This is a genomic window from Neolewinella agarilytica, from assembly GCF_900110645.1.
In the GTDB taxonomy this organism is placed as follows: Bacteria; Bacteroidota; Bacteroidia; order Chitinophagales; family Saprospiraceae; genus Neolewinella; species Neolewinella agarilytica.
Window position 1 is genome coordinate 1 of sequence record NZ_FOFB01000017.1, and the last position, 57,671, is coordinate 57,671.

Here is a 57,671-nt window from a genome sequence, read left to right on the forward strand (position 1 = left end):
CCTGTGCCCATCGAAGGGTTATTTCACCGAAGGTCGCGGATCAGGCGTCACTAAAAAATTAACCGACTACATACTCGCCACGATGAGTTGCCTAGCACGTTGGCTGCGCGGTTTGGATCGTAAGGTTTACTTGGTGGGGGATGGAGCATACTTCGTCTTCGATCTGCTCAAAAAGGGGCATGAAGAACAACTTCACTGGATCGTACGCGGGCGAATGGATGCTTTGTTGTACCATTTCCCTAGCCCTAAGAAACCTGGCACACCGGGTGTGCAGGCTAAAGTCGGCAAGCCATTACTTAAGATGAATAAACGACTCACCGATAAGCGCGTCAAGTGGCAGGAGGTAACCTTTGCCGAATGGTACGGTGAGACCAACAAAAAGATGTACTACTCCACAGGCAAGTCTATTTGGTATAAGGGACGTCACTACCGGCTGCCCGTACAGTGGGTATTGCTCAAAGACCCGGAGGGCAAAGCTAAACCTACCCTGTTGATCACGACATGTCTGGACATCGAACCCAAACAGATTATCCTCAACTTCGTTGCCCGCTGGCAGATCGAAGTAACTTTTGCCGAAGTGCGCCGGCACCTTGGTATTGAGACGCAGCGCCAGTGGTCCGACCTCGCTATTGAACGGACCACACCATTACTGATGGGACTGTTTTCCGTCTGCTGCTTACTAGCCAAAGAGCTACATGCAACCGGTCAGCTGAAAGTGCAGGCCACAGCCTGGTACGCGAAAAAACATATAACCTTCTCTGACGTCTTGTTGGCCGTACGGCGGCGCTGCTGGCAAGAACGAGAACGTTCCATCTTTAGGCAAAAAACTGACTTGGAACATTATCGACTAAAGCTAGCCTACCTTTGGGATGACTTCTGGACGGCAGCCGCTTAAATGGCTAAAGTCCAGAGATAGTCAAAGAGTCAAATAGTTAAGTAGTCAGACAGTCATCAGTGTTGGTACTGTTTGACTGCCTGACTACTTGACTGCCTGACTATTTCTCCCGGTTAAGCACTTCGTCCACCAGGCCATAGGCCACGGCTTCCTTGGCGGTCATCCAGTTGTCACGGTCGCTGTCTTTCTCGATCGTTTCAAAGGTCTGTCCGGTATGGTCAGCTAAGATAGTGTAGAGTTCGTCGCGCAACTGAGAGATGAGGCGGTAATTGATCTCCATGTCGGAGAACTGACCCTGCATGCCACCGCTTGGCTGGTGGATCATCACCCGGGCGTGGGGGAGGATAGACCGCTTACCTTTCTCGCCAGCGGCGAGCAGGACAGAGCCCATGGAGGCAGCCAGACCCGTACAGATCGTTGCTACATCAGGCGTAACGTACTGCATGGTGTCATACATCCCCATGCCAGCAATTACGCTGCCGCCGGGGCTGTTGATAAACATTTGAACGTCGCGCTTAGGGTCTACGGATTCGAGGAACAGTAATTGTGCCTGAACGACATTGGCCACGTAGTCAGAAACGGCTACACCCATAAAGATGATGCGGTCCATCATCAGTCGGCTGAAGACATCGAGGGCGGCGATGTTCATCTGCCGCTCTTCAATTACGTTAGGGGAGAAGCCGGTAACCTGTGGCGAAGCCATGCCGCCAATAGTCTGTGCGTATTTCTCCAGGTGCATAGTACTCATACCCATGTGACGGGTAGCGTACTTCATAAATTCATCCTGAGGGATCATATGAGTTTTCTTGAAGGGTTTCACGATCATTAATTGACCGTCTCACCGTAAACGCACCAAGGGGAGATGGGTTGAGAAGTCTTGTGGTCTTGTGGTCTTGTAGTCTTGTAAGCTACCGCATTTTATGGGCGTTACAGGCGTGGTAGGGGCAGAAAATTATTAGTAGAATATTTACCCCGGACGTGCGGTCACTGTAGTATACCTCCAACATGCGGTAGCCTACAAGACCACCGAGCCACCAGACTACATTACTCCTCTTCCTGAGCCGGCATATTCTCTTCATTGAAGGCCTTGATGGCTTCGTTGAATTCGTCAGCGGACAGGGGCTTTTCCTTTAGCTTAACCTTGTCGCGGAGAGCCGCCATGATTTTTTTCTCGATGGCATTGGAAGAGAGCTGCTCGCGCTGCTTCTCATCTTGCAGCATCTGGCCAACGTAGTTATCGACGAACTCGTCGGTCAGGAAGTCCGGGCGCTGGCCACCGAGCATTTGCATCAGGCTGGCGAGTGCTTCGGCTTTTACGTCTTCGTACTCAAGCTTTACGTCTTCTTGCGCCGCAAACTTGTTGCGGATCAGCATCCACTTTACACCGCGGGTGAACATGTCCATATCACGGTCTCCCTCCTCGTCTTCCTGGATTTTCTCCATGATGGCGAGCGGTAGCTCGAAGTCATGGCTCTCTACCAGTTCCTTTTGGATCATGAAGTTCGCCATGGATTCTCCCTGGCTGTTGAAGCCGGCAGCGTTGTCTTCCGCAATTTTAGCGCGGACCTCTTCTTCGGTCTTAATCGTGCCGGAGGCATCGAATTTGGTGAAGAACTCTTCGTTCATTTCCGCCGGCGTAATGCGGCTGATCTTGTCTACAACGAGTTGGAAGGATTTGCCGCTCATGTCGGCATCTTCATCTTCCAGTTCGAGCAGGTACTTATTAACGTAGGCCGGAGTGCTTTCTTTTTCGAGAATGCTGAGGTCTTTCAGGGTAACCTTTCCGCCAACTTTCTTGCCGATCAGTTTTTTCTTGCCTTCATCACTCAGGGAGTCAATGTAAAGCTTGGTAGAATTGGTGATCGGGTTATCTACTGGCCCTGCTTCCGTGAACGTTACGTCAACAACGTCTTCTTCTTCCACTTTGCCGTCTTCTACCTCGGTGTTTTCACCGGCTTGCTTGAGCATACGCTCAATTTGCTCGTCGAGGAATTTGTCATCGGTATTAAGGACCAGCTTATCAAACGTTTTCTTAGGGAGCTTGAGGTCGAATTCGGGCTCAAGGGCCAGGTCGTAAGTAAGGTTGACGTCATCAAGCGCGGTAGCCGTGATCATCGGCGCATTTTCCTCTTCTACCGGCATGGGGCTGAAGATGAGTTTTACGTCGTTTTCTTCGATGTAACCGAACAGTGACTCTTTGATCTGTTCGTCGAGGATGTTACCCAGAATCTGGTTGCCCATCATCTTGCGCAGGGTAGACAGTGGAGTCTTCCCTTTGCGGAAACCCTTCATGCTCACCTTCTGGCGCTGTTTCTTCAGCTCTTCGGTCAGTTTGCCGTTGAGTTCGTCCTTAGTGATCTGGATGGCGATGCGGCCGGTTACGTTACCGGTTTTCTCGAAAGTTACGTTAGGCATATTGAGGCTGCTACTGTGGCCCACATTGGGCAGGAAAGAAAAGGCCCACCCGAAGGCAGGCCATTTTAAAGTGTGCGGGTGAAAGGACTCGAACCTTCACGCATTGCTGCACTAGATCCTAAATCTAGCGTGTCTACCAATTCCACCACACCCGCAAGTGTTGTGTTTAGCGGGCACAAAAGTACGACCAATAAATAGTTCGTGCAACAGGGAGCTGAAATAAGAAGAAAGTAAGTTATTAATGAGTCTACCCACCCGGAGGGTAAGAGAGCTCATCAGGCGCGGCCGCAGGTGCAGGGGAAAGGTTAAAGGAGCAAGGAGCTGCTAAGTAGGGACAATCTTCATACTCCCTTAAAGATAGATTAATGCAGTGAGCAGATATTTGTGACCACTAAGTTAGCTCACTCACCTGATTACCCTCTATTAGCTATTCTCAACATTTTGTAGCCCTTTATTAGGTCGTGCGGTTTTCGTGCGGCCTGTTTTTTTTTGCTAAAGGTGCAGGAAAGTACTCACAGACAAAGCCTGCCACTTTCAAAGACATTCTTTGCACCTGCGTTAGCGCCCCCTAAGCGTCAGTAGTTTAGCGTATCTTTGCGCCCCCGAAAACTGTTCTCCCCCTATGATCACTTACGTAAAAGGGCCGCTTACCCACAAGAACCCGAGCTTCGTTGTTATTGAAGCCGGCGGCCTGGGCTACCATATTAATGTTAGCCTGTATACTTATACGAAAATCGAAAAAGCGGAGTCAGCTAAATTGCTCACCCATTTTCACGTGAAAGAAGATCAGCAGACGCTTTTCGGTTTTTACGAGGAGACGGAGCGTACCCTTTTTCGCTTGTTAATCGGGGTAAACGGGGTGGGGCCCGCTACCGCACTGGTGGTGCTGTCGAGTATGAATCCTGACGAATTCCGCTCCGCCGTTATTGGTGAAGATGTGGCCAGTATTCGCCGCGTGAAGGGCATCGGACCTAAAACCGCACAACGGATTATTCTGGATCTGAAAGACAAGATGATGAAGGAAAGTATCGATGGCCCAACAATGCTCTCCCCGCAAAGCAATACCCAACGGGCAGAGGCGTTATCTGCTTTGGTGAATCTGGGTTTCGCCCGGCCCGCCGTGCAACGTGCCCTTAACCGGGTTTTTGCCGCCAATGCGAATCCGGGAAGTTCGGAAACGATCATCAAGCTCGCATTGCGGGAGTTATCTTCCTGATTAACCACTACCATTTGTAAACTTCCGGACTTATCCTCCGGACGCTACTCTTAAAATTGACCGACAGCACGTTTCCCCGCCACCGGAATCGTTCATGATGGACGGCCCGCCACTTCCCCCCGGGCTCTTGGAAGGATTGACTTATGAATAAGACTTTACTATTACTCGGTTTTGCCCTTGCTTCGCTCAGCTTCACCTCTGTACCCTATACTAACGATAGTGCTGAAGAGTCTGGCTTGACAACCAACGCCGTTTTAGCAACAGCTGACCCCGTGGTGAGGCAGCTTTTTGAGCACTTCGTGTTCAGCGGGCAGCCGAGATACGAAGCACCAGCTGCTAACCGTCAGGAAAATATCACGGAGGACGGTGCCCTGACGGATACGATTCCTCCCCTGCAGGACCGCCGCCGTGACTTCATCACGGACCCCAACCGGAACCCCATCGACCTGCGGGACCCCGCCGTGCTGAAGAAAACAGTAGAGTATGATCCGGAATCCGGGCGCTATATCGTTTATGAACGAATGGGCGACATTGACTTCCGCCCACCTACTTACCTGACCTTTGAGGAATATCTGGACTTCCGCGCAGAGCAGGATAAGCAGCGGTACTTTAATCAGCTGGCCGGCGTGGGTAACCCCGACGAAAAAATCAGCCTCGGTGATCCGCTGGCCGATATTGAGCTGGACCCCGATCTGATCGATAATTTATTCGGTGGTACGGGCATTGACATTCAGCCCCAGGGTGGCGTTGACCTCAGTTTTGGGCTCAACTACCAATTTCAGGATAACCCCTTCATCGTAGAGCGATTCCGTCGGAATACCATTTTCGATTTCGACATGGACATTCAGATGAATGTTACCGGTCAGATTGGAGATAAGCTGAAACTCAACACCAACTATAACACGGGAGCAACCTTCAACTTCGACAACCAGATCAAACTGGACTACAACTCGGAAGCCTTCAGTGAAGACGACATCATCCGTAAGATCGAGGCCGGTGATGTAAGCCTGCCGCTACGCGGATCGCTGATTGAAGGCGCACAATCGCTGTTCGGCCTGAAGACCGAACTGCAGTTCGGTCACCTGAAGCTGACGGCCATCGCCAGTCAGCAGCGAAGCCAGCGCGAAAAACTAACCATCGAAGGTGGTAGCCAGTTGGCAGAGTTTGAAGTGTATGCGGACAGCTACGACGAGAACCGTCACTTCTTCCTGAGCCACTACAACCGCGATGTTTACGAGGAGTCGCTGGAAAATCTACCCCAGATCAACACCCTCTTCCACGCCGAGAATATTGAAGTCTGGATTACCAATGACCGAAATGAAGTGTTGGATGTGCGGGACATTGTGGCCTTCGCCGACCTGGCCGAGCCCAACCGACTGACGAACCCCACGGCTGTGCGCCCCTTTCAGACGCCTCGCTACCGCGAGATTTGTGAAGGTGAACCACTACCGGAAAACGGGGCGAACGAACTTTACGCCAAGCTTGTCGCTGAAGGCGAGCGCATCCGGGACATTGACCGGGCCGTGTCTACGCTGCAATCCGCCCGTTTTGGCCTGCAGCAAATACGGGACTTCGAGAAAGTCTCCGCCCGTAAGCTGAGCCCACGGGAATACACCGTCAATGCAGAGCTGGGCTTCATCTCGCTGAACATTAACGTACAGCCGGATCAGGTGGTCGCCGTTTCCTACCGTTATAAATACAACGGTGAGATCTTCAAGGTCGGTGAGCTTTCGGTGAATACTGATAACTCCAGTGCGGATACCAGTAACTTCGCCAATCAGGTACTCTTCACCAAGATGCTCAAGTCATCCACCCAGCGGGTAGGAGAGCCTACCTGGGATCTGATGATGAAGAACGTCTACTCCCTCGGTGCCTACCAGGTTAACCAGGAAGACTTCCGCCTCGACATTCAGTACGAAGATCCGGGCGAGGGCTTTAAGCGGTTCCTGCCGGTACCGTTAGCTGCTACACCTGGCGGCACCCCCGTTCCCGGCTTGCCCCTTATTCGGGCGTTCAATCTCGACCGCCTGAATACGCAGAATGACCCACAACCGGATGGTGTTTTTGACTTTGTACCGGGCATTACGATTAACCCGACTACGGGCCGCATCTACTTCCCCGTGCTGGAGCCCTTCGGTAGTGACCTGGCGGAATTACTCGACCCTGCGGACGTCAACCAATTCGTTTACCAGGAGCTCTATGACTCTACCATCTTCCAGGCCCGGGAATTCCCGGAGAAGAATCGCTTTGCGATTCGGGGTAGTTATAAATCATCGGTTCAGTCAGAAATCAGCCTTGGAGCCTTCAACATCCCGCCCGGCTCGGTGCGGGTGACGGCCGGTGGTGCGCTGCTGGAAGAAGGCCGGGATTACTCGGTGGACTACAGCACGGGCCGCGTTCGTATCCTCAATGATGCGATTCTGAGCTCGGGTGTTCCCATCAATGTGAGTTTTGAGGATAACACGGTCTTTAGCCTACAGACAAAGACGATGCTTGGCCTGCGGGCAGATTATGAGATCAATGATAACCTTAGCATCGGGGGGACTTATATGAAGCTCTTTGAGCGTCCGTTTACCCAAAAGGTCAATATTGGAGAAGATCCGATTAACAACACGATTTACGGTTTGGACGCGACCTTCCAGAAGGAGTCGGGCTTCCTGACCCGGATGGTGGACAAGCTGCCATTCTACAGCACCAGTGCGCCGTCGAACATCAGTGTTACGGCGGAGACGGCCTGGTTGCGCCCCGGCCACAGCCGGGCGATTAACCAGAGTAATGATGAAAAAGGTGGGGTTGTTTACCTCGACGATTTTGAAGGTACGGCCAGCCCCATTGACCTGATGGTGCCCGTTCAGAAGTGGTTCCTGGCCTCCATCCCGCAGAACGATGCGGCGAACAACAACCCGCTCTTCCCCGAAGCACGGGCAGCCGGCCTGGAGAGCGGCTTTAACCGGGCAGCCCTGAACTGGTATCGGGTGGAGCCAAATGCCCGTAGCGTTTCACCAGGAAGCACGGAAAATGTCTACACCAGTGCGGTGCCCCAGCAGGAGGTGTTCCCCAACCTCGATATCCCCATCCAGCAGCGGGCGCGTAACCAGTTCTTTACTTTTGACATGGCCTACTTCCCCGAAGACCGGGGGCCTTACAACTTCGATACCCCGACACCATCAGCGGTATCTGCCGGTGTAAGACTGGAGAATGACCCCGTCGCTCCGGTAAAACTCAATAGCCCCGAAACCCGCTGGGCGGGTATTATGCGGGAGATGACAACCCCGGATTTTCAGTCGTCCAACATCGAATTCGTTGAATTCTGGATGCTCTCTCCCTTCCTGGACGGAGAAAACCCATTGGACCCCAGCGGTGCGGATGATGCCGACCGTAAGCAAGGTACCCTCTACCTGAACCTCGGTAACATCAGTGAAGATATCCTGAAAGACAGCCGTAAGTTCTTCGAGAATGGCTTGCCCGGGCCTGCTAACCCGAACCGACCCGTAGACGAAACCGTATGGTCTCGGGTACCCGTTACCCAGCAGATCACACAGGCATTCGATAACGACCCCGAAACCCGTGCGCTGCAGGACGTTGGTCTGGATGGCTCCGACGATGAAATGGAACGGGCGAAATTCAGCGACTACATCGAGCAACTACGGGCAGCTAATGCGGGACTGACTCCTTTGGTGGAGGAAGATCCGTCTAATGACAACTTCTACTACTACAACAACGGTCGATACGGCGATGAGGCTGACCTGATTACCCGCTTCCGTGGCTGGAACGGAACGGAGGGTAATAGCGCCGCCAATAACCAGACCCAGGGGAATACCCGGGAATCCGTTACTAACCTTCCTGATGCAGAAGACCTTAACCAGGACAACACCCTGAACGAAGCGGAGAGCTACTTCCAGTACGAAATACCTTTCGTTCGGAGCAGCACGAACGGCCGGGAGTTTGACGTAGAACAAACCCCCTTCATTACTGATAAGCTGGAGGTGGCTAACGGCCGGGTCTGGTACCGGTTCCGGGTGCCGTTGAATTCAGATCAACGCAAGGCAATTGGGGGCATTCAGGATTTCCGCTCCATCCGCTTTATGCGGATGTATATGACAGGTTTTGAGGCGCCCACCATTCTTCGCTTCGCAGAGTTTGAGCTGGTACGGAACAGCTGGCGGCGGTACAACCGCTCGTTCCAGACGGGGCCGGTCATTGGTGGTGAAGAGAACACGGAGTTCAACGTCGATGCCGTCAACATTGAAGAAAACAGTAGCCGCCAACCCTTCAACTACGTCTTGCCAAACGGTATCCGTCGGGAGCAAAGCCTTGGCATTGTGAATACCCTGCAAAATGAGCAGTCGCTTTCATTGAAGGTGAATAACCTGCAGCCGGGTGGCAGAAGAGCTGTATTCAAGTATACAGATACGGACCTGCGATTGTATGAGAAGATGCGCATGTTTGTCCACGCCGAGGCACTCGGCGAAAGCAGGTTTAACCGACCGGAAGACGGCGAGTTGAGCCTCTTCATCAGAATGGGCTCCGACTTTGAGTCCAACTACTACGAATATGAAGTGCCGCTGATGATCTCCGATACCTCGGGGCAGGCATTAGCGCTGGACACCCTGGATGCAAACGGACAGAACCGATACTTCAACAACAGTGCCTACGCTGACCGGGTCTGGATACCGGAGAACGAAGTGAATCTCCCGCTTACCCTTCTTCGGGACCTGAAGCTGGAACGTAATAATACGGGCATACCGCTTTCTCAGGAATACGCCGAAAACTTCCGCCCTTTTGAAGGGGATGACGAATTGGATGGCGTAGAACATACGCTCCGCGTAAAGGGTAACCCCAACCTGGGCTTCGTCAAAGTTTTCATGATCGGTATCAAAGCAAAGGACGACCTCAACAACGCAGGGCTAAGTTCGGAAGTCTGGGTCAACGAACTCCGCCTGGAAGGGCTGGATGAGCGTGGCGGTGTAGCTGGTATTGTCCGGGCTGACGTGCAGCTGGCCGACCTGGGTAACCTTACCGCTGCAGCCAATTACAGCAGTATCGGTTTTGGTGCGCTGGACAACAGCGTGACGGAGCGAAACCGGGAGCAGACGGCAGGCTATGACCTGGCGGCTAACCTGGCTATGGACCGCTTCTTCCCCGAAGGATTGGGCCTGAGCCTGCCGGTTTACCTGCAGCATAGTAAAACAGTAAGTACACCGGAGTACGATCCCTATGATCTGGACGTAAAACTCAAGGATAAAATAGAAACCGCCGACAGCGGTATTCAGGACAGCCTGCGCGAGCAGGCGCAGGAGATCAATAAGATTTCCGCCATCAACCTCAATAACATCAGTATTGATCCCGGTGGTGGTTCGGGTAAACCCAACCCGTTTGACCCGGCTAACATCAGCCTGAGTTATGGCTATACGAAAACAGAGCGCTCCGACCCCTTCATCAAAAGCGAGGTCATCAAGGATCATACCGGCGCCATTGACTATACCTTCAGCCGGGGCCGGGCTGCCTACATTGAGCCCTTCAAGGGAGTTAAGAGTAAGTACCTCAAGCTGATCTCGGAGTTGAACATCAATCCGCTGCCCAACAGCTTTACGGTGGCTAATGTCCTGAACCGAAGCTTCGCAACTACGCAGTATCGTTTCGCGGACGTTGACCCGAAGTTCAATACCTTTTATAACAAACGCTTTACCTGGGACCGTAGCTATGACTTACGCTGGGACCTCACGAAGAGCATCAAACTTGGCTACAACGCCAACATGAGTGCAACGATCGATGAGCCGGACGAAAACCGCCTGTTGGAGTTTGACTCGGAAGTCGCTGACCAAATGCGAAAAGACAGTATCTGGGATAACCTGACCAGCGGTGGCCGGCCGAAGCTGTACACCCAGGGTGTCAACGCCAGTTACCAGCTACCCCTGCGGTATTTCCCCTTCCTCGATTTTGTAGATGTTCGGGCCAACTACCTCGGTAATTACGCCTGGAACGCCGCTCCGCTGAGTGTAGCGGATCTGGGGCTGGGCAACCAAATCCAGAACAGCCAGAGCCGACAGCTGACGATGAACCTCAACTTTGAGAAGTTCTACGATCAGTTCAACTTCCTGCGGCAGATTAATCGGCCGCAGCGACGAGGACGTACGACTTCGCGTAGCCGAGCGAACACCGACGAGGAGGAAAAAGAAGGTGAAGACGGAAAGAAGAAGCGTAAGAAAAGCAGTGGCCCCAGCTCCGCAGCGCGGGCGCTCATTCGGCCCTTGATGGCCCTGCGGAGTGTTCGCTTCAATTACAGCGAGGACTTTGAGACCGTCATCCCCGGCTTTACGCCAGAGCCTTCCCTTTTCGGGCAAAATGCTGGGTTCAAGGCACCAGGGTGGGGCTTTGTGGCGGGCATTCAGCCCCGCATCCGGGAACTGACCGAAGCGGAACAGTTCGGGGATAAAGATTACCTCTATGACCTTGCTTCGGATGGGTATATCTCTGACAATGTATTTCTGAGTCAGGATGTCATCCAGAACTATACCCGCCGGTGGGACGGTAGTGCTACTATCGAGCCCTTCCGGGACTTCCGGCTGGAGCTGACCATTGACCGTACCTTCAGCGAGAACTATACCGAAACTTTTAAGGTGCAGGAAAAAGGGCCTGATGCGGACTTTGTCCACTCTATCCCCGTCCGGGACGGCGCGCTAACCTTTACCAATGGTGGCGCCCGGACGCTCTTTAACCAGGATACGGTAAACCTTAATCTTCTTTTTCAGACTTTTGATAACAATCGTAGGGTAATCAGCCAACGACTGGGCGACGGAACGCTGCACGAAGATCCCTTGCTGGCGGCACAGGGTTATTCCTTCGGCTATGGCCCCAACCAGCAGGATGTATTATTGCCGGCCTTCCTGGCGGCTTACCGCGGTGAAGACGCCAACACTTCAGAACTTGATCCCTTCAATCTGAAGGCGAGTCCGAACTGGCGACTGACCTACAACGGGCTCAACAAAGTAGGCAAGCTCGGAGAGATTTTCAGGCGCGTGAATATCAGCCACGGCTTCCAGTCTACCTTCCAGATTAGCAGTTATGGCACGAGCCTGGATTACCTGGACGCGCTGGAGCAGGCGACTACGCCGGTGCTTACCGGCTACGACACCGTATCTCTGAATTACTTCCCGCGGATCGAAATTCCTAACCTCACGGAGTCTAAGTCTTTTGCTCCGCTCATTTCCATTGAAGCGGAGTTGCAAAACGGATTGTCCCTGAATTTTGCCTACCAGAGTAGTGAAAACCGGAGTATCAATATCGTCAGCAAGCTGCTGAGTGAACAGGTTTCCACGGAGGTGATTGGTGGCTTTGGTATCGTGCTGGAAGATATTCAGATTGGCTTCCTGCAGGGGAAGAAAAAGAAACGACGATCACGGGAAGATCAGGAGGCGGAAGCTAACCCAAGCCGGAATGGTGGCCGGGGGAACAGCCGTTCCGGTGGTCGCCTGAAGGTCAGTGATATGGACATTCAGTTCAACTTCAGTCTGCGTGATGGCATTACTTACGCCAGCCGCTTGAACCCCGTTCAGCGGGAGACAGTGGAGGGTAGCCGGGTGTTTACCCTGGCGCCGTCAGTGGAATATCAGGTCAATGAACTACTGGGGCTGCGTGCCTTCTTTGATTATCGTAAGACACAGCCTTACAACTCGCTTGGCTTCCCCCAAACGGCAGCTAGTGGAGGTGTAGTGGTGCGATTCCAGCTGCAGTAGGGCGCGGGACCGCAGGTGCAGGTTTTTGTTTTGAGGAGCAATGAAATACCCGGATGAGGTACTCCGCTCCGAAAACGAGGCGAAGCCGGGAAGGCAGATGAAAAGCCGGCGGTTTACCAGGTGAGGCTTTAGTCGTCCAATCAATTCTTTCAGCCTGACGAAGTCGGCTGAAAGAATTGGTTGGACGAACACGATAAGCCCTGCTTCTCATCCCTTCCCTTGCACCTGCGTGCGCGCCCCCTGTTGCGCCTGCCGAAGTGCCCCCCAACTTTCCTCTCCGGGTAAAAAAAGCGCTCAAAGCAAGGATCACAAAACCAAAGCTGCTGAAATCCCCTTTGTATTTCCGACCTTCGCCTTCCGATTCAGAAAACCAGCTTATGAGCCAAGTCAGCTTTCACCCGCTTCCCATTGCTTCCATTACTCCCGAGACCGATCAGGCCGTTACCGTAGCCTTCAGGATCAAGGAGGAGTTAGCCCAGCAGTTTACGTACAAAGCCGGGCAATACCTGACCCTGAAGTTTGTGGTAAACGGGAAAGAAGAACGCCGGGCCTACAGCATGTGCTCTGCCCCGCACGACGACGAAATTGCCGTAACGGTGAAGCGCGTTAAAGGCGGTATTGTGAGCAATCACATCGCTGATGCCCTAAAGGCCGGAGACATCGTTGACGCCATGCCTCCACAGGGGCGTTTTCTGGCCAGCCCCGAAGCCGCCGCCCGGCGAGATTACTTCCTCTTCGGTGCCGGTAGTGGTATTACGCCTCTGATGTCTATTCTGCGCTCCATCCTGGAGGAAGAGCCCAAATCCAGTGTCTACCTCCTCTACGGAAACCGGGACGAAAACAACATCATCTTTGAACGCCAGCTGGCAGATTTGCAACAGCGCTACGAAGGCCAGTTGCTGGTAGAACACATCCTCTCCCGCCCGAAGAAGTATAAAGTTGGCGGGCTGAAGGGCCTGTTCTCCAGCGGGAAGCCGAAATGGGAGGGCAACATCGGCCGGATCGATATTCCGGCCGTTCAGCGGTTCATGACGGCTAACCCTGGAAAAGTATCCGATAAGCAGTACTACATCTGTGGCCCCGGGCAAATGATCGATAACGTAGAACAGGCTCTGTTGGGCCTGGGCGTTCACAAGGAGTTTATCCATGCGGAACGCTTTGTCTCCGCTAACGATGTGAAGAAGAATAAAACTTCCACGGACGTAGTCGAAGGCGGAAAGGTATTTGCAAAGCTGTCGGGGAAAGACGTTGAAGTAACCCTTAAGCCCGGACAGACCATTCTCGATGGCTTGCTGGAAAGTGGTGCCACTCCGCCTTACAGTTGTTTGGCGGGGGCCTGTAGTACCTGTATGGCTAAGGTTACGAAGGGCGGCGTGAAAATGGATGTCTGCTTTGCCATTGACGATGACGAGATTGCTGAAGGCTATATTCTGGCGTGTCAGTCGCACCCCACTACCCCCGAGGTCTACGTTGACTTTGACGTATAAGCTTTCGCTTTTTCAGCTAAGCAAAAGCGGGCAGTGAAAGCTGATTTTCACAAAAGCATAAGGCTTTACGGACAACTCCGGCACCCTTTGAAACGTATTTTAGTTGTGCAGTCAGTTGACCTTGGCGTATATTAAGCGTCCAACGATTGCCTAAGCTATTCGTCATGCCAACCATCCCTAATTATAGAAAGCTTCTGTTTTTGGCCATACTGTGTATCATCACGGTAGGTTTGTCCGCTCAGTCGCCTTTGGATAATGGCAACCAACCACGGGAAAAAGACCCGGTTCTCCGGCCCGATGGTACGGAGCTTTTCTTTACCCGTCCGGATTTTGTTAGTAATAAAGGAACGGACAATGCCGCCGATATCTGGGTACGGCCCCGCTACGCTGACGGAAGTTGGGGACGTGTACTTAATCCGGGATCTCCGATCAACTCCTTCGCACACGACCGCGCGCTTGCTTTCAGCCCGGATGGTAACCGGCTTGCCGTACTCCGTACCGGCGCCAGCAACTTTGTCGACTTACTGGAAGTGAGCGGACGGAACTGGAGAATACTCGAAAGCTGGCCTTTACCTCAGGAGGCTGCTCTGCGGCTTGACCTGACTTTTGACCCCAACGCATTGCGCTTGATTTACAGCGCTTACGCTACGGGTAAACTGGACCTCTTTGTGCGCGATGCTTTACCCAATGGTAAGTGGGGCGAAGCCAAAGAACTGCGATTGCTCAATAGCCCGGATAACGAAACCTCCCCGGCACTTGCATCCGACGGGCGAACGCTTTATTTCCGTCGTGAAGCACAATGGTATCGTCAGGATGACCTGCACCTGGGGGCTACTCCGGTTAGTATCCCCGCCGAAATTCAGCAGTTTAGTCAGTTGCCTTCCGGCACGGACCCCGCCGCAGAAGCCATTGTTGTTGCTCAGCAGACAGGCAAAAAAGAACAGCTACTCAGTATGTCGCTACCCGTTGAGGCACGGCTGCAACCCTCCGCTCTTTTTCGGGGGCACCTCCCTTCGCCGCCCCTGCCGGGGGAGGCTACGGCCTTAGTCGCTTTAGAAGACGGCTGGGAACTGCGCATTCGTCCGGATGCCTTACAGCGGTACGCGCTGTACCTCCGGGATGGAGAAAAACTGGTGGCTGATGGCAGCCTGCCTTCGATAACCAATACCCAGGGGGGGAGCCTGGCCGCAACGACGGATTCGCCCGTAACAGAAGTTTCTCTTGAGCGTAAAGAATTAGAGGTGGGCATCGCCCGCCGCCAGCGGGAACTACAACGGCTGGATGAAGAGCGCCGCCGCTACGAACAATCTTTAGTTCAGCCCGACGATGAGCTACTGGAACTACGGGATCAGTACAATCGGGTGCAGCGCCCGGTCGGAGACACGCTGCCGCCCGCCACCAGCGCTAAAGGTGGCAGCACCCGCGACCGCTACGCCGAAGAACTGGCGGAATTGGAGCGGATGAAAGCAAAGTTCCGCCGGCAACAGGACGAAAAGATCAGAAACCGTAATCGGGGCAGTGATCATCGCTGGGAAGAACCTACCAGAAGAACGACTACACCAGTAGTGCCCACAACGGCCACCCGACCAGTAAGCATTGGTGAAGCCTATACACCAGCTCCCGAGGTAGATCCCCGTCAGCAGCGTGCGCAGGCTTACGAGGATAGCCTCCGCCTGAACTCTACGGTCCGCTCCGGACTATACTCCAATCAGCAACCCCGCGCCTACGAGCGGGAAGCCTGGGAGAACGAAGTCCAGCGGGGCTTACCAAGAACAACGCCTCTCACGCCGGAGGAAGTCAGTAAACTGGACGCTGACTATCAGCGGAAGCTGGACGAAATTGCTTCCCTGAAGGCAGAGTTGCAGCGGTTAAATAATGCAGAGTATAAGCAGCAGCAACCTGCTGCCTCTCAGCCTCAGACGATGAACCCGACCTGGGATACAAAAGGAGCCCCTGTCTACACTACTCCCGCTCCGGCCCGCCAACCGTCAACCCCGGCTACTTATGATAACCGCTACGCGCCGCCCGCCAGTCAGGCACGCGCGCCGGTTACTTATGGTCAACCGGCGGCTGGCATTCCTGCGGGCATCAGCTTCATCCCGAATACTGCCTACCCCGATGGGGCTGGTTATGGCGGCCTTGACCAGCTTGCCCGGCAGATACAGTCTTCAGCAACGGTCCTGGAAATTCGTATTCACACGCCGCTGGAAATGGACCGGCGTGCGGCCCAGCTTCTGAGCGAAGAGCGGGCGACCACCATTAGAAACTACCTGACGGAGCAAGGCGTTTCCCCTCGCAACTACAAAGTGCTTGGCTTTGGGAATAACCTTACGGGGAATGGTGGCGAACGGGTGGAGATATTGCGGTAGAGTAAAGCGTAACTTCCTTGACAGAAAACCTCTCTCCCGTTCCCCAGGGCTAACGCATACTCGAAGCGAAGCCGGACCCTCAAAGGAACATTTTATCCTTCGCTCCGCTACGGAAAATGCACACTTCGAGGTCCTAAATTGGCAGTCTAGGACACTAGAAGTGTGCTCAGCCATGAAGCCGGAGGCAAAATTGCTGAGTTCCTTTCCCTTCGGGGATGCTGCGCGGTGAGTGTCCGGAGAGTATGCGTTAGCCCTGCCCCCGTCGACCTTTCGAGTAAGATTTTCATGAATGTTTAAGCATTTCTTCGTAGCTAAGCATCTACTGCCTGCCAGACTACAATACTACTGTCTACCCCCTAATGCGCTTCCAGCCAATTATCCCCCATATCCGTCTCTACAACAATGGGTACGGATAAATCCGGAATAGCCTCCCGCATGAGTTTTTCGATGATAGGCTTGATGGTGTCAACTTCGTCTTTTGGCGTGTCGAACACCAGTTCATCGTGTACCTGCATGATCATCTCGGTTTTGAAATTGCCCTCTTTGAGGGCCTTGTCGATGCGAATCATGGCCACCTTGATCATGTCGGCGGCGGTTCCCTGGATCGGGGTGTTCATCGCCATCCGCTCGGCGATAGACCGAGTGAGCCCGCTCTTGGAGTTGATGTCTCGCAGGCCACGTTTACGGCCCAGCAGCGTCATGGCGTAACCTTCTTCCCGGGCAGTTTCCACGCTCGTGGCCATATAGGACTTCAGGCCCGGGAAACGTTCGTAGTAGTTTTTAATCAGGGCCGCGGCTTCCTTGCGGGTGATTTCCAGTTGTTGCATCAGGCGGGTAGCACCGGCGCCGTACAGGATAGCGAAGTTGATGGTCTTGGCTTGGTTACGCTGGTCGCGGGTAACGTCTTCGAAGGGGACATCAAAGACGAGAGCCGCGGTAGCGGTGTGAATGTCCCGCCCTTGTTGAAAGGCTTCCACCATTCCCTTGTCGCCACTCAGAGCGGCAACGAGGCGCAGTTCGATCTGGCTGTAATCTGAAGCCAGCAATACATGGTTTTCGTCACGAGGGATGAAGGCCTTGCGGATTTCGGCGCCCTGCGGTGTGCGGACAGGAATATTTTGCAGGTTGGGGTTGGCGCTGCTCAGGCGGCCGGTAGCGGCCACGGTTTGGTTGAAGCTGGAATGCACGCGACCGGTTTCTTCATTTACCAGCGTAGGTAGTGCGTCAACGTAGGTGCTCAATAACTTTGTCAGGCTTCGGTAGCGAAGTATTTTGGCAACGATGGGCGCTTCGCCGGCAAGATCCAGCAGCGTTGCTTCGTCGGTTTTATACTGGCCAGTCGCCGTCTTCTTACCCTTGTAGGGAAGTTCCATGCGGCCGAAGAGAATCTCTCCGATCTGCTTCGGGGAGGCGATGTTAAAGGGAGAACCTGCCTCTTCGTAAATTTCTTTTTGCAGGTCGGCAATCTCTCCGCCCAACACTTTGCTGTAGTTGTTGAGGAAGTCTACGTCCAGGTTAACCCCGTTGAGCTCAATATTTTTCAGTACGTAAATCAGCGGTGCTTCAATGGTTTCATAGAGTTCTACGAGGCCCTCTTCTTCGAGTTCGGGCCAGAGAGCATGGTAGAGACGCAGGGTGATGTCGGCGTCTTCACAGGCGTAGTCCACGACTTTGTCAACGGGTATGTCCCGCATCGTCAGTTGTTTCTTTCCTTTCCCAATCAGGGTTTCAATAGCAACGGGCTTATAGTTCAGGTAGGCCTCGCTGAGGAGGTCCATTTTATGCCGCTTTTCCGGGTGGAGGAGGTAGTGCATTACCATCGTGTCCAGCAGCGGTCCGGCTACGGGGGCGCCGTAACGCTCCAGCATCATGAGGTCGTACTTGATGTTTTGGCCCACCTTTTTTGTCTTCGGATCAGCAAGTAGCGGTGCAAATTCGGCAACGATGGCTTCGGCTTCCGCCCGGTCAGCGGGCACGGGGACATAGTAGCCCTCGCCGGCTTTCCAGCTGAAGGAAAGGCCGACAAGTTCCGCGGAAGCAGCATTTACACTCGTGGTTTCGGTGTCGAAGGCGTAGAGGGTTTGCTTTTGTAGTTCAGCAATCAAAGCAGCCCGTTCTTCCGGGGTGTCAACCTTTTTATAGACCTGCTCGGTATTCCCGATATTGTTATCGGCAATAGCGTGAGCGGGAGGGGCTGCAAAGCGGCTGCCAGACTTCTTAGGCGCAGACGCAGGTGCAGTGTTGGTTGGAGGGGCAAAGAGATCTCCCTGAGCACCGGGTAAAGGCTTTGATTCTTCTTCCACGCCAAGAATGTCTTTGGCGATGGAGCGAAACTCCAGCTCCCGGAAAATGTCCGTCAGATGCTCCCGGTCGAAATTCTCAATGCGGTAAGCTTCTTCGTGGAAAGTAACGCCTGGAACATTGATATCAATGGTGGCCAGTACCTTGCTCTGCAGGGCTTGCTCGCGGAATTCCCGGAGACGTTCCTGATTTTTACCCTTAATCTGGTCAGTACTGTCCAGCAAGGTCTCCAGGTTGCCGAATTGGTTGATGAACTTCTCCGCCGTTTTGGGGCCGATGCCAGGTACGCCGTGGATGTTATCCACCTTGTCTCCCATCAAACTCAGCATATCGATTACCTGCTCCGGGCGCTCAATACCCCATTTGGCTTTAATCTCCTCTACGCCCAGGATATCAATACCGTTGCCCATTCGACTGGGCTTGTACATATAGATGTTCTCTTCCACCAGCTGTCCGTAGTCCTTATCCGGAGTAACCATGTACACTTCAAAACCCTGCCGGGCGGCTTGCTTGGCAAGCGTTCCGATCACGTCGTCTGCCTCATAGTTGTCGATAACAATAATGGGAATGTTGAAACCCTGCAGGATCTGATGCACGTAGGGGAAGGCTACCGTGATGTCTTCGGGGGTCTCTTCGCGGTTGGCTTTGTAGTCCGGAGCAATCTCGTTACGAAAAGTTGGCCCCTGCGGATCAAAAACAACGGCCAGGTGGCTGGGAGACTGGTTTTTCATCAGGTCCCACAGCGTCCGGGTAAAACCGAACATGGCAGAGGTGTTGATCCCTTTGCCATTGATCATCGGTCGGTTGATGAAGGCAAAGTGGGAGCGGTAAACGAGGGCGTGGCCGTCGAGGAGGAAGAGCTTTTTCGTACTGGTGTCGGACATGGGGTAAAGATAGCGGGGCGGCAGGTGTTCTGTGTGGAGTGGCGGCGTTTTTTTCGGGGCAGTCACAAACTCCCTCTTGGACGCTTCAAGGTCCAATGGATAGTGGCAGGCAAACCTCGAAGCGTCCCGCAGTATTGCGGGACCTTCTAGCGTTTGCTCTTTTCCGAGTTTGCGATTGCCCTGGCGTTTTTTTCGGGTGGTGCGTTTGCTTATCTATCGGAGCTCACCCGGGTGCTGCTGATTTCTCGAATATTTACACCCAGGGCAAGGCCTCCACACTTTGGCGTACTTTCTTTACCAATTTCTGTTGATCGATATTCGTCTGTACCACCACCTGAAGACCACTGTAGCAAAGGAACAGGTAGTTGGCCAACTCCGTGGGGTTGGCCTGCTTTTTTAACTTTCCTTGCACCTGCGCGCTCGCCAGCACATTCTGCATGATATTTAGGAGTAGGGTGTTCCGTCTATTGGGGGTGAGCCGTGACGGTTTTTTGGGGCCTTATCTGGGCTAACCGCCGGAGGCAGCTGCGAAGCAAACCCCAGACCTGTGCTACGAAGCTCTTGCGAGCTAGCTTCTAAAAACCGTCATGTCCGTAGCTCAATAAAGGGAACACCCTATATTTAGGAGTCGCTCGCAGTTATTGGTCACGAATCCCAGCGCTTCTGTGCAGCTGTTGGCTGAATTTGGTTTCATGCTGAACGAAAAAAACCGCGCCAGTGCGATGAGGCACTGGCGCGGTTTTTTTGCTCGCTAGATTTATGAGGGGGTAATGGTTATTCTTCCGGGGACGAAGAAGGTTTCGGCCCACGGCCCCGCCCTCTGCCCCGTCCCCGCTGCTTACGGTTAGGGTCACGTGGCTGATCTCCGCCGGAGCGTTCCTGTCTGGGCTTATCGTTGCTTCTTTCGCTGCGGGGAGCGTCTTTGTTGTCGTCTTCGGCGCGGGGCTTCCGGTCCCGGTTGCCGCCACCGCCGCCGGAGCGGTTGCCACCGCGTCCGCGTCCACGTCCGCCGCCGCCACCGCCGCCACGGCGATCTCCGCCACGACCCCGACCGCCTCCGCCGCCACGACGACGATCTCCGCCGCGTCCGCCACGATCATCGCCTTTGTCTTTCAGGCGCTCGGGAACTTCCAGTCGTTCGACCTTCATTTCCATCAGTTCTTCGATGGCTTTGAAACGCCGGCGATCATCGCCGCTGATGAGCGTGATTGCTTCGCCTTCCGCTGCCGCACGGGCCGTTCGGCCAATACGGTGTACGTAGTCTTCTGCATCCCCCGGCACGTCAAAGTTGATGACCAGGTCGATGCCGTTGATGTGAATACCCCGGCTCAGTACGTCAGTAGCGACCACCACCTGGATGGCGCCGGAGCGGAACTGGCGCAGGCGTTCTTCCCGCTCATCCTGGTCAAGGTCGGAGGAAACATCCTTTACTTTTGGGTTCTTGCGGGCTAGTCTGCGGGTCAGCTCGCGTACGGTCTTTTTACGGCCACAGAAGATGAGGATGCGATCCATGGTCTTCGTCTTCTCCCGGAGAATATCTTCAATCAGGGCGTTCTTGGCCCAGTCGGCGACGTTGTAGGCCTTCTGCTTGATCTTCTCAGCAGGCTTGGAGATGGCAATGCTGATCTCTACCGGGTTCTTCAGGATGTCCCGGCTGAACTTCCGGATCTTGTTCGGCATGGTGGCGGAGAAGAAGAGAATCTGCAGGCTTTCCTTCGGCAACATGTCGATGATCTTGATCATGTCATTGACGAAGCCCATGTCCAGCATCCGGTCCGCCTCGTCGAGGACGAGGTGGCGAACTTCACTCAGGTCCGTGTACCCCATATCAAGATGAGCCATCAGGCGGCCGGGGGTGGCTACGACGATGGGTGCGCCTCCCTTGAGTGCCTTTTGCTCCTGGGCCATACTGTGGCCGTCGCGGCCACCGTAGACGGGGATGGAGCTGGCGTTCATGTGGAAGCTGAAACCCTCCAGTTGGCGGTCAATCTGCATTGCGAGTTCCCGGGTAGGGGTCAATACAATGGTAGCTACTTTGGTGGGTGGGTTGTCGCAGATGTCGGTCAGGATGGGCAGCAGGAAAGCTGCGGTTTTGCCGGTTCCGGTCTGAGCTACGGCCAGCACGTCGCGACCCTCGATGGAGGGTGGGATGGCCTGAGCCTGGATGGGCGTACATTTTTCGAAGCCCATATCGTCAAGGGCGTCCAGTACTTCGTCGGCAATATCGAGTTCGTCAAAATAGACGACTTCTTCCTCCGTTTCTTCGGGGGCTAAATCGGGATTAGTATCCATGTATGGCTTGTGATTAGGCAAGCCACATTCTCCCTGGCCTGCTTCGTTTTATTTGAGGTTACTGGCGTTCCAGCGGCGCGAAGATAGGGAATAAGGGGGGAAGGGAATGAGAGAATAGGGGAATGAGAGAATAATAGGAATGAGAAAATAACTGGTAAAGCAACTATATCATCCGTACTCCGGCTCGATGATTCTGGGGGCTAATTCCTGTTCGCCGCGTTCCAGAAGCCAGCATTTGTGCAGATTACGTTTTCGGAAATCCTGCGGGAGCGTTTGCCTGGTGATCTCTTTGATGGAGGAGGCTCCTTCAATGGCAGCTTCGTCGAATTTAAACTTCCGGGAACTGGTGCTGAAGAAAAGTTTACCTCCGGGCTGGAGTAAGTGCATGCACAAGTTAATCATCCTGGCGTGATCGCGTTGTACGTCGATGGACTCCCGCATCATCTTCGAGTTGGCGAAGGTGGGCGGGTTGAGGATGATGAGACCGTAGTTTGGGATTTTATGCTTTTCCAGCCAGTGAACAACGTCGTGACGGATAAAGCGATGGCCTTCGTCGGCCAGCTCATTGATTTTGAAGTTACGCTCTCCCCATTCGAGGTAGGTGTTGGAGAGCTCGACATTGTCTACCCGCCGGGCTCCGCCGGCGGCGGCGAAGACGCCGAAAGCGCAGGTGTAGGCGAAGAGGTTGAGGACCACTTTATCCTTGGCTTCCTGGGCGACCATCATTCGCAGCTTCCGGTGATCGAGGAAGAGGCCCGTATCGAGGTAGTCGGTCAGGTTAACAATGAAGCCTAGCCCGTTTTCTACCATCGTGAATTCCCGTTGAGCGATGCTCAGTTTTTCGTACTGCTTGCTGCCGGACTGCCGCTTGCGGAGCTTAAAGAAAACCTGATCTTTGGAGATGCTCAGCGTTTCGGTGATGATGTCCCGGTAGGCGAGTTTTCGGTCCTGCCATTCGTCCTCTGACCAATCTTCACCCGGGCGGTGGTAAACGGCCACGTAGAGTTGATCGTCGTAACGGTCAATGGTGATGGGGAAATCGTCCAGGTCCGCATCGTAGATGCGGTAGGCTTCCAGCTCTTTGCGGCGGGCCCATTTATCGTAGTGCTTCGCCATTTTCCGGAGGCGGTTGGCGAAAGGGGTATAGTCTTTAGACATGGAGGCGAAGGTAGGGTGGTTGTGGGTATTTGACCCGATTCATTATCCTCCGTTATGCTTCCCGTCTTACATGCCTGCCGGCGGCCTACTTTTGAAGGGCAAAAGATAGCAAAACCCCTGGCCTGTGTCACTGGCTTATCGGTAGAACGAAGCAAAAGAGCCTACGAAAGGGCAAACTCGCAGCACAATCTGTTTTTCAATCAAAGCTGTGGGACTAGCTATCTCTTGTGGGAAAAGCTTGAGTTTTGGGTGTGCTCAAACAGCCCTTCCGCTTAACGGCTCTTTTGCTCCGTTCTACCGGCCAGTGCCAAGGGCCGTCCTCCGAAAAGCAACGGGCTTTGGGTTTCATCCAACACTACTTTCGTGCGAAGACAATACAAAACCTGGGTTTCTGAGAGTACAAATCTTGTGGGCAGTGCACCATTTTTAGCTTTTGACATTGCGTTGAAATTGAGTTCGTTGTCAACAATTTTGCCCCTGCTCCCCATCGCTCAAAAATGAAGAGTGGAACCCAAAGTGGAGCACTATGGCGGGACGGCCTTGGCGGTGTCCGGGAAATGAGAGGGCAAAAGCCGTTAAAAAACAGAAGCTGTATGAGCCTCACAAAAGCTTTCTTTTGACGAAAAGCGTCAGCAAGCCCAAAGCGGTAAAGCAGCGCACAAAGCGAGCAGCGAGTTTTTCTGTTTTAGGCTTTTGCCCTCTCATTTCCCGATAAGACACCGGCACAGCCAAGGTTTTTTGTTTCTTTTTCATGGAAAAAGAAAGAGCCCGCGCGGAGCGGTGTAAAACAGGAAGGAATGCCCCACTTTTCTGGTTGAAACACGGGGTTTCGCATTGTGAGCATGTGTGGGGTTTGCCTAAACAGGTCTATATTCAGGGCTACGTATAGGCATGCCTCACATAGTGATTCCAAAATTGCATGAAACCGTAGCGGACCATTGTTATACACACGCTCGCATCGGCCATTACCGCGCTCAGCGCCATAATGGATATCTTCGCATCAATCTACAACTAATGTATCCCTATGAGACATTTATTTCTTTTTTGCCTTCTTGTTTTAAGCGTGCCCGTGTTTGCTCAATCTCTTAACGAGTATGAAGCGCCTACGGCTGAGCACCAGCTGATCTCGGGCACCAACATTTATATGGTGCCGCCGCTGGGATTTGAGCTGACGGAGCAATTCAAAGGCTTTCAGAACCCGACAGATGCGACCTCAATGATTATGGTGATATCCATCCCAGGGCCCTTTGATCAGATCACGGCGGGCTTCGCCGAGGAAACGATGGCGGCCCGGGGTATGAAGCTGTTGGGTAAGGAGAAAACGACCGTAAACGGCAAGGAAGGCTTGCTGATTGAAATGGATCAGGACGCTAACGGCATGACCTTCACTAAATCTATTCTGATTTATGGAGATGCCGCAGAAACGACGATGATCAACGGCGTAGCGCTCAAGGATTCCGTTGCTTTGTTCGGGCGCATCAAAGAGAGTGTCCACTCCACGCTTTTCAGCGAGAAGGTTGAGGTGGATCCCCGGGCGGAGTTGTCCTTTGAGGTCGACGAAACGGCTGGCAATCTGCAGTTTGTCTCCGTGATGGGAAATGCCATTATGTTGAACCGTGATGGTAAAATTCCGACGGAGAGTGAAGACAAGCTTAACCTCATCATTGACCGATCCTACGCGGATCAGGATTTCGCTGATCGAAAAGCTTTTACTCTCAAACGGCTGGCCCAGTTCCCCGGAGGCTATAAAATCGCCTCCGAAGATTTTCCGCGTGAAGTAAGCCTGGCGGGACTGAACGGCTACGAATTGCTGGCCGGGAAGGCCGACGAGGAGGAACTACACCTCATTATATTGTTTGAGGAAGACGGGGGATACTTCATCATTGCGGGGATGTATTCACCCGAATCTGAACAGGCGAAGACTGATTTCAGAGCAATTATGAATACGTTTAAACAGCGGTAATCTTTGCTGCTTAAAAGCTTCCTTTGCACCTGCGCTCCGGCGCCCCTTTAATACCTTTACCCAAACTTTACTCCCTTTCCCCCTTTACCTTCCTCGTCCATGTATCAGCTCCTCAAACCACTCCTTTTTCAAATGGCCCCGGAGCGGGCGCATCATCTGACGGTGAAGGGGCTGTCAGCCACCCTGGCGACTCCGGGCGTCAGTTCGGCTTTTCGGGCTACTTACCGTTTGGAGGACCCGGCCCTGGAGCGTACCGTTTTCGGTCTGCCTTTCCCTAACCCCGTCGGCCTGGCCGCCGGTTTCGACAAAGACGGCAAATACTACCACCCGATGGCAAGTCTGGGTTTCGGCTTTCTGGAGTTGGGGACCGTCACTCCCCGGCCTCAGGCCGGGAACCCTCAGCCCCGCCTCTTCCGCCTGCCGCAAGACCGGGCATTGATCAACCGTATGGGCTTCAATAACGAAGGCGTTGAGGCGCTGGCTCAGCGGCTGTTAAGCAAGGGGCGGCCGGGGAAAACCATCCTGGGGGGTAACATCGGTAAGAATAAAACCACACCCAATGAGCAGGCCGTAGGCGACTATGTCTGGTGCTTTGAGCGACTGTTTACGTTGGTGGACTATTTCGTTGTCAACGTCAGTAGCCCCAACACACCGAACCTCCGCGCTCTGCAGGACAAGGAGCCCCTAACGGCGCTCTTGTCCACACTTCAGGAACTCAATGTTAAACTTGCCAGGCCAACGGCCGCCGTTATGGGCCAGCTGGGTGATCCCGGCGAGCTTTGGGGAGAAAAGCCCATTTTGCTAAAAATTGCTCCTGACCTTACTGACGGACAGCTAGACGATATTCTCAGCATCGTCAAAGACACCGGTATCGCCGGCATCATTGCTACGAATACGACCATCGCCCGGGAGCCGCTTACAACGGATGCCGGCAAGGTCTCCGCTATCGGTAACGGCGGCCTGAGCGGTGCGCCCGTGCGTGAGCGTTCTACGGAAGTCATTCGTTACCTCTACGAAAACAGCGGCGGGACGCTCGATATTATCGGTGTCGGTGGTATTGACAGCCCCGGGGCTGCCCTCGAGAAGCTGGAGGCAGGGGCCAAACTGATTCAGGTCTATAGCGGCATGGTGTACGCTGGCCCTGGCTTAATCCGTGATATTAAGCAGGAAATATTAAAAAGAGGGGTGTAGTCTCCGGGCAGAAAAGGTTGGCAGGAGTGAGAACATAAACCTAGGCGGATCGGCTTTAATAGTAAAGCAACTTGTCCATGCCTGGCCCCGCCCCCACTCAGAAGCTTGATTATTTACTGACCCGACTTATCTCTATATACGGCAGGCAAGGACGGTACAGCAGTAAACCTCCTCTGGACCAACTGATGGCCACCATCCTCAGTCAGCGCACCACCTACGCAGATGAGCGTAAAGCGTATACTAAATTGTTGGACACCTACGGCGATTGGCAAGGGGTAGCCGCAGCCCCGGTGAGTGGCATTGAAGAGTGCATCCTCAGTAGCCGCTGGCCGGAGGTGAAAGCCCCCAGAATAAAGCAAATACTTAATTCTCTGATCGAGCGATACGGAGAGCCGACCCTGGACTTTTTATCGGATATGGAAACCAAGGCAGCACAGGACTACCTGATGGAACTGCCCGGGGTAGGCTTTAAGTCGGCCACCTTCGTGCTACTCTTCAGTTTGCGTAAACCCGTCGTTCCGGTAGATACGCACGTACATCGTGTGAGTATCCGCTATGGTCTACTTCCCCCGGGGATGACCCAGGCAAAAGCACATACTGCGTTGCTGGAAATATTACCGAATGACGCTGATGAACTGCTGAATTTTCATAAGCTGCTTTTTAAACATGGACAAAGAATATGCACCTGGTCTTCTCCCCGTTGCGAAAACTGTGTAGTAGCCGAACGCTGTGATTTTGCCCGGGAGCGAGGGAAATAACCTTTGGATGACAACCGGGCAGCGGCTTCTCCGTTCCTTTGCCAAAACTTAAGGATATGCTGTACCGAATTCTTTTCTCCGGATTATTCCTCCTCATTTTTGCCTGTACCGATTCGGGCGTTGCAAACGTGGATCAGGGGGATCAGCCCAACTTCTACCGCCGTCATCCGCAGGATCCCGAGACGGGAAAGTTTCTCGTGGACTCTCTCGGTTTTCCCGGCAACCAGCCAACAGATCCGGTAACGGGAGAGGTAGACCCGCAACCCGTTCGAAACTGGAATTACATTGATCAACTCCGACGCCCCTTCGGCAGCGATTCTCTTCTGGGTAAGGTATACGTCGCGGAGTTTTTCTTCACCTCTTGCCCGACCATCTGTCCAAAGGTAAAAGGACAGATGCTCCGTCTGGAAGAAGAATTTGGGGATGAGCCCGATTTCGCCATGGTGTCGTTCACCGTTGACCCTAAAAGGGACACCCCGGAGCGGATGAAAGAATACGCCGAGAAACTCGGCATTGTAGACATGGACCGCTGGCGATTCATCTATGGAGATAAATTTGAAATCTACGATCTGGACAAAGACTATCTAAGCATCGCCGAAGAAAACCCGAACGCACCAGGAGGCTTTGACCATAGTGGGTATATTGTGTTGGTCGACCGGCAGGGGAGGGTCCGCTCTTATGCTAATGGTACAAAGCCAGAAGAAGTCGATTATCTAATCAAGGATATTGATTTGTTACTTAGTAAATAAATAAAGATAAAAAATATACGATTAAAATAAATGAGTGTATCATTACACCATCATGTCACCCCTCCGGGGGGGATTCGATACCACTTTATCTTTTGGAAGGCGTCCCTCGTAAGATGTGCGCCTTCTTTTTTATTGATCTGGCTCTTTTCCGCTTATAGCAATGTCATTTCCCTCTTCAGGTTGGCACGGGCGCGGTCTTCGTAGCCTTCCCGGAACATTGGTGTATAGTAAATGAAGTCTTGCTCCAGAAAGTGCTGTAGCGCTTTTTTTCTCCCTGGCCGATAGAGGAAGTCAGGGAACCAGCTGAATTCTTGCCTGACCGCCCGGGCGTAGGTGTCGTATCCCTCTGGTGTACGGGCCAGCACGGCCAGGTCGAGATCGATCAGCAGGCATTGGTCATTTGCTTCAGGGCCATCAGGCTGGTGCGTTTTGGTAGCCATGATCAGACTGCGGCAGTAATCAGTTTCTGCCGTAGATGCTCCGGCCAACAGCAGGGCTGCTTCGGCCCGGTCTGCGCTGCGTTTTTCGTTATCCTTTCTGCCGGCCTGGTAAATAATGTCGTGGTAAATTAGGGCAATACCGAAGATCGCTGCCTGTCGGTTTTCGGGCAGCCGAAAAGGAGCGTTCTTCGGGAAGTGACCAATCATCTCCTGCAGATGATTCAGGTTGTGGTAAGCCCTTCCTTCGTAAGCCTTTTTGATGGCTGGCCAGGCGGTTACTGCCGCAGGATTAAGTAGTTGTAAACAAATCTGATAATATTCTGATGGTTCCATGGGATGAAAAGGACTAACTTTGCGGGCCCTAAAGTAAAAATCATGACGGAGATCTTACGCCAGCGTATCCTACAATTTATCAACGAAGCACTGGCGGAGGACGTCGGTCCGGGCGATTTCACCAGTGAAGCCACCATCCCCGCTACTAATCGGGATACAGCCCGCCTGCTGGTAAAAGATGTAGGTGTACTCGCCGGAGTAGAAATTGCCAAGATGGTTTTTGAGGTAGTTGACCCTACCGCCGAGTTTACTCAGTTGATGAACGACGGCGACCTGATGCATGTCGGGGATGAAGCCTTTCACGTAAACTGTAACTCCAGAGCTCTGCTCAAAGCGGAACGCCTGGTGTTGAACACCATGCAGAGGATGAGCGGCATCGCTACGCTCTCCAACCGCTACGCTTTTGAGGTGGAAGACCTGCCCGTAAAGGTGTTGGACACCCGTAAGACAACACCGAACCTTCGTTTTATTGAGAAGTGGGCCGTTCGCTTAGGTGGTTGTCATAATTACCGCGATGGGCTCTACGACCGCATCATGATCAAAGACAACCACGTAGACGCGGCCGGCTCCCTTACCGCTGCCATTAACGGGGTGAAAACTTTTTTCGAGGAAAACAACATGGAGTTGCCCATTACGGTAGAGGTCCGCAACCTGGTAGAACTAATGGAAGTGCTTGAGGTTGGTCACGTTGATCGTATTATGCTTGACAACTTTGAGGTACCCATTCTGAAGGAAGCTCTGGCCCACATCGCGGGTAGATATGAGACGGAGGCCAGCGGAGGTATCACCCTCAAGACGATCCGGGAAATTGCCCTGACGGGCGTGGACTACATCTCCGTAGGGGCGCTGACACACTCCGCCACCAGCCTGGATCTCAGCCTGAAGGTGATGAAGTAAACAAATAACCGACCCTTACTCCCGTTGGAATAAGCGTCGGCTTATGTGTTGCTCAGGCTCGTCAATTGAGTGTGCCCTTATTTATAGTATCCTGTATTGGAAAGGGGAACAACACACTAAAAGGAATTGCAAAAAACATCCCTTGCATCCGCCATGGTTAATGGTAGAATTATCAGGATTTAGATATTGGGGCGGCTGCTTTTAAAATGGAAGCCCATCGTCCGCTCCGGTCATTACGGGCTCGACTAAAGCCGCAGCTGGTTCGGGGTTTTGCCTGGGGGTGGGCTCGGCAACCAGGCTGGTGTTGCCAGCATCGGATTCGCGGGGTTTGGCGGAGCCGATGAAGCTGAAAGATTCAGCGATGACTTCGGCGGAGGTGCGGGTCTGGTCGTATTTATCCACCCATTTGCTGTAACGCATGGAGCCGACGATGGAAACCTGTCCGCCACGTTCGAGATACTTGTCAAAGATTTCGGCGAGTTTGCCAAAAGCTTTGACCCGATGCCAGTCGGTTTGTTCCTGCCGGTTACCGTCCCGGTCTTTATAGAAGTTTTTGGTTGCCAGAGAGAACTCCGTGACGATGGTTCCGCTGGGAAGGGTTTTTGTTCTGGGGGATTCGCCGAGGCGACCGATCAGGTTGATGAAGTTGCTGGTGTTCATGACACTTTTTTTTGAGGATGGAAGAGAAGAAATTGGCCCCGCTGCGGGTGGGCAGCGGGGTGGAGGATTAGTGACTTAAGCAGCGGGCACGGTCTTGCGGCCTGAAGACTTTTTACGACGGGCGGTCTTTTTGACGGCCGACCGGCTGTCTGGCTCCACGACCAGATCTCCGGCATTTTCGGCAACTTCCTTCTGCTCTGATCTCTTCCCGCTGCTCAGGAAGGTGAACTCTTCTGCGATGACTTCTGCGGAGGTGCGGACTTGCTCATACTTGTCCATCCACTTCCGGTAGCGCATGGAGCCCACGATAGAAATCTGGCTGCCGCGCTTGAGGTGCTCATCAAAAAGCTCGGCCAGTTTGCCGTAAGCTTTAATCTTGTGCCACTCCGTACGGGTCTGGCGGTTACCGGCTCCGTCACGGAAGTATTCGTTGGTAGCCAGGGAGAACTCGGTGGCTGTCTGGCCAGACTTCAACGTTACGGTTGTGGGGTCAGCGCCAAGGTTTCCGGTAAGGTGGATGTGATTACGTACATTCATTAGTAAGGAATTTTACGGCCGCTCCTGGAGTGAGTTATATGGGACGACCGGGTTTGGTAATGCGCCGCCGGTGATTGGTAGCGCCCTGATGGCTTCCCTTTCAATCGGTGACGATGCAAAAGTGAGACGGCCCACAAGCCGTAGTCGTTTATTATACGTATACTTACGTTTATACACGTATATAAACGTTTATATACGGATATTTAATTGGCAAAGTGCTGATTTTCAATGGTTTGTCGTTTTTTAGTCAGGACGGCCTTTTTTAAAGAAAATTCACCTTTCAGGATTGTTTTTCACTCCAAAGCGTGAGGCGATTGCCAGGCAGAAAGCAAGAAATAGGCTCCGGCGGGCTTGCCTTGCTTCCAAGGTGGCTACTCTGCACCTGCGGCCGCGCCTGCAAATACTGCTTGGAGAAAAGGGCGCTGGCGCAGGTGCAATGAGGGTCTTCTTAGAACCATGGGGAGGACGGATCGCTCCCCAGGACGTATCTTGAGCCCGGATTGACTATTCCCCTCTTTGATTGTGCGTGTCTACCTTCTTTTCTTCCTGGCCATCTATCTGACCCCCGCGCTCGCTCTGGGGGGAACCCTTTTTGCAGACTGGAGTCCCGAAGAAAAGGCTGACTACATCATGGAAAGTGCGGATTCCCTGGTGCGCGCCCGCCTGGCGCTGATGGACAGTACCATCATGGAGCACCGGCTAGACCCCGCCATCAAACGCCGAATCATTAATTACGTAGAACACTGGCCGATTGCCTCCGGCCGGCTACTCGCCCGTTCCGCTCGCTTCTTTCCCATCTTTGAAGAGCAGTTGTTGGCGGCTGGTATGCCTCTGGCACTGAAATACGTGACCGTACAGGAAAGTGCCCTGCGCCCCTGGGCCACCAGCCAGGTTGGCGCAGGAGGGCTCTGGCAATTGATGCCAGGTACTGCCCGTGAGCTCGGCCTCACCGTCAACGAAGAACTCGACGAGCGGCTGGACCCGGAGTTGGGCTGCGCTGCCGGGCTGGATTACCTCCGCATCCAATACGAAAAATACGAGGACTGGAGCCTGGCTCTGGCCGCCTACAACTGTGGCCCGGGTAACGTGAATAAGGCCCTGCGGCGGAGCCGCGGCACGGACTATTGGTCTATCCGGAAACACCTCCCCCGCGAGACCCGGAATTATATCCCCAACATTATTGCTGCAGCTTATATCATGGTTTTCCACCATGAGCACGAACTCGTGCCCGGGGAGATGGAGCTCGACCTCCAGATCACGGAAGCAATTACCGTAGACCGGAAACTGAGCCTTCACCGGGTTGCTCAGGTTACTGGCCTGCGGCCTGAAGTAGTGATTGAGCTCAATGCTCAATATCTGCGGGGCTACCTGCCCGGGATGCCTGGCGGCCATCGTCTTCGGCTTCCCTCCCGGGTAATGCCGGCCATGCGGACATATCTTTCCCTACACCCGGCAGAGGAGCCCGAAAGTGATTTTTTTCCACCCTGGAGCACACCATCCTTAGAGAACGGTGAGCTTAATGCCGACCGTTTCTACGGTCAGTACTCTACGATTCCGTCGGTTGGTGATAGCACCTTGCGGCAGGTGGCGGAGGCCAACCGTATTCCGGTAGACCAACTAGCCGTATGGAGTAACCGAGGAGAATTGGATAGCCTGGGGCAATGGGACCAGTTCTTCTTCTATCGGGTAGATAAATACCGACCGTACGACCCCAGAAAACGAAATACGCCGCCGGCTTCTCCTCAAATTATGGCCCTGGCGGCTACACCCATTCAGGTTCCGGCTAAAAAGCCTGCGGAAAATTTGCCGGCTATTCAGTTGCCCGCAAACCCTCAGCCCCAAAAGGCCAGCTTTGCGGATAAGGTAAAAAGCTGGTTTTAGGCACTGACGGCCAGGAAGTCCCGAATAATCTGTTCCCCTGGTTTCGCGGATTTTTCCGGGTGAAACTGAGCTGCGTAGAAGTTATCTTTTTTCAGCATAGCGGCGTACTCCATCCCGCAATAGTGGGTAGTGGCTGTGGTATGTTGACCGGCTTCAACGTAGTAGCTGTGTACGTAGTAGCAGTAAGCACCGTTGACGTCTTCGCTTACCCAGTCGTTATTGTCGGTCAGGGAAATATTATTCCAGCCCATATGGGGCACCTTGTCTCCGTTGTCGGGACGAAACAACTTCACCTTTTCCGGGAAGACACCGATGCAGGGAACATCACCTTCTTCGCTGTGGCTGCAGAGGAGTTGCATCCCTACGCAAATACCGAAAACGGGTTGCTTCAGCGAGCGGATGAGGTCCGCCAAGCCGGTATCATTGAGGTGTTTCATGGTGCTTTCTGCAGCCCCTACTCCGGGAAAAATTACTTTGTCGGCAGCACGAATTACCTCATGATCGCTTGTCAGGATATGTGGGACACCAATACGTTCCAGGGCATAGAGGACGGAGCGGATATTGCCGGCATTATAGTCAATTACTGCGATCAAGGCTGATAGATTAAATGAGTCTTTTGTTGTCCTTTATTCTGTCTTCGAGCTCTTTCCTTTTGGTCTTGGAAACGGGGATCAGAGATCCGTTTTCCATGAGCAGGCTTCCACCGTCCGTTCGTTCGATGCGTTTGATGAAAGACAGGTTGACCAAAGCACTGTTGTGGCTGCGAAGAAAGTTGTAGTCGACGAGAAGGTTTTCGTAGTACTTTAGGTTTTTGGAAACGGTTAGTTTTTCACCGGATTCGAAGAAAAAGTCGGTGTAACTTCCGTTGGCCATACAAAACATGATGTCTTTGATGTAAACCATTTCGTAGCCTATTGAGGTGGCCAGCCCTATCTTTTGCTGGCTCTTGTTAAAGCTTTTGAACTGTTGCATCATTTCGGCCATCGATACTTGCATGGTCTTTTTCCCAATCTTACCGGTTGCGTTGTCAACGGCTTTGATCAACTTGTCGATATCAATAGGTTTGAGCAAGTAGTCGACAGCGGCGAAATCAAAAGCTCTTACGGCATGGTTGTTGTGGGCCGTAATGAAGATGATCTCGAATGTGATCGTCTTCAGTTTCTCCAGTAAAGTGAATGCTGTAGTGGCTCCTAACTGAATGTCCAGAAAAACTAACTGTGGGTTGTGCTTCAAAATTAGTTTTTCCGCCGCATCAAGATTTCCGGCAGTACCGGCAACCAGTACTTGCGGACAGTATTTATTGAGCAGAATGGAGATGTTCTCCTGGCTGTTTGCCTCATCATCAATAATCAATGAGACGATTCTTTTATCAATCATTTGCTGAGTCGTTTTTGAATATTGAAAAACGGAAGATAAATCGTTACCTCAGTCCCAGCGGGATCTCCGTTCTCGTCAAAGAGGTCTAGCGTTTTTATGTCAGCATCTTCGTAGCCCATCATGTGCAGAGCCTTTAGTGTAGCGTCCGCATTCTCCGAGGCAATGGAAAGGTGTTTGTCCATCTCCTTTTTAGCAATAGCGATGGCAGCCTGCCTACCTCTTCCATTATCAGATACAGTTACTTTTACACCATCCCCAAAGTATTGGAAAAGCACCTTTATTTCACCTTGATAGGGAAGTCCGGAAACTCCGTGAATGATGGCATTCTCCACGATAGGCTGCACCAGCATTCCTGGAACTTTATAGCGCATATTTGCTAAGTCGGGTGAAACTTCAACGCTGTAAATAAAGCCATCGCGGAAGCGTAGCTTCTCTAAGGCAAGATAGTTATTGATTAGTTCTACTTCCTGATCCAGCCGGATACTGATGGAAGTCGCAGTCTTGGCCATGACCCGCAAAATGGCAGAGAACTTTCCCAGGTAGTTGTAAGCCTCGATGGTTTCAGACTTAAGGATGTTGTTCTGAATACCCGTTATTGCATTAAAGACGAAATGAGGATTGATTTGAGACTGTAACACCTGAAGCCGGGTTTCGGCGATCTCTTTGTTTTGATTGGCCAGGTCTGCCCGGGTTTTATTTTTTTGTAATAAGAAGAAAAACAGGAATATCAGCGCCAGGATTATCATAAGTCCCGTCATAAAATTCCTCCGGTTCTTATAAGCGATTGCCCTGTCCTGCTCCGCCCGGGTCAGGCGTTCGATCTCCCAGTCTTTTTCCTGGAAATTCTGTTTGACTTTCAACGATTGTAGCTCTATTCTGGCTTGTTTTCCTGCCTGGTTTTCTTTGATAAGATGATACTCTTTGAAACACTTCAGCGCCAGATCATATTGGCCTTTTCGCTCATAATGATCGGCCATACTCACTTTACAAAACGCCTGGCCGAAAGCAAAACCAAGGGAGTCTGATTGGGTGGAGCCCTCCAGCAGATAATTATAGGCTGTGGAATAATCTTCTTTTCCAACGTAAGCTTCGTAGAGGTTCAGGTTGTGGATAACGGTAACCAAAGAAATGTCTCCTGAGCTAATGACAGGGTTATTAGTAAGTAAACCAATGGCACGGTCAAAATCTTTCTTTGCTATATGGTAGTAAGACAGATTCAGTAAGGCAATCTTTTCTATTTCGTTGAAATCCAGTTCCTTTGATTTGTCAATCACTTCCTGCAGCAGGAGCAGGGCCGAATCCATCCGGCCGGTATGGGTACACATGCTGGACTTGTTAAGAATTGCCACGATCCCTACCTCAATATTGTTCGTCTTTTGGGCTAAGTCTAAAGATCGATCCATGTAGTCCTCTGACAGCGGTAAATCATTTAACTGAAAGAGAGCGGTGGACAGGCCGTTATACGTCCAGCCAATCATGATAGAGTCCTGAATATTGGTGCTGATTTCAAGTGCTTCCTGAAATTGCTCAACGGCTTCCGGGTACTGCGCATTGAGGTAAAAAATACGGGCAATGGCAAGTTTGGCCGCAGCCGCCTGACTCATCTCCCCGGCACCGTCGAGTTGCTTATAAAGGTGTTCAATATAGGAGATGAGGTTTTCTGTATTACCAACTTTTGCTTCCCAAAGGTTCTTCCGGCCATACCAAAGTTCTATTTCCCTCTTTATCGGAGGGGAGAGGATCAAGGGTAATAACACATTTTTTAATGAGTCAAAATCAGTCACTTTTGAGCCAGGTAAAGGTTCTGGTGCTGATAGTTCGATGGTGGAAGCCATCGTTTCAGAACTAAGAGAGTCAGCGGCTGACTCAGGAGTGGTTTCGCACCCAAACAACAAAAGGGACAATAGTCCCCAAAGGCAAATACACTCAATCGCCTTCAATAAAGGAGACCTGTTGAATAGGTTCATTTTCATAAAAAAACTTTCAATACCGCTTCAAATATAGCGAAAAGGACCCCATTCGTGAATTGAACTGCCTCGTAAGTGAATTGAGGCACTCGTTTTCTTCTGAATCGGGCCATATTTGTACTATACTTAATTTATGCTATGAACAACTGCTATGATGCAGTACTGAAATTTACATGAGAGACATTTTGAGATAACGGGTGACTGATGGTGAAATGCCATCAGTCACTCTTTCTTTTGGGGGGATGGCGGTTGATGCTTCTCTTGGGGGGCTCAAATCCAGCAACTCCAGTTTCGGGCTCAGTACCTAAAGATTAGGCGCTTCGTGAATTGAACTGCCTTGTAGATGAATTGAGACACTTAATTCCGTATAGAAAGATCCATCTTTACAGTAGAATTAGTTTACGCTATGAACAACTGCTATGATGCAGTACTGAAATTTACATGAGAGACATTTTGAGATAACGGGTGACTGATGGTGAAATGCCATCAGTCACTCTTTCTTTTGGGGGAATGCTGATTACAACATTCCCTTCGTTGAAGGGAGCCGCATATTATCCACATCGCGGCGTTTAGCAGCCTTTATCGATTTTGCCAAAGCTTTGAAGGTGGCCTCGATAATATGATGCTCGTTTTGTCCTGCTGCTTTGATGGCCAGATTGCACCGGGCTCCGTCGCTAAATGACTTGAAAAAGTGGTGAAACATTTCAGTGGGCATGTCGCCGATCTTCTCCCGCTTGTATTCGCAGTCCCAGACCAGCCAGGGCCTGCCGCCAAAGTCAAGACGAACGTCAACGATGGCTTCGTCCATCACCAGGTTGAAGCCATAGCGCTCAATACCCAGCTTGTCTCCCAGCGCTTCTGCAAAGGCTTCACCCAGGGCGATGGCGGTGTCTTCAATGGTGTGGTGTTCGTCAATGTGGAGATCTCCGTTGACCTTCACGCTTAGGTCACAGCCGGAGTGGCGGCCCAGCTGATCGAGCATGTGATCAAAAAAGCCCAGTCCGGTATCCATCGAAGTTTTACCCGTTCCGTCCAGATCCAATTCAATCCGGATATCAGTTTCTTTGGTTTTCCGGTGAATGGCAGCTGTACGGGATTGTAGCCGCAGGAGCCGGTAGATATCTTCCCAGTCAGTAGTTCGCAGGGCAATGGTTTCGTCCAGGCTCGCCAGTTGATCAGCGTCCAGCTCTTCGGCACCGAGTTCGGGGTCCGTAGCGATCCAAATGCCCCTGGCACCCATGTTTTTGGCCAGCTGAATGTCCGTCAGGCGGTCACCAACAACGTAGCTGTTGGCCAGGTCGTAGCCTCCGGTCATATAATGTGCCACCAGCTGAGTACCGGGCTTACGGGTAGGTTGGTTGTCGGCGGCGAAGGTGCGATCAATGACTTGCTCGCTGAAAGTAATGCCTTCGGCTTCCAGTGCCCGCAACATCGCGTTATGAGTAGGCCAGAAGTTTTCTTCCGGATAGCTGCTGGTGCCCAGGCCATCCTGATTGGTGACCATTACGAGCTCGTATTCCAACTCCCGCACAATGCGACCGAGCCAACGAAAGACACCGGGGTAAAAATTGAGCTTATCGATGTGGTCCACCTGGTAATCGGCAGGTTCAAGGATGAGGGTACCGTCACGGTCCAGAAAGAGAACTTTTTTCATACTGTAGCACCGACCTGAGTCGGAGTGTTTATTGGGGCGCAAACGCAGGTGCAAAGAAAAGACTTGAAAGAGCAATGTTGGGTACTTAGCCGTGCCGTCTTTTATTCAAAGTCCGACAGCGCAGCTAACAGGCGATCGTTCTCTTCCTTAAGTCCCGCGGTAATGCGCAGACAGTTCTCCGCATTGGGCTGGTAAGCCTGATTACGAACAACGATGGCATTGTCCAGCAGGTACTGGTAAACGGCGGCAGAGTCTTTGAACCGAACGAGCAAAAAATTCGTCACCGAAGGGAAGATGTAGTCCACACAATCCAATTTGGTCAAGGCCGCTTCCAGTCGATTACGCTCACTGATGAGAGTAGCTACTTTAGCCTTCATTTCTTCGGGTTTCGAGAGAGCCTCTAGGGCGACGGCACTGGTCAGCACATTGATGTTGTAGGGCATCTTGATGGTATTCAGCATCCGGATAATGAAGGGAGAGGCAAAGGCCGCTCCCAGCCGGATACCCGCCATGCCCCAACCCTTGCTGAGCGTTTGGGTGATGATCAGGTTCGGGAATTCTGCCAGTCTTGGCAGAAAGCTTAGCTCCGGGACGAAGTCGATGTAGGCTTCATCCAACACCACAACGCCGGGGAAAGTACGGATGAGGTCTTCAAGGACTTCCGCCTCCATGGCATTGCCACTGGGGTTGTTAGGGCTGCAGAGCCAGAGAATTTTGCTACGCTCATCCCAGCTGGCTTTCAGCTCTTCGACGGGGATGGTGAAGTCTGGTGCCAGCGTCGTTGCCCGGAACTCCGCCCCGGCAATCCCCGCAGCAACCTTATACATCCCAAAGGTGGGGGGCAGGGCGTGTACGGCGTCTCCCTCATTACAGAAGATGCGGGTGATCTGGTCCACCAACTCATCCGATCCGTTACCGAAGACGATTTGGTCCGGGCTGAAGTTCTTGTAGCGACCGAGCGCGTTGCGCAGATCCGTAGACATCGGATCAGGGTAGCGGTTGCGGCCCGTAGGCCAGGGGCTTTCGTTGGCGTCCAGCAGGACTTCCGCTAGGCCCTTAAACTCCGAACGGGCACTGGAGTAAGCTTTCAGGGTGAGGAGATTGGGACGGACGAGTTGAGTTATATCTTTATTGGACATGATGTTGGGGGGGCTCGCGCTTTGCGCTCGTACTCCCCGGATTACGTCGTTGGCTGCGCCAACGCCTCCATCCGGGGCTAAGGATGTTTGATCCCGTCGGGATCAGGAAAGAATTGAAGTAAGTGAGAGGTTTAGGCTACTTTCCCCTTGTCCACCAATACTTTGGCGAAGAAGCTGGCGCTCGCCACGACCCGTGCCATCCGCTCACGAGCGGAAGAGACAAGACCGTGATGTGCGATGTTTACCGGGTGGCCAAAGCTTTTCATGGACGCAAATTTACGCTACTGCATTGTAGTTGTCAGGAGAGTTGTGACTACAAATCGTTTAGCCGCAGCGTCACCGCATTCGCGTGGGCCTGCAATTCTTCGGCAACGGCCATCGTCTCCACCGCCGGGCCAATGGCCCGCAGCCCCGCCGCCGTTAGCTCCTGAAAGGTGATTTTTGTCACGAAGCTGTCCAGGCTTACGCCGGAGTAATTCCGGGCGTATCCGTAGGTTGGCAGGGTATGGTTGGTGCCGGAGGCGTAGTCGCCAACGGATTCCGGCGTGTGGTAGCCTAGGAATACGGAGCCGGCGTTGCTGATGCCAGCGGCGAAAGCCCGGGCTTCGGCCATGCTCAGGATGAGGTGCTCCGGGGCGTAGGCGTTAATGTAATCGAGCTGGTCTTGTGGGGCGGGGAGGACGAGGATGAGGCTGTTAGCGATGCTTTGGGCGGCAAGGGCTTTGCGTGGCAGATCCGCCAATTGGCGTTCGACTTCGGCTTTTACCTCCTTTGCCTGCTCTTCGGTTGCTACAACGAGCACGACCTGGCTGTCGGGACCATGCTCGGCTTGCGCGAGGAGATCGGCTGCCACGTGGGCACTCTTTGCACCTGCGTCCGCGCCCACCAACACTTCACTAGGTCCGGCGGGCATATCGATGGCCAGGCCATCGAGTTGCGCCAGCTGCTTAGCCACCGTCACGTAGGCATTGCCCGGGCCAAACAGCTTGTATACCGCCGGCACACTCTCCGTGCCGTAGGCCATCGCCGCAATCGCCTGGGCTCCGCCCAGCCGGAAAACTTTCGTCACACCACAAAGCGAGGCTGCATAGAGCACCGCCGGGTGAATCTCTCCCGTTTCCCGGTTGGGCGGTGAGCATAGCACTACCTCTTCGCAGCCCGCAATGGCCGCCGGAACCGCCAGCATCAATACCGTGCTGAAAAGTGGCGCCGTGCCGCCGGGGATATAAAGACCGACTTTATCGATGCCCCGCGTTTCCCGCCAGCAAGTGACGCCAGGCATGGTCTCTATCTCGGTAACCTTCGTGCGCTGCGTCAGGTGAAAGCGCTCTATATTGCTTTTAGCCGTCTGGATAGCGGCACGGAGTTCGGGGGTAAGCTCTTCTGCCGCAGCAGTTATGGTGCCGGCATCTACCTGGATGTTTTCCAGCGTGATACCGTCAAAACGAGCCGTGAAATCCCGCAGGGCCTCGTCTCCTTTCTCCTTGACCGAGGCCATGATGTCACTCACCGGTGCCCGCAGGCTGGTCAGGTCCTTGGCGGGACGTTGCAGTAGGGCGGGCCATTCTTTTCGGGTAGGGTTATTGTAAATTTTCATAGGTCTTGGTTTGTACCGCCGACTGAAGTCGGCGGCCCGTCGACTTCAGTCGACGTTACAAAATCATCTTATCAATAGGTACGATCAGGATGCCTTCGGCACCGCTCGTCCGCAGCTCATCGATAATGTCCCAAAAACGTCCTTCGTCAATAACGGTGTGGACGCTGCTCCAGCCTTCCTCCGCCAGGGGCAGCACGGTAGGGGAGCGCATGCCGGGAAGGATGCCAATGATGTCGTCTACCTTCGCCGTCGGTACGTTCATCAGCAAGTACTTTTTATTGCGGGCAGCCAATACAGACTTGACCCGGAAGAGGAGGCGGTCGAGGATGTCCCGGCGCTCCTGATCTATCTTAGGGCTTGCGGCAATAACGGCTTCGGATTTTAAGACAATGTCCTGCTCTTCCAGCCCGTTTTTAAAGAGGGTGGAGCCAGTGGAGACCAGGTCGCAGATCGCATCGGCCAAACCGATGTTCGGCGCAATTTCCACCGAACCGCTGATTTCGTGAATATCTGCCTTGATGTTGTTCGCGTCGAGAAAAAGCTGGAGACTAACCGGGTAGCTGGTGGCAATTCGTTTGCCATCAAGATCCTGTACGCTGCCGTAGGGTATATCCTTCGGCGTCGCCAGCGAGAGGCGACATTTGCTGAAGCCGAGTTTCTGGACGATCTCGACTTCTTTCTTCTTTTCAATGATGGTGTTCTCTCCAATGATGCCAATATCAGCCACGCCATCCTGGATGTACTGTGGAATGTCGCTGTTACGGAGATAGAGTACCTCGATGGGGAAATTCCGGGCGGCGGCTTTCAGTTGGTCACGACCGTTATCAATCTTGATGCCACATTCTTTCAAAAGCTGAATGGATTCATCCAAGAGACGGCCTTTTTTCTGGACGGCAATGCGAAGAGGGGGTAAAGAGCTCATGTACGTTTAAGTTGTTGGGGGGTGAAAAAGATGTCCAGAAACGGGCTGAAAATGAAAAAGGCCCGTTGGCAACTTGCCGACGGACCTTTAAGGGTAATTCTTGAGGAATGTTCACTGTCATCCACGCATTTACCGCTCGCCGGTGTGGCAAGAGAAACTGGCGTGATGATGATGGAAGTTGAACATCTGTACGTTGTGCGAACTTTCGTCCTTTAGGTAAAAAGCAAAGCATCCAGCGATCCATGTCAGTTTTGTACTGATGTTGATCGCTGAATGCTTCAGAAGTGGTGTGGGGCGGAATCGAACCGCCGACACATGGATTTTCAGTCCATTGCTCTACCAACTGAGCTACCGCACCTTATCTATTGATTCAAATTGTTTTTGCCGCCTCGGTTCAATGAACGCGGCAAAAACAATTTGAATATGCTTTGGTAATGATACTAACATGAATGGAAGGACCATTAGTTGCAGGCATTCCTGCTAAAGCGACGCAAAGTTACGGTAGTAAGATGGATATGACCAAGCCTTTGCCGTTTTTTTGTGCAGAAGGTTTTTTGGGCGAGGGTCCGCAGGTGCCTGGGGAAGTTAAAAGAGCAAGCATATGGTTCCCTTAAGCGATGTCTCCAGAGGAGTAGTCAGTGTTTGCCCGTACCGTAAAAAAGAGGCCCGGTAAAACATGAGCATGGAATTATCGTTTTCAGGACAGCACAAATCTGTTTATGAATCCCGTTCGAGCCGCTTATCTGTCTTTTGGTTGTCTGATTGCTCTTGGCCTGATCCTTACCTGGACGACGGGAGAAACGCACTCCGCGCTCATCATTTTGCCGATGATTGCTGCTGCGGGGGTCTATACACTGTCCCCTCAGATCATGTGGTGGCACTGGAAACGTCATCCGCCAGATTTGCCCACGGATCTGGCGCCGCTACTGGATCGTTTTGATCTTTACCGCCGGCTGGACCTGGCCGGGAAGCGAGAATTCCGCCGGCGTACTTTTTTGCTACGGGAGGCGACGCACTTTCACGGGCAGGCGATTGAAGAAATTCCGCCGGACATCAAGATCATGGCGGCGGCCTCCGCCGCTACCGTTGGCTTTCACCGCCCGGAATTTCTGTTGGGAGACTTCGAAACCATTGTGCTTTATCGCCATTACTTCCCTACTCCTGATCATGATGTGCTGCACTGCAGCGAACTGCATGAGCCCGACGGTGCCATCATCTGGACGCTCAACGTGTTCCTTCGCTCCTGCATCGAGCCCCGGAAATATCTCCACCTCGGCCTCTACGAATACGGGCGGGCCATGTTGCTGCTGGAGCTGGAATTACGGGCAGCACTGGATGGTCTGGCGTTGGACTACCCGCAGATCGAAAAACTCTCCGGCTTCGGCGAAACGGCTTTGAAGGAATACATCGGCCTGGAAGAATTAGATCTTACGGCCATCACACTGGTTTTGTACTTTACTCATACGGAAGAGATGAAAGTGCTGCAGCCGGAGGCTTATGCTGGTTTTGAGAAGGGATTGACGTCCGTAAGCAGCAACTGATTGCAACTCGCGCTCCATGGATCACGCTAAAGACTGTGTCTTTTGCTTTATCCGGGGTTATGAATGTTTGACTCCGGGGGAATAAACCTGGAAATTAAAAAAGCCCTGACACAATGCTGCGTCAGGGCTTTTTTAATGCTTAGGGACTATTTACTTAATATCTCCTCCCGAAAGGGACTTGAACAAGGTGCCCGCAGGCAGCGTCTGGCTAAGTTCCATGCCGTTAAGGATGGCCAGTTCTTCATGGCGGTCTGTCGGGATACGGTCAGCCTGCAATGCCTGCTGCAGCGTCTGGCTGCGGGAGTTGCTCACGATTTTAATTTTCTCCGGCTGGCGGTTGAGCTTACTTTGGTCCGTCAACTGTGCGAAGGTGCCGATGCTGTACTCAATGTCCCGCTGGTAACGGTTGAAGTCTGCCTGAAGCGCCATACCCAACATCATGTAAGTGTTGCCACCGTAAGAAATGAAGCTGGCCAGTACGCTAATGGTTTGGCCCTGCTGGCCTTGCTGCTGTGCCTCCTGGGTTACGGTACCCAAAATTGTTGTAGCGGGTAAGCCATTTATGGGCTGCTGGCTGGAGTTCACCACATTAACACCTGCCTCCTGTACAAAAGACTGAGCAGCGGCATTCTGGTCGCTGCCCTGAGCAAGTTTCATCTGCATGATAGATTTCTGATCAGGGCTAACCATCTGTACCTGGGTTGGTGCGTTGATGAGCGTCCACTGCCCGGGAATCTTAAACTGAAACTTGAGGCCGGGGTGGTAGAAAGAACCAGCCTCTACGAAACCCTGAGCGGGGTCTTCGCCGTAGATCATGCCGTCGATCATGCGGAGGTAACTGTCCCGTCCTACCGTATAGTTAGTGTTCTTTGTATCAACCTCCTGGTATTGCTGGGCCAGTTGCTGCACCCGTACAAACCGGTTATCAGGGTCCGGGTGAGTGCTCATAAATTCAGGGACACGGTTCTCCGCACCACCACTCAAGCGGCTAAGGGTGCCAAAGAAGCCGGCCATCTCTTTTGCATCATAACCGATGCCGGTGCTGTACTCTACTCCTAATTGATCGGACTGGCTTTCTGCGTCCCGGCCGAATTTGAGGAATAACAGCTGCATGCCCTGCATCAGGCTTTCGCCCTGGCTGGCGAGTTCAGGGCTTAAGATCATGCCACCAATCAGGCCTACCTGGCCAAGCGTTTGCTTTGCCTGTTGAGCTACGGTGTGCCGGGCGGTAACGTGACCGATTTCGTGACCCAATACGCCAGCAAACTGTGCTTCATTGTTGAAGTGAGCCATGATGCCACGGGTGAAATAAACGAAGCCGCCGGGAACGGCGAAGGCGTTTACTACGGGAGAGTCTACGAGGGTAAACTTCCAGGGCAGGTTTGGCCGGTGAGAGGTACGGGCCATCGCCAGGCCTTTCTCCGTCAGGAATTGAGCCATGGCCGGGTTCTGGTATTCACCCATCTCCGCAATCACCTGCGGGTCATAAGACTGGCCCAGGGCAATCTCTTTTTCTTCCGACATGAAGGCAAGTTGCTTCTTACCCGTGACGGGGTTGACAGAACAATCTTGTAGGGTGAATACGGCCAGCATCATTACAAGTAGCAATGGCAGACGTTTGGAAATGAATCTTTGCATCGTAGTTGGTTTTTTATCTTCTGTAACCTAAAGGTATTTACTAAGGTCGTTGTTTACGACGTAGAATAGGGTTAAGGTAACAGTTTTAGAAACCACACATTTATGTCTAAGCCTAAGATTATGGCTTACTTAACGATTCTTTCGGGGTGACTGTAGCAATTGAAGCCTCCCTCACGGACGAAGCCGCAAAGCGTTATTGACTGCTCTTCTGCAAGGGTTACCGCCAGGCTGGAAGGGGCCCCTACGGAAACGACAAAAGAAATTCCCGCCATCGCGGCCTTTTGCAGTAGCTCAAAGCTGGCCCGGCCGCTCAGCACCAGTATCCGCTGGCGAAGGGGAAGTTCTCCGGCCCGAAAGGCATTGCCCACTACTTTGTCCATCGCATTGTGTCGCCCAACGTCTTCTGCAAAATGAAGCAGTTTGCCGCCTGGGGTAAACAGTCCTGCCGCATGAATTCCGCCCGTTTGCTCAAACAATCGTTGAGCCCTGCGAAGAGTATCAGGAAGACGGGGGATAATACTACTGTTGATGGACCAACTGCCTGGCATCTCCCCGAAGGGAAGTGCTGCTTCCAACTGTTCTATCGAGGTCTTGCCACACACACCACAACTACTACTGGTGTAGCTGTGACGCTGTAAGCGGGCCCAGTCCACAGGACAGCTTGCCGCCAGGGAAATAATAAGAGTGTTCCGGGAAGTAGTATTCCTGGTGGATGCTCGCTCTGCCGCGAGAATTTGATCAGGTGACTGGATGATACCTTCTGAAAAAAGAAAGCCAAGTGCCAGGGCCTCGTCTTCACCCGGTGTGCGCATCGTGATCGCCAGCGATCTGGTTTTCTGTCCTTCCCGAATACGAATCTGTAATGGCTCTTCTACGGCAAGTACATCGTCGGAGGGGCTCAGTTCTCCGTTACGGTATCGAAAAAGGGAGACAGATTGAAGAGATGTTGCAGATATGGGAGACATAGTATCGTTGAATGAACGCTTAACCCACATTTCGTAGTGAGTAACTGCTTGCAGAACATGTGTTTATGGCTTTACGTTTTAAACAACAAGCAATTTTTCAGACTATCCTTTTAACTCCTGCATTTGCTAAACCACTGCTACGGCTAACGGAGTCCGAACCACGTCAATAAATAATTTTTCATGAATTCCAGGCTTCGGTTTCTGCGTAGAAAACGCTTCCTTATTCCTGCTGTCCTTTTGGTCACATTGCTCATCTTTCGATTGTTTTTACCCACGCTGGTAAAGAACTATGTCAATAAGGTGCTGGCGGAAATTCCGGGTTATTACGGGCAGGTGGAAGACATTGATATTGCCCTGATCAGGGGAGCATACGTCATTAAAGGTATGTACCTGAACGTAAGTGACGGCCAAACGCAAGTTCCCTTTATGAAGCTTCCGGAAACGGATATTTCTGTTGAGTGGAAGTCTTTATTCAAGGGGCGGATTGTCAGCGAAATACATCTGATGAACCCTTCGGTTATTTATTTGCTCGAAGATCAGGAGTCCATCACTACTCAGGAGGCACCCACAACGGATGACTGGACGAAGGCGATAACCGACCTTGTGCCCATAGATATAAACCACTTCAAAATTGTTAACGGTAAGCTGGCCTACGTGGAGGTCAACGCTGAGCCCAACATCGACCTGCAAATTACTGACCTGATGCTGGTAGCGGATAACCTCAGTAACGTTGTTGCCACCGAGCATACTTTGCCATCCCCCATCTCCGCAACGGGCAAATCTTTTGGCGGCGGAGAAGTCTCCCTCGAGGGACAGATGAACCTGCTCAAAGAAATCCCCGACATGGACATGACCTTTTCGCTACAAAATGCAGACGCCATGGCACTCAACGACTGGACGAATCAATATGTAGGCATCGACTTTGCCTCCGGTACCTTCGAGGTCGCCAGCGAAATCGCTATCGCTGATGGCTTCATCAAAGGATATGTGAAACCCTTGCTGATTGAGGGTAAACTTATCAGTAAAGAAGACTCCTTTACGGAGGTAATCTGGGAGGGCTTCCTGGGCTTTTTCAAGTTCCTGTTCACCAACCAGAAAACGGAAACCCTCGCTACTGAAGTTCCCTTTTCCGGCGACCTGAACGGCCCCGACGTCAAGGTTTGGCCCACGATCACCAACCTGCTGGAGAACGCCTGGATTCAAGCGTTTACCACTAAACCAGATGAATCCATCGACTACCAGGACGCTCTCGAAGGAGCGGACGGAGGAGAAAAAACCAAAAAGGAGCTTCGCCAGGAACGAAGGGCAAAACGGAAAGCGGAGAAGGAAAAGGAGAAAGCTGAGAATCAGTAAGTCAATCCTCACTCCACCCGCTTCGCGTCCCGCTCTCCGTTTTGGAATAAGGTCAGGCTGGAGATCTTACCATCGTCGTCCGGATTGAAGCGGACTTTGATGCCGATCTGCTCATGGTGAAAGTGATGCTCTTTGAAGGCAACAAGGTCAATCGGGCTTTGGCCGGTGGCCTGGGCCTTGAGCTGCTTTCCGGACCGCGTGATGGTGATAATGAACTGCGGAGACAGTTCGTATTTGCCGACGTAGGACGCTAGCATCGCTTCCGGCAATTCAACGGTTTTCCGCTCCTCATACTTTCCGATGGCCATCACGGCGAGCTTGTTCGCTACAGCACCGGGGTCGTGGCAGTTACAGTTGGAAAAGACGGCCACGAAGACCTCTTCTTCCGGTAAATAAGTAGACGCCGTAAGAAAGCCATTAATGCCACCACCGTGGCCAAAAAACGGACTGCCTTCCAGCTCACCCAGGCTCCAGCCGAAGCCGTAGCTCGTCTTGTCGCCCGTGTTGAGCGTTGCCGGCGTGTGGGCTTTGGCCAGACTTTCCCGGCTAACGACTTTACCCGACACGACCGCCTGATACCAGGTGTTCAGGTCTCCGGTAGTAGAGAGCAGAGAGCCCGCTGCGTAAGGCTGGGTCATACTCACAAAAGAAGCGTTTTGTACACCCAGGAGACCTGGCTCGTAGCCCGCAGCACGGTTGGGGATAACCACTGAGGTCCGGTCGTAAGAAGAGCTACTCATGCCCAACGGCTTAAAGAAGGTGCTTTCGATGTAGTCAGCATACGGCATACCGGAGGCTTTCTCGATGATGTAGCCAAGGAGGAAGTAACCCGAGTTATTGTAACGAAATGCATCACCGGGATCGAAATCCATCGGCTCATTCTTAAAGTAATCAATCATTTCCTGTGGGGTGAAATTCTGCTTGCGGGTTTCGGCATCCCACTTTTTAAGTCCGGTGTAGCTGGCAATGCCAGAGGTGTGATTCAGCAGATGCTCAACGGTGATGGTCTTCCTTTTGGTGGGGTACTTCGGTAGAAACTTCGTGATCTCATCGTCCAGGGAGAGCTTACCTTCTTCAGCGAGCTTAAGTATGGCGCAGGCCGTAAATTGCTTGGTGATGGAGCCAATGCGGAAGATGTGGTCAGTCGTCATGTCTACGTCCAGTTCCAGATTGGCCTTGCCGAAGGCTTTGTGATAAACAACTTCGCCTTTTTTGACGATGATGGCGGTGCCGCCGGGGCTGTCAGCGGGGAAACGTTCATTAAGAACTTTGTTGTAGTAGTCGTCCTGAGCGACAAGGCCGGTGAACATGGCAACAAATACGAGGAGTAGCAACTGTTTCATAATGTAGGAATTTGCCCGAAAGTAAGTGATGGGCTACCGGAGCAACAGAATTTATCGACGAAAGAAATGATCAGGGCGACGGAGTTGTCCGGTCGGAGCTGGAGCTCCTCCTCCCTCCCTTGCTCTTTTAACTGCCCCTTCGGGGACTGGCGCGGAGCGCCAATGAGGGGACATTGCACCCGCGGCCGCGCCCTGAAACCTTCCTCAATCCGGCGAACCATCCATCCCTCCCGAACGTTTGTCTCCTTGGTTGCGGCCTCGTTAAGACAGCCGCCCGGAGAACGTACTTCATGCTAGGACAATCCCTCAAACAAGCGCTGCAGCAGAAGCTCAGCCCCCGTCAGATTCAGCTCATGCAGCTGATGCAACTGCCGATTATGGAGCTGGAGCAGCGCATTAAAGAGGAACTGGAAAGTAACCCTACGCTGGAGGAAGCCCGCCCGCTGGAACAGGAAGTACCTGACCGCGAAGAACGTCAATCCGACGGCGAAGAACGTAACTCCGAATACGACGACGATTACTTTCAGCAGTACCTCGAAGACGACCCCGGCAGCTATCAAAACGCCGGCCGCAGCGAAGAAGACTACGCCGCGCCCGGTAGCTATACCGCTGACGAGACGACCTTTTTCGAGCACCTCGAAAGCCAGCTCAGTAACCTGGAGTTTGATACACCGCTCGACCGGCTCATCGCCCGGCAGATCATCGGTAATCTTGACGACGACGGCTATCTGCAGCGCACCCCCGGTGCCATTGCGGACGATCTGCTGATCAGTCAGCACCTCGATGTGCGCCCTTCTCAGGTGAAGGAGGTGCTGGCCACCGTGCAACAGCTCGATCCCCCCGGCCTCGCGGCCCGGGATCTCCGCGAGTGTCTCCTCCTGCAGCTCAACCACAAGGTCGACAACGGAGACGATATCCCCGACATGCGCTTCGCTGACCTCGTCCTGGCCCAACGCATCGTCCGCGATCACTTCGAAGCCTTCACCAAAAAACATTACGATAAGCTGCGCGAGCGGCTCAACGTCGATGAAGACGAACTCCGGGATGCTCTGGCCGAAATCCTCCGGCTAAACCCCAAGCCCGCCAGTGGGCTCAGCGGCGTAGCCGGTGGACGGGTGGCGCAAACCGTCGTGCCCGACTTTCTGCTCACCACCGTTGACGGTGAACTGAAACTCAGCCTCACCGCCCGCAACGCTCCTGACCTGCAGATCAACGACCACTACCAGAAGATGCTGGCCGATTACCGCCGCAAGCAGAAGGAAAGCGGAAAAATGAGCCTGGCCCAGAAGCAGGCGGCTGGCTTCATCCGGCAGAATATTGAGTCGGCCAACTGGTTCATCGAAGCCATTCAGCAACGGCAGCAAACACTCTACAGCGTGATGCACGCCATCATGCGCTATCAGGAGGCTTTCTTTAAGAGTGGGGACTTAAAAGACCTGCGCCCAATGATTCTCAAAGACATTGGTGAAGTGACGGAGCTGGACATCAGTACCGTGAGCCGGGTGGCCAACAGTAAGTTCGTGCAGACCGATTTTGGCACCTACTCCCTCCGCGAGTTCTTCAGTGAAGGCATGACCAATCAGGAGGGAGAAGAAGTCAGTACCACTCAGGTTAAGAATGTGCTGAAGGAAATCATCGAAAACGAAGACAAACGCAAACCGCTGGCCGATGGCAAGCTGCAAAAAGCCCTCGCTGAAGCAGGCTACGATATTGCCCGACGCACCGTCGCTAAATACCGGGAGCAACTGGGGCTGCCGGTGGCGCGGTTGCGGAAGGAGCTGTAGGTAGCCTTGTGGTTGGGCAGCCTTGTAGGCTCCGCACGTTGGAGGCGGCACTGCGTTTATAGGCTTCTGCTTACATTTGAGACTGCGAAGCCGGGATTTTCTTTAATTTTTTACTCTCTTTACTTCCTTATTATGTTCACCGATCAAGTCGTCAACAATACCGAAAAGTACCAGTTTGAAGTTGTCAGCGGAGCGCTCGTTTCCAAACTGGAATACCGGATGGGGCGCAACAGTATTGCCCTGATTCATACCGAAGTGCCTGAGGAATTGGGCGGGCAGGGAATAGGAAGTTCTCTGGTAAAAACAGCCCTTCAATACGCTAAAGACAATGGGCTGAAGGCACTGCCTTACTGCCCCTTCGCAGCGGCTTACATCGAACGGCACCCGGAGTGGAGCGACATTGTGGGGGAGGTGTAGTATGATAAAAACAGCAGAGGCGGAGCATGCCCCGTCTCTGCTGTTTTTATCCAACCAATTGGAATAACTGCCGTGTTCTACCTCTTCCTCCTCGCCGCCGCCGTCCAAGTTGTCAGCTGGATGGCCGTCCTGCGGGCCGGCTACCGGCGCGGGGTGGAGCCGGACCAGCAGGACCCCGCCTCGGGCACCGCTGCGGTGAGCGTCATTGTATGCTTTCACAACGAGCAGGAAACCATTGGGCCTTGCGTTGATCGTATTTTGGCGCAGGTCTACCCCGGTGAATTTGAGTTGGTCCTGGTGGACGATAATTCCACGGACAACTCTGCCTCCATCGTACATCCCTTTGAGATCAGGCACGGGCATGTTCGCCTGCTGCAACCTGGCCCTACGCGCGCCGGCAAGAAGGACGCGCTGGCTTATGGCATTTACGCCGCAAAACACGATTTTCTGGTCTTAACGGACGCTGACTGCGTGCCCGCCAGCAGCCACTGGCTATGGTTTATGGCCGACCCGCTGCGTCGGGGCGCGGAATTGGTGCTGGGCGTGTCTCCCTACACAGAAGACAAAACAAACATGTTACTCTCTGCCTGGCAGCGATTTGAAGCGACTTACGTCAGCCTGAAGTACCTGGGTTTTGCGCGCACGGGGATGCCTTACATGGGGGTGGGGCGCAACCTGGCCTACCGCCGGAGTTTCTACGAGCGTGCGGGCGGCTTTGCCGCCCATGCGGACCTGCCCGGCGGCGATGATGACCTGCTGGTGAGTGCAACGGCGCAGCGGGAGGCAACCGCCCGGGTGGTACACCCGGCGGCCTGGACCTACTCCGCGCCGCAACCCGGTTGGCGGGCTTATTTCCGGCAGCGGGCGCGGCACCAGTCGGTGGGCATCCGCTATCCCGCCAGGGCGCAGTGGATGCTTGGGGGGCTGGCGCTGAGCCACGGGCTGTTCTATCTGCTGGGTTTTTACCTGCTGTTTACGCCCGACTGGCCGGTCGCGCTGGCAGCTTATGGCCTGCGGTTATTATTGCTGGTTTACGTGTACGCGACGCCGTATTTACGCACGGACCCGCTTACCTATTCAGGGGGCGCTACCGCAGGTGCAGAAGGAGGTTGGAGAAGCAAGGCATTCCTGCCCCTGACCGTTGCCTTCTTTGATGCCTGGGTAGGCCCGATGTACCTCTACTTGGCGGTGGCCGGCCTGCGGCCGGCGCGCAATTGGTAAATTTGTACCGCCGAGTGCGCTTCGCGTCTGCCTTTGGCGGTTAGTCGGCGAAAAAACCCTTGCTCATGCCCACTTCCCCAGAGACAACCTTCCCTTTAGCCAACTACGACCGACTCTGCTTTCTCAAAAACATCATCAAGAGCCCCCAGATTGAGGTCGGGGAGTACACCTACTACGATGACTTCGAAACGGTGGAAAACTTCGAGCAGAACGTTCGTTATCTCTTTGAATTTATCGGCGACAAGCTGATCATTGGTAAGTTCTGTCAGATAGCCTCTGGTGTGACCTTCATCATGAACGGTGCGAATCATCTGACGGATGCGGTGAGCACTTTTCCCTTCGCCATTTTCGGCGAAGACTGGGCCCCGGCTATGGCGGGTAAGTCTTACCCTACCAAAGGGGACACCACCGTCGGCAACGACGTCTGGATCGGCTACAACGCCACCATCATGGCCGGTGTGACGATCGGGGACGGGGCCATCATCGGCAGCAAGTCCGTCGTCACCAAAGACGTGCCCCCTTACACCATCGTCGGCGGTAACCCGGCGAAGGTGATCCGGCAGCGATTCTCTGATGCAGAGATCGAGCATTTGCTGGAGGTGCGGTGGTGGGACTGGCCGGTGGAGCGGATTACGCGGGAATTGGGGGGGCTGACGGGGCGGGAACCCAAGAAACTTTGATTTAGGCGGATACCTGCTTATCGGTATTCCGCAAAACCAACGAAGAAATCAAACTCACCATCAGCCCCAGCAGCAGCACCGTGACGAACATCAGTGCCGCCAGTGCCAGCGGCGAGCCCATCATGTTAATCTGCTCCATCAGGGTAGCGGCGGCGGCTTCGTATTCCTCGGCGGGGAGATCGGCCTTCAGGCGGGAGAGTTCGCGGTCGGTGAACTCCGTGACGAAGTTCGGGTTAATGACCGTTGTGTAAAAAGCATCCGCGATGGCGATGCCAAAGCCGGCGCAGGCGGAGATGATCATGCCGATGGCCATGCCCCGGCCGAAGGTGAGTTGGCCGTCGTTCTCCCTGTCCCGGTAATGCCGGATGGCGAAGTAGACCAGCGACAGCGAGAGAATCATGGTGAGGTAACCGACGATCTCCTGGGTGGAGTAGTCCAGATTCTGACCGACAATGAGGCCGAGGGCAAAAAGGACAAGCATAGAGATAAAGGCGGCGGGGCCATACTTGAGCAGAGTAGCTTTCATAGTGTATTTGTTTTGACACAAATTTGCGGCGATCAGGTCAGATAGCGGTCATACTAAAGTACCAAACCTATGGTTCTTTAGTGCTGATATGGCCCTGTACCCCCGGCTTCAGCCGGAGGGTATTAAATAATCCCCATCACCCGGGCCCGCTCCACCGCCTGCGTCCTCCGTTTGGCGTCGAGCTTGCTGAGCAGACTCGAAACGTGGGTTTTGACCGTGCTTTCGGAGAGGAACAGTACCTCCGCGATCTCCCGGTTGGAAAGACCGGCGGCGATGTGGCCCAGTACCTCGTGCTCCCGCGCAGAGATGCCGAGGCTTTTAAGCTGGGCCTCATCAACGAGTACAGTAGAAGCTGGAGCTTCCTTTAGGGGAGACGGCTGGCGGAGATAAAGGCCAATACCCAAAAACAAGAGCGCAGTGACGGCGAGAGCGATCTCTACCGTCAAGTCACCGGATACCAGCGCGTATTCGCTTACCCGAAACAAGAGTAAGCAGGCCAGAATGAGCCCGCCGAAAACCAGGATGGTGTGCTTCATGGTCGGTCCTTCGGTGCTAAGGTAGTGAAAGGGTAGGGATGGCTTGTTAAGTACTGCTCATTCAACCTCCCCCTTCGGGGGCTGGCGCGGAGCGCCAATTGGGGGCTGTTGCACCTGCGGCTGCGCCCATCTTGTTAGTCGGTAGACGGTAGAATTGTAGAACGGCTCTACCATCTACAGTTCTACCGACTACCGTCTACCCCTATCTCACCCAGCGATAAGTCCCCTTCACCAAAAAGGTATTCCGGACATCGTTGGCGAATAAGTCCTGCGTCAGGGCCTGGAAGGCACTCTGCGTTGGGTCTGTTCCTCCGGAGGAACCCTGTGACCAGACGAGAAAAATGGTAGAACTGGGTCGGTATTCCCAACGGACGACCAGATTGGACCGGAACTGCAGAAAGTTAAAGTCCGGATCACCGAACTCCCAATCGATACCACGGTCTGTATCATCATCTATTTGGTAAGTGCCGGACTCGCCGTTAAAGGCAACGTTGTTTTCCGGGAAAACGATGAAACGATTGTCAAAGTCCTTAGCCAGTGGGTTATCCACGATCTTGAACTCATCGTAAACTCCACGCGCTACGAATGGCTGGGCGTAGTACTGGATAGTAAAGTCAGGGGTGAGGTTGAGGGTCGCCCGCATGGTAAGGCTAATGACTTGTTGATCGATCTTACCGTGCATATACCCCGTCCGTCCATCGTCGGTGAGAGTCGTGATGTACTGGTCACGACGGGTAGAAGGGTTAAAGCTGGGCTCGACGTAAAGCGAGAGTGCGTCCGTTGGCTGGTAGTTAATTTCCAGTCCAACTTCTCCCCCCATCACGTTACCATCATAGCTTTTGCCGCCGTTGAAGTAGAGGTAGGCGTTGAGCTTTTTCCGCCCGTCGGTCCCGATGCCACCGCCCATTGCATAGCCGGGAGACCTGCGGAAAAGCGGCCCGCCCCGCAGCGCGTTACGGCTGATGTCCTGTTGCTCCAGGTTGAGGAAAAAGCGGAAGTTGGAGAAGTTTTTCAGCTGCCCCCAAACGTTGGTATTGTAACTGCGGTTCAGAGACTCTCCGCTCCAGTCCCAGCCAGCGTAAATATTGTGGTTCCACTGGAAGCGGTTAAAAGCTTTGGTTGGGTTCCGCCAGCGGCGTGCACCCCAGGCGAAGTAATTAAATTGTTCGGTGTTGTTCAGGAAGCCTATGTCGTTAAGCTCCAGCCCCGGGCTGCGGTAGGTAAGTCCGGTTTCGAAGACCCAGTCGCCGGCAAATTCACCGATGGCCAGCGTGCCCCCCGTCCCGCTCAGGCGGGTAGCGGTAGTGTCTACGCTGAGGTGATCAGCGTCGGGCCGCTGAAAGTTGTGCTCAAAGGAGGTTTGAGTCCGGGTAATGGCTGCCTCGCTGCCACGTACCTGACTCCAGACGGCATTGGCCCGTAGCGCCCAGGCACGGTCTTTCCAACGGTGAACGAAGTCCATCCCGCCAGAGTAAGCATTGTTATGCAGAAAGTTGAGCTCCTCGGTGTGAAGATCCCGGTTAACGCTGGTGAGCATCGCCCCGATGGTCGTTTGTCCTTCGTTGAAGTCCTGCTGTACCCGCCCGACATTGTAGGAGGTAAAGGGCTCTACCTGCTCTCTTGCTTCACCGTTGTTGTCAATAACCGTGGCAAACTCTCTTTCGGTAAAACTGGACAGTAACCCGAGTGATAGCCCGCTGCGGGTCTTCCCACTCACCTTGGCGGCGCCAAGAATTGTGGTGTTCTCCGGCTGGCGAACGAAGCGGCCGGCACCGTGGCGCTCCCGTAAGAAGCGGCTCGGAGAGCCGCCGATGCGGCGGCTGTAAAACAATAGATCTCCGTTGTAAGAACCGCCCGCTTCCGCCTGGGTGATCCGGTAGTTGAAGATGTTTCTTCCTTCAACGAAAAAGGGCCTTTGCTCTTGAAAAAAGATCTGAAAACCATCGAGGTTGATGGCGCCGGGATCCGCTTCTACCTGGCCGAAATCGGGGTTGATGGTGAAATCCACCACTACATCGTTGGTGATGCCGATGCGACCATCCAGGCCGGCACTCAGGCGTTCATCTGTTTTGCGGCCAAAGGGGTCTTCGTCGGGGAAGCCCCCACCGGTACGAACCTGCCCAAGTACGTAGGGCTGTAGTTCGAGGGGTTTACGGGGTTTGATGCCGTTGAGACCTTTCAAGATGCCGAAGCGGCTTACCCAGCCCGGCTGGGTTTGTTTGATGGGTGCCCATGAGCTGGCTTCTTGCTCACGGAAAAGATTACGGTTTACCTGAAGACCCCAGGTCTGGTTCTCTTCTTTGCCAAAGCGAAGTTGGGAGAAAGGAATCCTGGCTTCGGCGGTGTAGCCATCTTCGTCAGTCTTTGCTTTAAAGAACCAGAAGGGATTCCAGCTTTCGTCCCAGTTGTTGCCGTCATTACTGATGAATTCGTCTCCGCGTACACCGCTGGCGGAGGCGGAGAAGGAGAAAGCCGTCCGTTTATCGTTAAAGCTGTCGAAGTTGATTTCCACCCAGTCGCCAGGGAAGTCATCTCGTCGGCCAAGACGTGCTTCTATTTTATCCGGATCGGTGTCGTAAGCCCGCCAGGCAACGTAGAGAAAACGCTCGTCATAGAGGATTTTGAAGGCCGTCTCCTGGCTAACGGGGGCAGAGTCGTCTGGTTGTCGCTGATGAAAGTCAGTTCCCCATTTCACCTGCTGCCAGGCGGGGTCATCAAGGTCGCCATCAATCGTCGGCGCGTCGCCCTGGATGCGTTGGGTTGTATATTCGGGAGGCATGTTCTGAGCCGTCAGGGAAGCAAAGAACAGAAACTGCAGAAGCAGTACAGAATGGCTAAATCTCATAGTGTGGGGTTACTAACTACTAATGTGTTAGTATGTACGGGCAAAAAATGGAAGGGTTGCATTCCTCCGCAAAAAAACGGAAGATTCAGGTGAAACCTTAACTAAAACAAGCCGAGAAATTTTTTCCGGCAGACGTTTTTCCGGCTCAGATCCACGACATCGTCAATGCCCTCACTTTCCAACCGCGCAAGAAGGGCATCAACGCCCTTCTTCATTTTGAAATCCATTTCTTCGCGGTAAAGGGGGAACGTAGCGTAAAAGCTAATGTGTTTGCCCTCTTTAGTGTCAAGCGTGAAAAAGTCAGGTCCCAGTGAAACGGAGGGTAGTAAAAGAATACAGCCCAGCTCTGTATTCATCGCGAAAGGTTCGGCGTCTTCTCCGTTGGGGATAGTGTGGCCATAACCAATCCAGGTGTTTAGCTGATGCGGGAATCGGGCAATAATCTTGAGCCAGCGGATGGGCCAGTAAAATTGCTCCGTTTGCTCGTCGTCCGCTTGATGGTTTAGAATTTTTTCTACCTGCCATTCCGGAGGAAGTAAAACGCACAACTCAGTATGTTGCATCGAAAGGTGTTCCGGAATTTCGGTAGGCACGTTCATGGGCAGATCACTCATGCCTGAAGTGACCAGCGTGTGATACGGACGTTCGGCACCGGGTTTTACCCAGTAAACGTCGATATGAATCGTATCGGAGATCAGTTCGTGAAAGACGGACTCAATCGGGCCGATGTGTCGCTCGATGTGCTCACTGATTTGCTCAATACTCGATTCATTGCCGGTGGCAGGGGTGAAGGGCCGTTCTGCATTTTCGTCATAGCGATAAATGGGGGCTCCGCTTTCGCTTTTTTCCTGCTCTTCGTTTTCGGTTGTCATTTTCAGGTAGGTGTAAGGGATGAAAAAAAGGTTTGTCTGACTCACTCGCCCGACAAACCTTTCCCAAAATAAGCGTTTTTTCGCTTATTTCCACTTTATCCCGCAGCCGGCGCTGGGATATTGCTTTTCGGGGGAGAGACGTCCGGCCAGCAGATCGTCCAGGGCATTGCGCAGGTCAGTGCCGTCGGGCTCACGGCCGGAGCCGGGGCGGTTTCCATCCAGGCGGCCACGGTAAAAGAGTTTGCCTTCGGCATCAAAGAGGTAAAGGTCAGGGGTGCAGGCAGCGTCATACGCCCGGCCGGCAGTTTGCTCTTCGTCGTAGAGGTAAGGGAAGGAGAAGTCATATTTTTTGGCGAAGGCGGTCATGTTATCCGGGCTGTCAACCGGGTAACGAACGACATCGTTCGTGCTGATGGCCACGGTGCCGATGCCCTTCAGTTTATAGTCGTTGGCAACGGCAATGAGTTCATCCATAACGTACAAAACGTAGGGGCAGTGGTTGCAGATGAAAAAAACGAGTGTTCCCGCTTGTCCGCTTACGTCAGTGTAGGTAAGGGTATTGCCACTGACGGTGTCGAGAAGGGAAAAATCCGGTGCCTGAGTACCGATGTCGATCATCGTAGATTCTGTAAGAGCCATATTTTTTCTTTTCCTTAATACGCCTGAACCCTACTGCCAGGTTCATTCCCGATGACTACCCGGGATGAAAACAACATTGCTCATTCGTAACTAAATGGTAGCTGGAGGGGGAGCTGACGGCAATTTGGGCGCGCCCGCAGGTGCTATGAAACGTTGAAAGAGCGAGCTTTCCCTGCACCCGCGTCCGCGCCGGATGATCCACGAAAATAAATTTTAGAGATATGATCTTTTCCGAAGGATTGTTACCCTAATCAGTAGTAGCTTTGAATGCATTAAAGAGCCCCAACTATGACCTTCCTTTGCATCTCCTGCTATTTCAAGGGTGCGCCCTTCCTGCGCGCCAGTAAGGAAGCCGGTAACACTGTCTACCTGCTTACCATGAAGAAACTGATGAACGAGCCCTGGCCACGGGAATCGATCGACGAGTTTTTCTTCATGGAGAAAGACAATAACAGCCCGGAAAACATCGGCCATATTGCCGAAGGACTCGCCT

The 57,671-nt window shown here is 53.1% G+C and carries 45 protein-coding genes and 2 tRNA genes (1 of these 47 running past the window's edge); 19 read left to right on the top strand and 28 right to left on the bottom strand.

Annotated elements, in window-relative coordinates:
- Positions 1–895: transposase (locus BM123_RS15045; protein ID WP_090169987.1), on the top strand; the 895-nt coding region annotated here is incomplete at its 5' end.
- A gap of 100 nt (positions 896–995) precedes the next feature.
- Here BM123_RS15045 and BM123_RS15050 read toward each other — a convergent pair.
- The 3 genes from BM123_RS15050 to BM123_RS15060 all read right to left on the bottom strand — a co-directional run bounded on the left by BM123_RS15050 (position 996) and on the right by BM123_RS15060 (position 3,465).
- Positions 996–1,691 carry a ClpP family protease gene (locus BM123_RS15050; protein ID WP_090170189.1) on the bottom strand — a complete coding sequence of 232 codons (696 nt, stop codon included), beginning with the start codon at positions 1,689–1,691 and terminating at the stop codon, positions 996–998.
- A 248-nt stretch (positions 1,692–1,939) separates the two neighbouring features.
- A complete protein-coding gene (locus tag BM123_RS15055; protein ID WP_090169989.1) occupies positions 1,940–3,310 on the bottom strand; it encodes a trigger factor in 1,371 nt (456 codons plus the stop codon).
- 73 nt (positions 3,311–3,383) lie between these two features.
- Positions 3,384–3,465 (bottom strand) — tRNA-Leu (locus BM123_RS15060).
- Between the two features lie 467 nt (positions 3,466–3,932).
- On the opposite strand from BM123_RS15060, the gene ruvA reads away from it, so the two are divergent.
- The 4 genes from ruvA to BM123_RS15080 all read left to right on the top strand — a co-directional run bounded on the left by ruvA (position 3,933) and on the right by BM123_RS15080 (position 16,118).
- Positions 3,933–4,526, top strand: coding sequence for a Holliday junction branch migration protein RuvA (gene ruvA / locus BM123_RS15065; protein ID WP_090169991.1), 594 nt, complete (start codon positions 3,933–3,935; stop codon positions 4,524–4,526).
- Between the two features lie 143 nt (positions 4,527–4,669).
- Positions 4,670–12,262 carry a T9SS outer membrane translocon Sov/SprA gene (gene sov / locus BM123_RS15070; protein WP_090169992.1) on the top strand — a complete coding sequence of 2,531 codons (7,593 nt, stop codon included), beginning with the start codon at positions 4,670–4,672 and terminating at the stop codon, positions 12,260–12,262.
- Positions 12,263–12,639: 377 nt separating this feature from the next.
- Positions 12,640–13,749: a ferredoxin--NADP reductase gene (locus BM123_RS15075; protein WP_090169994.1), complete on the top strand. Its 1,110-nt coding sequence runs from the start codon at positions 12,640–12,642 to the stop codon at positions 13,747–13,749.
- Between the two features lie 164 nt (positions 13,750–13,913).
- On the top strand, positions 13,914–16,118 hold the full coding sequence (locus BM123_RS15080) for an OmpA family protein (protein ID WP_090169995.1): 2,205 nt from the start codon (positions 13,914–13,916) through the stop codon (positions 16,116–16,118).
- A gap of 356 nt (positions 16,119–16,474) precedes the next feature.
- Here the strand turns inward: BM123_RS15080 and polA are convergent, their stop codons facing one another.
- The 5 genes from polA to BM123_RS24260 all read right to left on the bottom strand — a co-directional run bounded on the left by polA (position 16,475) and on the right by BM123_RS24260 (position 23,506).
- Entirely contained in the window at positions 16,475–19,303 is a 2,829-nt protein-coding gene (gene polA / locus BM123_RS15085; protein WP_090169997.1) for a DNA polymerase I, read from the bottom strand.
- A gap of 253 nt (positions 19,304–19,556) precedes the next feature.
- Entirely contained in the window at positions 19,557–19,742 is a 186-nt protein-coding gene (locus tag BM123_RS15090) for a hypothetical protein (RefSeq protein ID WP_090169999.1), read from the bottom strand.
- 335 nt (positions 19,743–20,077) lie between these two features.
- Positions 20,078–21,595: a DEAD/DEAH box helicase gene (locus BM123_RS15095; RefSeq protein ID WP_090170001.1), complete on the bottom strand. Its 1,518-nt coding sequence runs from the start codon at positions 21,593–21,595 to the stop codon at positions 20,078–20,080.
- A 168-nt stretch (positions 21,596–21,763) separates the two neighbouring features.
- A complete protein-coding gene (locus BM123_RS15100; RefSeq protein ID WP_090170003.1) occupies positions 21,764–22,753 on the bottom strand; it encodes a class I SAM-dependent methyltransferase in 990 nt (329 codons plus the stop codon).
- Positions 22,754–23,353: 600 nt separating this feature from the next.
- The gene (locus tag BM123_RS24260) at positions 23,354–23,506 is read right to left on the bottom strand and encodes a hypothetical protein (RefSeq protein WP_175489405.1); all 153 of its coding nucleotides are present in this window, start codon (positions 23,504–23,506) and stop codon (positions 23,354–23,356) included.
- 271 nt (positions 23,507–23,777) lie between these two features.
- On the opposite strand from BM123_RS24260, the gene BM123_RS15105 reads away from it, so the two are divergent.
- The 4 genes from BM123_RS15105 to BM123_RS15120 all read left to right on the top strand — a co-directional run bounded on the left by BM123_RS15105 (position 23,778) and on the right by BM123_RS15120 (position 27,414).
- Positions 23,778–24,716, top strand: coding sequence for a hypothetical protein (locus BM123_RS15105; RefSeq protein ID WP_090170005.1), 939 nt, complete (start codon positions 23,778–23,780; stop codon positions 24,714–24,716).
- Between the two features lie 99 nt (positions 24,717–24,815).
- A complete protein-coding gene (locus tag BM123_RS15110; RefSeq protein WP_090170006.1) occupies positions 24,816–25,907 on the top strand; it encodes a quinone-dependent dihydroorotate dehydrogenase in 1,092 nt (363 codons plus the stop codon).
- 77 nt (positions 25,908–25,984) lie between these two features.
- Entirely contained in the window at positions 25,985–26,665 is a 681-nt protein-coding gene (locus BM123_RS15115; RefSeq protein WP_090170008.1) for an endonuclease III domain-containing protein, read from the top strand.
- A 56-nt stretch (positions 26,666–26,721) separates the two neighbouring features.
- Positions 26,722–27,414, top strand: coding sequence for an SCO family protein (locus tag BM123_RS15120; RefSeq protein ID WP_090170011.1), 693 nt, complete (start codon positions 26,722–26,724; stop codon positions 27,412–27,414).
- A 152-nt stretch (positions 27,415–27,566) separates the two neighbouring features.
- Here the strand turns inward: BM123_RS15120 and BM123_RS15125 are convergent, their stop codons facing one another.
- A complete protein-coding gene (locus tag BM123_RS15125; protein ID WP_090170013.1) occupies positions 27,567–28,187 on the bottom strand; it encodes an HD domain-containing protein in 621 nt (206 codons plus the stop codon).
- Positions 28,188–28,229: 42 nt separating this feature from the next.
- Here BM123_RS15125 and nadC point away from each other — a divergent pair, with 42 nt between their 5' ends.
- Entirely contained in the window at positions 28,230–29,084 is an 855-nt protein-coding gene (gene nadC / locus BM123_RS15130) for a carboxylating nicotinate-nucleotide diphosphorylase (RefSeq protein ID WP_090170191.1), read from the top strand.
- A 201-nt stretch (positions 29,085–29,285) separates the two neighbouring features.
- Here nadC and BM123_RS15135 read toward each other — a convergent pair whose 3' ends face one another.
- On the bottom strand, positions 29,286–29,744 hold the full coding sequence (locus BM123_RS15135; protein ID WP_090170015.1) for a single-stranded DNA-binding protein: 459 nt from the start codon (positions 29,742–29,744) through the stop codon (positions 29,286–29,288).
- A 75-nt stretch (positions 29,745–29,819) separates the two neighbouring features.
- Positions 29,820–30,281, bottom strand: a complete 462-nt coding sequence (locus BM123_RS15140) for a single-stranded DNA-binding protein (RefSeq protein ID WP_090170017.1) — start codon at positions 30,279–30,281, stop codon at positions 29,820–29,822.
- A gap of 522 nt (positions 30,282–30,803) precedes the next feature.
- Between BM123_RS15140 and BM123_RS15145 the strand changes: the two genes are divergently transcribed.
- Complete coding sequence (locus tag BM123_RS15145) at positions 30,804–32,162, top strand: lytic transglycosylase domain-containing protein (protein WP_139211904.1); 1,359 nt, start codon at positions 30,804–30,806, stop codon at positions 32,160–32,162.
- On the opposite strand, the gene hisH is transcribed toward BM123_RS15145, so the two are convergent.
- From hisH to BM123_RS15185, 9 genes are all read right to left on the bottom strand, one after another.
- Positions 32,159–32,755 (bottom strand): imidazole glycerol phosphate synthase subunit HisH, encoded by a 597-nt coding sequence (gene hisH / locus BM123_RS15150; RefSeq protein ID WP_090170021.1) that lies wholly within the window; start codon positions 32,753–32,755, stop codon positions 32,159–32,161. The two genes, BM123_RS15145 and hisH, sit on opposite strands and share 4 nt — an antisense overlap.
- 10 nt (positions 32,756–32,765) lie before the next feature.
- Complete coding sequence (locus tag BM123_RS15155) at positions 32,766–33,539, bottom strand: LytR/AlgR family response regulator transcription factor (RefSeq protein WP_090170023.1); 774 nt, start codon at positions 33,537–33,539, stop codon at positions 32,766–32,768.
- On the bottom strand, positions 33,536–35,296 hold the full coding sequence (locus BM123_RS15160) for a histidine kinase (protein ID WP_175489406.1): 1,761 nt from the start codon (positions 35,294–35,296) through the stop codon (positions 33,536–33,538). Before BM123_RS15160 ends, BM123_RS15155 begins: the two co-directional genes overlap by 4 nt.
- A gap of 727 nt (positions 35,297–36,023) precedes the next feature.
- Positions 36,024–37,160, bottom strand: coding sequence for a bifunctional histidinol-phosphatase/imidazoleglycerol-phosphate dehydratase HisB (hisB, locus tag BM123_RS15165; protein ID WP_090170026.1), 1,137 nt, complete (start codon positions 37,158–37,160; stop codon positions 36,024–36,026).
- Positions 37,161–37,261: 101 nt separating this feature from the next.
- On the bottom strand, positions 37,262–38,299 hold the full coding sequence (gene hisC, locus BM123_RS15170) for a histidinol-phosphate transaminase (RefSeq protein WP_090170027.1): 1,038 nt from the start codon (positions 38,297–38,299) through the stop codon (positions 37,262–37,264).
- Positions 38,300–38,430: 131 nt separating this feature from the next.
- The gene (locus BM123_RS24740) at positions 38,431–38,565 is read right to left on the bottom strand and encodes a hypothetical protein (protein ID WP_262490478.1); all 135 of its coding nucleotides are present in this window, start codon (positions 38,563–38,565) and stop codon (positions 38,431–38,433) included.
- Positions 38,566–38,612: 47 nt separating this feature from the next.
- Positions 38,613–39,896 (bottom strand): histidinol dehydrogenase, encoded by a 1,284-nt coding sequence (gene hisD / locus BM123_RS15175; protein ID WP_090170029.1) that lies wholly within the window; start codon positions 39,894–39,896, stop codon positions 38,613–38,615.
- Positions 39,897–39,951: 55 nt separating this feature from the next.
- Positions 39,952–40,818, bottom strand: a complete 867-nt coding sequence (gene hisG, locus BM123_RS15180; protein ID WP_090170031.1) for an ATP phosphoribosyltransferase — start codon at positions 40,816–40,818, stop codon at positions 39,952–39,954.
- 285 nt (positions 40,819–41,103) lie between these two features.
- Positions 41,104–41,176, bottom strand: a tRNA-Phe gene (locus BM123_RS15185).
- Between the two features lie 91 nt (positions 41,177–41,267).
- On the opposite strand from BM123_RS15185, the gene BM123_RS24265 reads away from it, so the two are divergent.
- Entirely contained in the window at positions 41,268–41,432 is a 165-nt protein-coding gene (locus BM123_RS24265; RefSeq protein WP_175489407.1) for a hypothetical protein, read from the top strand.
- Positions 41,433–41,537: 105 nt separating this feature from the next.
- Positions 41,538–42,359: a M90 metallopeptidase family protein gene (locus tag BM123_RS15190; protein WP_090170033.1), complete on the top strand. Its 822-nt coding sequence runs from the start codon at positions 41,538–41,540 to the stop codon at positions 42,357–42,359.
- A gap of 150 nt (positions 42,360–42,509) precedes the next feature.
- On the opposite strand, the gene BM123_RS15195 is transcribed toward BM123_RS15190, so the two are convergent.
- Positions 42,510–43,997: a M48 family metalloprotease gene (locus BM123_RS15195; protein WP_175489408.1), complete on the bottom strand. Its 1,488-nt coding sequence runs from the start codon at positions 43,995–43,997 to the stop codon at positions 42,510–42,512.
- A gap of 125 nt (positions 43,998–44,122) precedes the next feature.
- On the bottom strand, positions 44,123–44,962 hold the full coding sequence (fdhD, locus tag BM123_RS15200; protein ID WP_090170195.1) for a formate dehydrogenase accessory sulfurtransferase FdhD: 840 nt from the start codon (positions 44,960–44,962) through the stop codon (positions 44,123–44,125).
- Positions 44,963–45,142: 180 nt separating this feature from the next.
- On the opposite strand from fdhD, the gene BM123_RS15205 reads away from it, so the two are divergent.
- Positions 45,143–46,315, top strand: coding sequence for a DUF748 domain-containing protein (locus BM123_RS15205; RefSeq protein WP_090170035.1), 1,173 nt, complete (start codon positions 45,143–45,145; stop codon positions 46,313–46,315).
- Between the two features lie 8 nt (positions 46,316–46,323).
- Here the strand turns inward: BM123_RS15205 and BM123_RS15210 are convergent, their stop codons facing one another.
- Entirely contained in the window at positions 46,324–47,658 is a 1,335-nt protein-coding gene (locus tag BM123_RS15210; RefSeq protein WP_090170036.1) for a serine hydrolase, read from the bottom strand.
- Positions 47,659–47,948: 290 nt separating this feature from the next.
- Between BM123_RS15210 and rpoN the strand changes: the two genes are divergently transcribed.
- The 4 genes from rpoN to BM123_RS24815 all read left to right on the top strand — a co-directional run bounded on the left by rpoN (position 47,949) and on the right by BM123_RS24815 (position 51,760).
- Entirely contained in the window at positions 47,949–49,442 is a 1,494-nt protein-coding gene (rpoN, locus tag BM123_RS15220; RefSeq protein WP_090170039.1) for an RNA polymerase factor sigma-54, read from the top strand.
- Positions 49,443–49,574: 132 nt separating this feature from the next.
- A complete protein-coding gene (locus tag BM123_RS15225) occupies positions 49,575–49,859 on the top strand; it encodes a GNAT family N-acetyltransferase (protein WP_090170042.1) in 285 nt (94 codons plus the stop codon).
- A gap of 72 nt (positions 49,860–49,931) precedes the next feature.
- Entirely contained in the window at positions 49,932–51,080 is a 1,149-nt protein-coding gene (locus tag BM123_RS15230) for a glycosyltransferase (RefSeq protein WP_090170044.1), read from the top strand.
- Between the two features lie 65 nt (positions 51,081–51,145).
- On the top strand, positions 51,146–51,760 hold the full coding sequence (locus tag BM123_RS24815) for a CatB-related O-acetyltransferase (RefSeq protein ID WP_090170046.1): 615 nt from the start codon (positions 51,146–51,148) through the stop codon (positions 51,758–51,760).
- A 1-nt stretch (position 51,761) separates the two neighbouring features.
- Here BM123_RS24815 and BM123_RS15240 read toward each other — a convergent pair whose 3' ends face one another.
- From BM123_RS15240 to BM123_RS15260, 5 genes are all read right to left on the bottom strand, one after another.
- On the bottom strand, positions 51,762–52,286 hold the full coding sequence (locus BM123_RS15240; protein ID WP_090170048.1) for a DUF4199 domain-containing protein: 525 nt from the start codon (positions 52,284–52,286) through the stop codon (positions 51,762–51,764).
- A gap of 122 nt (positions 52,287–52,408) precedes the next feature.
- The gene (locus tag BM123_RS24820; protein WP_090170050.1) at positions 52,409–52,822 is read right to left on the bottom strand and encodes a response regulator transcription factor; all 414 of its coding nucleotides are present in this window, start codon (positions 52,820–52,822) and stop codon (positions 52,409–52,411) included.
- A 202-nt stretch (positions 52,823–53,024) separates the two neighbouring features.
- Positions 53,025–55,667: a DUF5916 domain-containing protein gene (locus tag BM123_RS15250; protein WP_090170052.1), complete on the bottom strand. Its 2,643-nt coding sequence runs from the start codon at positions 55,665–55,667 to the stop codon at positions 53,025–53,027.
- A gap of 101 nt (positions 55,668–55,768) precedes the next feature.
- On the bottom strand, positions 55,769–56,539 hold the full coding sequence (locus tag BM123_RS15255) for a suppressor of fused domain protein (protein ID WP_090170197.1): 771 nt from the start codon (positions 56,537–56,539) through the stop codon (positions 55,769–55,771).
- A gap of 84 nt (positions 56,540–56,623) precedes the next feature.
- Positions 56,624–57,178 carry a thioredoxin family protein gene (locus BM123_RS15260; protein ID WP_090170055.1) on the bottom strand — a complete coding sequence of 185 codons (555 nt, stop codon included), beginning with the start codon at positions 57,176–57,178 and terminating at the stop codon, positions 56,624–56,626.
- Positions 57,179–57,466: 288 nt separating this feature from the next.
- Between BM123_RS15260 and BM123_RS15265 the strand changes: the two genes are divergently transcribed.
- Positions 57,467–57,671: the 5' portion of an ATP-grasp domain-containing protein gene (locus BM123_RS15265; protein WP_090170057.1), read on the top strand. 995 nt of this gene lie beyond the right edge of the window; 205 of the gene's 1,200 nt are visible here — the first part of the coding sequence; it begins with the start codon at positions 57,467–57,469; the stop codon falls past the right edge of the window.

Excerpts from the sequence above, each read along its gene's own strand:
- BM123_RS15050 (WP_090170189.1), bottom strand. The coding sequence starts at position 1,691 with ATGATCCCTCAGGATGAATTTATGAAGTACGCTACCCGTCACATGGGT.
- BM123_RS15055 (WP_090169989.1), bottom strand. The coding sequence starts at position 3,310 with ATGCCTAACGTAACTTTCGAGAAAACCGGTAACGTAACCGGCCGCATC.
- ruvA (WP_090169991.1), top strand. The coding sequence starts at position 3,933 with ATGATCACTTACGTAAAAGGGCCGCTTACCCACAAGAACCCGAGCTTC.
- sov (WP_090169992.1), top strand. The coding sequence starts at position 4,670 with ATGAATAAGACTTTACTATTACTCGGTTTTGCCCTTGCTTCGCTCAGC.
- BM123_RS15075 (WP_090169994.1), top strand. The coding sequence starts at position 12,640 with ATGAGCCAAGTCAGCTTTCACCCGCTTCCCATTGCTTCCATTACTCCC.
- BM123_RS15080 (WP_090169995.1), top strand. The coding sequence starts at position 13,914 with ATGCCAACCATCCCTAATTATAGAAAGCTTCTGTTTTTGGCCATACTG.
- polA (WP_090169997.1), bottom strand. The coding sequence starts at position 19,303 with ATGTCCGACACCAGTACGAAAAAGCTCTTCCTCCTCGACGGCCACGCC.
- BM123_RS15090 (WP_090169999.1), bottom strand. The coding sequence starts at position 19,742 with ATGCAGAATGTGCTGGCGAGCGCGCAGGTGCAAGGAAAGTTAAAAAAG.
- BM123_RS15095 (WP_090170001.1), bottom strand. The coding sequence starts at position 21,595 with ATGGATACTAATCCCGATTTAGCCCCCGAAGAAACGGAGGAAGAAGTC.
- BM123_RS15100 (WP_090170003.1), bottom strand. The coding sequence starts at position 22,753 with ATGTCTAAAGACTATACCCCTTTCGCCAACCGCCTCCGGAAAATGGCG.
- BM123_RS24260 (WP_175489405.1), bottom strand. The coding sequence starts at position 23,506 with ATGAAAAAGAAACAAAAAACCTTGGCTGTGCCGGTGTCTTATCGGGAA.
- BM123_RS15105 (WP_090170005.1), top strand. The coding sequence starts at position 23,778 with ATGAGACATTTATTTCTTTTTTGCCTTCTTGTTTTAAGCGTGCCCGTG.
- BM123_RS15110 (WP_090170006.1), top strand. The coding sequence starts at position 24,816 with ATGTATCAGCTCCTCAAACCACTCCTTTTTCAAATGGCCCCGGAGCGG.
- BM123_RS15115 (WP_090170008.1), top strand. The coding sequence starts at position 25,985 with ATGCCTGGCCCCGCCCCCACTCAGAAGCTTGATTATTTACTGACCCGA.
- BM123_RS15120 (WP_090170011.1), top strand. The coding sequence starts at position 26,722 with ATGCTGTACCGAATTCTTTTCTCCGGATTATTCCTCCTCATTTTTGCC.
- BM123_RS15125 (WP_090170013.1), bottom strand. The coding sequence starts at position 28,187 with ATGGAACCATCAGAATATTATCAGATTTGTTTACAACTACTTAATCCT.
- nadC (WP_090170191.1), top strand. The coding sequence starts at position 28,230 with ATGACGGAGATCTTACGCCAGCGTATCCTACAATTTATCAACGAAGCA.
- BM123_RS15135 (WP_090170015.1), bottom strand. The coding sequence starts at position 29,744 with ATGAACACCAGCAACTTCATCAACCTGATCGGTCGCCTCGGCGAATCC.
- BM123_RS15140 (WP_090170017.1), bottom strand. The coding sequence starts at position 30,281 with ATGAATGTACGTAATCACATCCACCTTACCGGAAACCTTGGCGCTGAC.
- BM123_RS15155 (WP_090170023.1), bottom strand. The coding sequence starts at position 33,539 with ATGATTGATAAAAGAATCGTCTCATTGATTATTGATGATGAGGCAAAC.
- hisB (WP_090170026.1), bottom strand. The coding sequence starts at position 37,160 with ATGAAAAAAGTTCTCTTTCTGGACCGTGACGGTACCCTCATCCTTGAA.
- hisC (WP_090170027.1), bottom strand. The coding sequence starts at position 38,299 with ATGTCCAATAAAGATATAACTCAACTCGTCCGTCCCAATCTCCTCACC.
- BM123_RS24740 (WP_262490478.1), bottom strand. The coding sequence starts at position 38,565 with ATGAAAAGCTTTGGCCACCCGGTAAACATCGCACATCACGGTCTTGTC.
- hisD (WP_090170029.1), bottom strand. The coding sequence starts at position 39,896 with ATGAAAATTTACAATAACCCTACCCGAAAAGAATGGCCCGCCCTACTG.
- hisG (WP_090170031.1), bottom strand. The coding sequence starts at position 40,818 with ATGAGCTCTTTACCCCCTCTTCGCATTGCCGTCCAGAAAAAAGGCCGT.
- BM123_RS24265 (WP_175489407.1), top strand. The coding sequence starts at position 41,268 with ATGGAAGGACCATTAGTTGCAGGCATTCCTGCTAAAGCGACGCAAAGT.
- BM123_RS15190 (WP_090170033.1), top strand. The coding sequence starts at position 41,538 with ATGAATCCCGTTCGAGCCGCTTATCTGTCTTTTGGTTGTCTGATTGCT.
- BM123_RS15195 (WP_175489408.1), bottom strand. The coding sequence starts at position 43,997 with ATGCAAAGATTCATTTCCAAACGTCTGCCATTGCTACTTGTAATGATG.
- fdhD (WP_090170195.1), bottom strand. The coding sequence starts at position 44,962 with ATGTCTCCCATATCTGCAACATCTCTTCAATCTGTCTCCCTTTTTCGA.
- BM123_RS15205 (WP_090170035.1), top strand. The coding sequence starts at position 45,143 with ATGAATTCCAGGCTTCGGTTTCTGCGTAGAAAACGCTTCCTTATTCCT.
- BM123_RS15210 (WP_090170036.1), bottom strand. The coding sequence starts at position 47,658 with ATGAAACAGTTGCTACTCCTCGTATTTGTTGCCATGTTCACCGGCCTT.
- rpoN (WP_090170039.1), top strand. The coding sequence starts at position 47,949 with ATGCTAGGACAATCCCTCAAACAAGCGCTGCAGCAGAAGCTCAGCCCC.
- BM123_RS15225 (WP_090170042.1), top strand. The coding sequence starts at position 49,575 with ATGTTCACCGATCAAGTCGTCAACAATACCGAAAAGTACCAGTTTGAA.
- BM123_RS24815 (WP_090170046.1), top strand. The coding sequence starts at position 51,146 with ATGCCCACTTCCCCAGAGACAACCTTCCCTTTAGCCAACTACGACCGA.
- BM123_RS15240 (WP_090170048.1), bottom strand. The coding sequence starts at position 52,286 with ATGAAAGCTACTCTGCTCAAGTATGGCCCCGCCGCCTTTATCTCTATG.
- BM123_RS24820 (WP_090170050.1), bottom strand. The coding sequence starts at position 52,822 with ATGAAGCACACCATCCTGGTTTTCGGCGGGCTCATTCTGGCCTGCTTA.
- BM123_RS15250 (WP_090170052.1), bottom strand. The coding sequence starts at position 55,667 with ATGAGATTTAGCCATTCTGTACTGCTTCTGCAGTTTCTGTTCTTTGCT.
- BM123_RS15255 (WP_090170197.1), bottom strand. The coding sequence starts at position 56,539 with ATGACAACCGAAAACGAAGAGCAGGAAAAAAGCGAAAGCGGAGCCCCC.
- BM123_RS15260 (WP_090170055.1), bottom strand. The coding sequence starts at position 57,178 with ATGGCTCTTACAGAATCTACGATGATCGACATCGGTACTCAGGCACCG.